The sequence below is a fragment of the Terriglobia bacterium genome (assembly GCA_020072815.1).
Classification (GTDB): domain Bacteria; phylum Acidobacteriota; class Terriglobia; order Terriglobales; family Acidobacteriaceae; genus Angelobacter.
Genome location: JAIQGE010000014.1, coordinates 57,672 through 111,881, shown reverse-complemented (window position 1 = coordinate 111,881; position 54,210 = coordinate 57,672). Strand labels below are relative to the sequence as shown.

Below are 54,210 nucleotides of genomic sequence, written 5' to 3'. Positions count from 1 at the left end.
AATCATTTCCCGGCGATCCGGGTCCATTGGGATGAGCCGTCAAGTTGTGGCAGCTCATACAGCCGCTGGTAACGCTGGTTTGATCGAAGGTTTCCATAGTAACGTTCGCAAAACTGCATCCCTGGGAGTAGGCGCCAGGGACACCCTTCACGCAGGAGAGGTTGGGGATGGTGCCGGGAAATGAGAATTTGGTAAAGCCCGGATTGGCCGGGGTGTTTCCCGGGACAGGCCATTGCGTCATCACCAGTTGGTAATACTGCCAGGGCGAGGCGGGAGCCACCTTGGCCAGCAGCGCCTGATAATTGGCATTGGTTGCAGGAGTAGTTTCGTCAGGTTTTCCAGGGGGGTAACCAATTCCGATCGGCTGGGTCCTGGTCACGTTGAACCGCGTTGCCTGAGAAGCGTCTGCCGGCATGGCCGCAGGCGGCGGTGGAGTGCCGGGACATCCATTCGGATTCCCGGGTTGGCCGGGCACGCAGTAGGGGTCACTGATGGGCATGGTATTGCTCGCGTTGCCGTCATTCAGGTTGAACGCCGTATTGCTGGTGGGCGTGGCGCCCGTGACCACGGGAACATTGTCAATCTGTTCGAAGGTGGACCAAATCCACTGAGGCCGTGCAGGAGTTTTGGAGACAATATGCAGGCCAACCAGTCCCATGGTGCGCTGCGTGCACTTTCCGCTGGTTGTATCCAGGACCCAGGCTTGCTTGGTGTAATAACGGGACTGAAGATTCGCGGGAATGCCGTCCATGTCCATCCATGAGGACTTTAGATCGACGCTGTTTTCAGCTGGACATGTCTGGCCGCCCACAGTGGCGCCGTTGGAACAGAAGGTCACGTTCCCCAGGTTCGCTTGCAGATACCACTGATTGTTCAGGATCTGGTTGTACTCCGTCTGGTTGTACGAGGCCTGGTAGCGCAAGTAGTGTTGTTGCGCCGTGCTCTGGGCAAATCCGCTGGAGATGACAGGACCAACAAAGAAATTGCCAAACCCGGCCAGCCCCAGGTTGCCGAATTTGGTATCGGAGGCAAGCACCACGTCGCCCCAGCCGACATTCACTGAGGCTCCGCAAGGATTGGTGGTTCCGGCAAAGCTCGTCCATGGGGCCGGCGCCGGTGGCGGGTTCGGGGAACTCGGCGGCGGAAACGTTTCCCAGTCCGCCTTATAGGTCTCGAACACCAGCGGCCCACTCACGGGGAAGTTGGTCTGCGTAGGATCAGGAACGCCGCGCTGGCCTTTCGCTGCCGGCCAGATCAGCGCGATGAAACTGCGCCAGGAGAAGTCGTCAAACTGAGTAATGCCGTTGTGCTGGCACGGCAGAGCTTCCGTGGGAAGAGTGGATGAAGAGACGGACGGAGTGGGAGCGGGGAGGCAGGGTATTGAGGGTTGCCCCCAAGTGGTTGAGCAAAGAGCCAGAAGAATTATGCCGGCCACGGTCTGGCCGGAAATCCGTCGGAGTATGCAACTCAGGGCCATATTTCTTGCCATGGTGCTCCTTTCTTTTGCGCGTGATGAAGACCACGCTGAGACGAAGCCGCGTTAGGAAAGCCCGGGAGAAGACAAGAGCGCTCGAAGAAACAACAGCGCCGATGGCGCTTTACGGAGGGTACCCGGCGTTCTTCCAGGCAAGAAAATCTGAGAGGAACCGTTGCTGTGTTATTTTGTCCCAGACGCCTTCGGGGCATCCGGCTTTCGGCATGGAGCCGGACGTAACTTCGCTATTAATGTCGTCCCAGCTGGTTTGCACCTGGCCGGCATCCCAGAGATCCAAGCCCGTGATGTTGAGCATGTGCGAACGGTAACACGCAGTGAAAAAAGGCTTGATCGTGGATTGAAATCCTACACTTGCCATAGTGAATCCTTTCTGTTTCTTTTTTGGGAGCCCTGCCGCTAGACGAGCGGCTGGAAAATGGAAACCGTGTGGCCGGAATCTGCAAGCCAGAACTCCTGTTGCTGGAGTGCTGCTGAAGCGCCTCAAGTCTTATCCGGCGCTACTTTGTGGGAGGCGACGCGACCAGCAGAGGAACCACAGGAAAGCCGGGGCTGTCCGCTGATGGCCAGCGCAATAACGCCTGCACTTCTTCAGCGGTATTGAACGCCGAGATGCCTCATTCGTCGCGCGGCCTCACAAAATTTACGAAAACGGAAAATGGAAGAGTGAAATTCGTTTCACTGTGTTTTGTCCGGACAGTTGGCCAGGCATTGCCGGCTGAGGATGGTAGTCTCTTGTCTTTTTCGATTAACCTCTGCTTTTGGCGGCAGGACAACCTGCATGGCCCCATCGCCAACACGATAACTGACCGTCCAACGCCTACGGTAAGTCCCGGAGACAAACGCCGGGTTTGCGCGCTGCGCCCGGCAATGAAAGAATAGTGTCATGACACCAACTTTTCGACTCATTCAGACCACCCTGGCTCTGGCCGTGGTCCTGATCGCCTCTTCCGTCGTGGCACAGCAACCGGCGGCAGCCAAACCCAAGCCGGCGACCCCCGCGGCCAAACCAAACGCGGCTGCCACGCCTGACGCCCCCAAGCCCAAGGACGCTCCGGCGTTCGCTACGCTGGAGGAACGCGTCAGCTACGCGCTGGGCATGAACCTGGGAACACAACTGCACCGCCAGTCGGTGGAGATTGATCCCAACCTGCTGCTCCAGGGCCTGAAAGACGCGATGTCCGGCAGTAAGACGAAGATGACCGATGAAGAAGCCAAAGCAGCCTTCACGGAATTGCAAGGGGTACTGATCAAGAGGCAGCAGGAAAAGAAAGCGGCCGCCGGCGAAGCCAACAAGAAGGAAGGCGAACCATTCCTGGCCGCCAACAAGTCCAAGGAAGGCGTGGTAACGCTGCCCAGCGGCCTGCAGTACAAGATTTTGACGCCGGGAACCGGCCCCAAACCCACTGTGACCGACTCCGTGGTGTGCAATTACCGCGGCACTTTCATCAACGGCACGGAATTTGACAGCTCCGCAAAACACGGCGGGCCGGCCACGTTTACCGTGGGCGGCGTAATCAAAGGTTGGACCGAAGCCCTGCAGCTGATGCCGACCGGATCAAAATGGCAGCTCTTTGTTCCCTCCAACCTGGCTTACGGAGAAAACGGCACGCCGGATGGGACCATTGGTCCCAACGCGACGCTGATCTTTGAAGTCGAACTGCTTTCGATCCAACTGAAAGAACCAGCCCCGAGCACCGACAAGAAATAAGAACTCGGAACCAACGAGCCGCCGGCGCAATAAGCTGGCGGCTTCTGTTTTTTAGGACGACGGTCCTGAAATCGCGAACGGATCTGCTTCAGCGCTTGCCCTTCAGGATCTGCTCCACTTGCAGCCGATGGTTCACGTCATGGCCGGCCGTCAGGCGCATGATGTGGGTGATGGTTTCATTTCCCCGTTCCTGGTGGACGCCGTAGTTCTTCAACAATCGCTTAGGCACTCGCTTGACCAGCGCCAGATTGGCTTCGCGCAAGACGCGGTACCTTTCCAGCGATTCTCGCGCGTCGCAGCCGGCGTAGTCGAAGGTCTTGGCCCACGCGGCCTGGTCATAGGCCTGTATGGGAGCGCCGTTGGCGGCGAGGATGTGGCGCAAGCGCCAGGAGATTACGGTTTCGGCGTCAGCCAGGTGGGCCAGGGTCTCCGCCACGGACCATTTGTCCGGCGCCGGCCGGCGCGAAAGTTGCGGCTGCTTCTTGCCTTTGATCAGCGCAGCCAGCTTCTTCGGCGCGGCCTTCTGCATGCGCATCGGGTCTTGTCCGTTGCTATGACTCAACATCCGTTCGATGTACTGCTGGACTGTCTCCTGCATCTTTCTTCCTGCCTCCTGCGGCGCGGTGGCGTGCTCACCGCTATGACTGACAAATTCAGAAGATGCAACCGGACGCGGGACCGATGCAAAGTTTCCGCACGCCGCCAAAAATGATCAGGCGTGGTCGGGAACATGGGACCGATGCTGCGCAGCTCCGCCCGGGCGCTGCGGATCGCGGCAAGCCTATCCGTTTGTTTCCGCCCGATTACGCCGCAACGCCGGCGGCAGATGCAGCCGCAAAACACGCTCGCGATGGTGCTCTTCCTGCAAGGTGAGTTCGCGGGCCTTGAGCAAATCCTGCAAGGCTATGACGCCGAGTAACTCCTGCTCCGGTCCGCGCTGGACCACCGGAAGCCTGGTGAGCCCGGTGGCGGCCATGCGGTTGACGACATGCCGCAACGGCTCATCTGGATAAGCAGTAACGGTCTCATGCTTCACCAGGTCGGCCAGAATTATGCTGGCGCTCTCACGGCGGGTAAGGTTCGCCTGCAAATTACGCAGATCACCGCGGGTCACCACTCCCACCAGCCGGTTCGCAGGGCCAATGACCGGATAGAGCCGCTGCCCGGGACCACTCTGCTCGTGGATGGCAGCGTGATCAAGTTCAGAGAGCAGCGTGTCCATAGGAAACGCGGTCACGCTCGTGCGCATCACGTCCTCCACGGCGAGAGCTTCCAGGGGATCCACTACATATTCGCGGCTCAGGTGATGTCCGCGCCGGCTTATTTTTTCCGTGAGGATGGATCGCGCCATGGTGAGCACGGTGAAGGCATGCGCGGTCATGCAGGCGATGAGCAGCGGCAGGATGGAGTGATAGTCACCGGTAAGCTCGAAAGCGAAGATCACGCCGGTCAGCGGCGAGCGCATGGTCCCCGCCAGCATGGCTCCCATGCTGATCAACGGCCAGAAACCCGGTCCCTGGTGGGGCAGAAAAAGAGCGTCCAGCGCGCCAAGCGCGCCGCCCATCATCAGCAAGGGCGCCAGCACGCCGCCGGACGTCCCGGACCCGAGCGAGACTCCCCATATCACGGACTTCACCAGGAGCACACCCAGAATCATGCGGACCGGTGCATCGCCTTGCAGAAGCTGGCCAATCACGTCATACCCCACACCAAGGGCGCGGGGGTAAATCAAGCCGCCCAGACCTACGACAAGTCCGCCCATGGCCGGCCACCACATCCAATGAATTTTCTTGAGGTGGAGGAAGGCATCTTCCATGCCGTAAACAAACTGCGTGAGCAGCGCGGAAAGAAACCCGCTGAACAGTCCGACCAGCAGACAACTGAAAAGAACCGCGGGGCGCAAAGCCACCGCATGCAATGGAACGGGGAAAATGGGTCCCGGACCAAGCAGATGGATGCGCGCGGCTTCCGCGGCCACGCTGGCCAAGACCACGGGGATGAAGCTGCGCGGTTTCCATTCAAACAACAACAGCTCCACGGCCAGTAAGACGGAGGCAAAGGGCGCGGCAAAAGTGGCCGACATCCCGGCCGCGGCTCCGGCCACCAGGAGGGTCTTGCGTTCCGCGCTGCTGAGATGAAAGAACTGGGCGATCAGCGATCCAAAGGCGCCGCCGGTCATGATGATGGGTCCTTCCGCGCCAAAAGGCCCGCCGGAGCCAATCGAGATGGCCGCGGAAAGCGGCTTCAACACGGCCAGCTTGGGCTCTACCTTGGCCCCGCGCAGCAGGATGGCCTCAATGGCCTCCGGAATGCCGTGGCCGCGAATTTTGTCAGAACCGAAGCGCGCCATCACGCCGACGATCAATGCGCCGATCACCGGCACCGCCACCACCCAATAACCCAAATGATGCTGACCGGGCGAGGCGAACTGGGTACTCAGCCGCTGATAGAAAAATAAGTTGGTAAAAAAGCTTATGAGTTTGAGAAGGACCACCGCCACGTAAGCGGCCACAACGCCGATGACCAGCGCCAGGCCGGATATGGGAAGCACTCGCCAGGTTGTGGTGAAATCTCTGAGGGTATCTACGGATGGAATTGCGTGTCTTGAAGCGGAAGATATTACGGGTTCGGGTTCTTTCATGGGCCTGTTTTTTTCACGACTCCTGTTCTTTTCTTGTGGTTTGACGCCGGCTTGCTTCGCCGCCCTTCGTGGGTAAGACGAAGGACCGAGTCCACCAGCATGGGTCCAATGTTGCGCAGCTCCTGGCGGGCAGCGGCGCCCAGCCGTTTCAGCAGAGCGTCACCCTCAGCGCTGATGGCCAGTGTCACCTGGCGGCGGTCCGAGCCGGAGCGCACGCGCCGCAACAGGCCGTTCTGTTCGCAGCGGTCCACCAGTTCGACCATGCTGTTGTGGTTGAGCTGCATGCGCTCAGCCAGGCAACTGATGGTGGGCACCTGGTCGCGGGGCAGGCCTTTGATCGCCAGCACGGTCTGGTACTGCTGGGGATTGACCCCCGTGGTCCTTACCTCATCTTCCATGTGGCGCAAAAACCGGCGGACTTGATAGCGGAACTCGGCCAAAGCAACGTACTCTGTGTCCAGGAGAGGTCTGGGGTTCTTGCCCTTTACCATTTTATCGCCTCACGATATAATAACAGCATTCTGCTAGATTCGAGCCGGGCCCTTTTTTCGAGCCTGTACGGGCGGAGAAGGGCCCTTAGAAAGGCCCCATTCTTTTCTCTCTCTTTTAGTTCCAGGACCGGCAGCCGCGTCACACCAAGGCATCGGCAGTCCCCCACATTCAGAAACCCTTGCCCACCATTATCGGCCACGGCGGCCAATCTGCAAAGCCGAATTGACTTCGCTGGGCAGCCAGCATGTATGATCGGTGTTCCGCCGAAGGGAACACCGAGGAGCTCGATTTGATCCCCCGTTACACGCGCCCGGAATTGGGCCGAATCTGGAGTGACGAAAACAAGTTCAGGTGCTGGCTGCAGGTGGAAGTGGCCGCCAGCCTGACCCTGGCCGAAGCCGGGATTGTCCCCGCGGAAGCCGCCCAGGCTATCTCCCAGCGCGGCGACTTCGACCTGAAGCGGATCCACGAGATTGAAACTGAAACCCGGCATGACGTGATCGCCTTCACCACCGCGGTCGCGGAGAAAGTGGGCCCGGAAGCGCGCTGGCTGCACTACGGCCTCACGTCCAATGACGTGGTGGACACGGCGCAGGCGCTGCAGATCAAAGAAGCCTCCGCGGTGATTCGCCAGGACCTGGAGGCGCTGAAGCAGGTCCTGCACCGCCGCGCCCATGAGTTCAAGCACACCCCCACCGTCGGCCGGACACACGGCGTCCATGCCGAGCCGACCACCTTCGGGCTGAAGCTGGCCAACTGGTACGCCGAAGTGGCGCGCAATATCGCGCGCTTTGAGCGCGCCGCGGAAGAAATGCGCGTCGGCAAATTATCAGGAGCCGTGGGGACGTTCGCCCACCTGGAGCCGGAATTCGAAGAACAAATCTGCCATCGGCTGGGGCTTGCGGCGGCGCCCATTTCGTCGCAGGTGATCCAGCGCGACCGCCACGCCTACTACGTAGCCACGCTGGCGGTGATCGCCGCTACGCTGGACAAAATCGCCACGGAGATCCGCCACCTGCAGCGCACAGAAGTCCGCGAGGCCGAAGAGTATTTCAGCGAAAAACAAAAAGGCTCTTCCGCCATGCCGCACAAGCGCAACCCCATTACCTGCGAACAGATTTGCGGGCTGGCGCGCGTGGTGCGGGCCAACGCGCAGGCGGCGTTCGAAAATGTGGCGCTGTGGCATGAGCGCGATATTTCACATTCGTCGGTGGAGCGCGTGATTCTCCCGGATTCCACCACGCTGGTGGACTACCTGCTGGTGAAGACCACGCACCTGATTGACACGCTCATGGTCTATCCCAGCCGCATGTTGAAGAACCTGGAAGACACCGGCGGGCTGGTGTTCAGCGGCCAACTTTTGCTCGACCTGGCGGAGCACGGCATGTCACGCGAAGATGCGTATCGCCTGGTGCAGAAGCATGCCATGCGGGCGTGGAAAGACGACCTGAGCTTCCACAAGCTGGTGATGGACGATCCGGAGATCAGCGGCCGCGTGCCCGCGAAGCAGATCGAGCAGGCGTTCAGCATTCAACGGCAGTTGAGGAATGTGGACAAGATCTTTGTTCGCGTTTTTGGCAAGTAATACTTTACCGCGGATTTGCGCGGATGTGCGCGGATCAAGACACTTTAGTAAAGCGCACAGGCAAGAGTGCCTGTGCCACACGATTCTTCTCACACAGCCGAGGGCGGCTGTGCCACACGAGCTACGTAGTGATAGGGATCCCTCGCTGCCGCTCGGGATTTCAGAAAAAAGCTTGCGCCGAGTCTCGGCACACTTAGACAGAAATAGTGAATGACGTCTCCGTCCTGGTCACCGGACGGTACATGGTATCGCGCTCCACCGGTTCGCGGCCGGCTTCGCGGATAAGGCGTTCCAAATCGCTGCGAACCATGCCCTGGGGCGTGGTGGCGCCGGCGTCGTGGTAAATCTTTTCTTCGATCACCGTACCGTCAATGTCGTCGGCACCAAAGCGCAAGGAGATTTGCGCGATCTTGGGGCCCAGCATCTGCCAGTAGGCTTTGATGTGCGGGAAGTTGTCCAGCACCAGGCGGCTGATGGCGATCTGCTTCAGGTCCATAAAACCGGTGGTGGTGAACAGGTGCTGCAGCGGCGTGTTCGCCGGATGGAAGGCCAGCGGGATGAACGTCTGGAAGCCGTGGGTTTCGTCCTGCAACGTGCGCAGGCGGACTAAATGGTCTGCGCGGTCTTCGCCATTTTCGATGTGGCCGTAAAGCATGGTGGCGTTGGATTTCAAACCGACCCGGTGCGCGGTACGCGCGGTGTCCAGCCATTGGTCGCCATCAATCTTGTGGTCGCAGATCACGCGGCGCACGCGCTCGTTAAAAATTTCCGCTCCGCCGCCGGGCAGTGAATCAAGGCCCGCGGCTTTGAGCTGCAGCAAAGTCTCTTCAATCGAAAGCTTGGCGCGCTTGGCCAGAAACGCAATCTCCACCATGGTGAGGGCCTTCAAATGCACCTGGGGGAAGCGGGCTTTCAAGCCGGAGATCAAGTCCAGGTAATACTGGAACGGCAAATCAGGATGCAGCCCGCCGACAATGTGGAACTCGGTCACCGCTTCCGAATAGCCGGACGCAGCCGTCTCATAAGCCTCTTCCAGCGCCATGGTGTACGCGCCAGGCGCGTCTTTTTTGCGGCCGAAGGCGCAGAGCCGGCAGGCAGCAACACAAACGTTGGTCGGGTTGATGTGGCGGTTGACGTTGAAATACGTCACGTTGCCGTGCATGCGTTCGCGCACGTGGTTGGCCAGCCAGCCGATGGCCAGTATGTCAGCCGAGCGGTAGAGCGTGACGGCGTCGTCAAGACTCAGGCGCTGGCGAGCAAGAACTTTCTCGGCGATGGGGGCAAGCCGCGGGTCGTCGGTTTGAAAGGCGTGGGTTTGAAACCCGTGGGTGTGCGAACCATGCTCTTGAGAACCATGCTCTTGAGAATCATGGTTCTGCGAAGCGAGGCTCTGCGAACCGTGCTTGTCCGGGCTGGGAATGCTGTTAGACATGTAAGGAAATAATAACCTGTGTGAGGCTAGTTTTCGAGTAGCGCTGCCGGCGACCACCGGCATTGGATCCGCGGCCAGAGATGAATGGTATTGAATCGTCTATTGACTGGCTTTCGCGTCCCGCACGGCTTGATTGAGTCGCCGGGGAGCCATGCCCTATCGCGAAAAACGATTCAAAAATGACATTAATAATATCAAGCAAATTGCTTGGTTTTGAGCGCAATGAACATGATATCTACCAAATGGCAACGGTAAACTTAAGCGATTTCGGAATCCGCAACAAACCCTTTGACTAAAGCAAGCCATATTGTAGAATTTTGCCGCCAACACCACAGAACAGCCAAGACGGTAACCGGCTGTTCCGGGATGTTTAGTTATTGAGTTGGGGATACTGCTACAAGGGCTGGCTGACGCTCCAGTTCACCTGTCCATCCTCCTGACTCTTTTCAGAAGCAACCTTCTGAATATTTGAGCTTAAATCGTCCAGATTTTGCACGAAGCCCAAATTCTCAGGTTACGAAAAAAGCACGTGAGCAGCATGCACGCTATACGTGTCAATTCAGCACACATTCTTTAAGGAGGGACCATGAGGAGAGAAGAGAGCAAACGCACGCAGCGGTGGTTAACGCTGGCGGCCATTGGCTGTCTGTTGATTCTGAGTTGTGCCAGTATGTGGGGCCAGGCCACGGCAACCGCCAGCCTGCAAGGCACAGTTACGGACAAAACACAGGCGGTCGTGACGAAAGCTGAGGTCACACTGACCAACAAAGAAACCGGCGCGGTGCGCACCACCAAGGTGAATGACATCGGCGAATACCGGTTTGATGTGTTGCCGGCCGGCATCTACACCATCAAGGTCAAAGCAGCCGGATTCTCCGCGGCGGAAGCCAAAGACGTGGAAGTCCTGGTCGGCAGAACAGCCACCCAGAACTTCACGCTGGTTCCTGGCGGAGCCAGTGAGACCGTGGAAGTAACCGCGACCGCTCCGCTGGTGGACCAGACGAAGACTGACGTCAGCACCAACATCACGCCGGAGCAGGTGACCGAACTGCCGCTGATCGGCCGCGATATCGCCGACCTGGCGTATCTCTCGCCCGGAGTGAAGGCAGCGGATTCCTACGATCCGACCAAGAACCGCTACTCGATCCTGTCAGTGAACGGCCAGGGCGGACGCAATGTGAACGTCACCGTCAATGGCATTGACAACAAAGACAACACGGTGGGCGGACCTGTGATGCAGCTTCCCGCGGAAGCCGTGCAGGAATTCCAGATCTCCACGCAGCGTTTCTCGGCGGTCAATGGCCGCTCCGAAGGCGCAGCCATCAACGTGATCACCAAGTCCGGATCGAACGCCTTCCATGGTTCTGTATTCGGATTCTTCCGCGCCCAGGGGCTGAATGCAGACCAAAAGCTTCCCGACCCGGCGAACAACACCACAGTTTCCGCGAACCCGCCGTATTCACGCCAGTGGTTTGGTGGATCGGTGGGCGGACCGTTGAAGAAAGATAAGCTATTCGTCTTTTTTGCCTTTGAGCGCCAGCGCGAACATACTTCCCTCTCTGAGACGCCGACGGCCCTCACCCAACTCAACCTGGTGACGGGACTAGGAGCGCAGCCGGCAGCGGTCGTCCCGACGCCGTTCTTTGAGAACCGTCTGAATGGCAAGCTGGACTACACCATCAACAGCAAGCACAGCGCTTACCTGTCGGTTTCCACGCAGGCCAACAACAGCCTGAACGACCAGAGCAACGGCACATTTGACTTGACGGAAGGCAATTTCACCGTCAATCACATGCAACTAGCGAACTTGAGCCTGGCTTCCTCGCTTTCTCCAACGCTGGTCAACCAGCTTACCCTCGGCTTCTCGTACTGGAACAACCTGATTGACAGCACGACCCGCGCGCCTCTCGTCACGTTCCCTGACGCGCAGTTCGGCACCAACACCAACATTCCGCAACAGTCGTTCCAGACCAAGTTCCAGTTTAAGGACGACGTGACGAAAAACGTAGGCCGCCACACCTTCAAGACCGGATTTGACTACATCTGGAACCCGAAGATGGGCGGATTCTTTGAATTCAGCCCGACGCTGGAGATTGACTTCAGAAGGAACCCGAGCTGCATCCTGGGCGTGGCGCCCGACGCTGCCACGGCGGGTTGCGGAGCGACCGCTTTCCCCGCTGGCTTTGCCACACCCGGCCTTGTTACCGGGATGACCATCGCCAACGGCGATCCTTCTTTCATCATCCCAGGCGGCACCAAGCAGTTTGGCATCTACTTCCAGGACGACTGGAAGCTGATGAAGCGGCTGACGGTGAACCTTGGTCTCCGGTATGACCGGGACTTCAACATGATAGCCGGCGTGAATGTAACCAACAGCCGCACCTACCAGGAGTTGCTGGCCCTGGCGCCGATCAACGCCCTGGCGGCGAGGCTCACTGCCAAGACGGCCTCTGACGACACCAAGGACTTCAGCCCGCGCGTTGGTTTTGCCTATGACCTGAAAGGCAACGGCAACCACCTCATCCGTGGCGGCTTCGGCCTCTATTACGGCAACACCTTCCAGAACATTCCACTGTTCATGCAACAACAGGCCAACAACACCATCTTCCAGACGCTGTTTTCCCTGGGCGGAACCGATCTGGTACCCGGCACCGCCATTCCGTTGAACGCGTGGCGTTTTGGCGTGGATCCGCTGCCCACAATCGCCCCGCCATCGCATAACCTGACCGATCTGTCCGTAGGCCGGCTCATGGACCCGAATTACCGCAGCCCAGTCACCGAAGAATTCAATGGTGGATACTCCTGGTCAATCTCACCCAAGTCCGTGTTCGAAGTGGAATACGTACACGTACTCAGCTTGCATGAGAACAAAACCATCAACGTGGACGCCAAGGTCCCGATCAATCCTGCCAACGTGTCCCTGGGCCTGATCCGTCCTCTGGATGCGGCGTTCGCCGCAGCCGGCCAGACCAGGCTGGGCAGCGTTCGCGACGAGATGTCCATTGGCCGGTCGCGCTACGATGGCTTGAACTTCAGCTATCGCCAGCGTGCCTTCCACAAGGTTGATCTCGCAATCAATTACACTCTGGCCCGCGCGGTGGGATATGACGAGGACGGCGGTTCGTTCCGTTACTACCCGCGCGATCCCAATCGCCCGTTCGCTCCGGAAGATTTCGGTCCGGCCTTCAACGACGAACGGCACCACATCACGGCCAGCGGTATCTGGAGAATGCCTTGGGGCATGGAATTTGCTCCCATTGTTCAGATCGGTTCAGCCAGACCGTACAACGAGATCTCGGGATCCAACCAGTTGGGCATGGGTGGCGGCAGCGCGGCGGGCGCGCTTCTGGCCCCCGGCTGCACACTGCAGGGTTACTACGATAGGTCTTGCGGCCTGAATCCCATATTCAACAAGCGCGGCGACGCCTACTTCAACGTGGACACCCGCTTGGCCAAGAACCTGAAACTGGGCGAACACCGCAACCTGCAACTCGCTTTCCAGGCGTTCAATCTGTTCAACCACGCCAACTACGGCAACAACTTCGACAACGTGGTTGAGAGCGCCACCTTTGGCAAAGCAATCGGGTTCATCAACCCGACGAGCACCGTGGCGGCCCGTTCCTTCACGGGTGAATTTGGAGCCCGGTTCACCTTCTAAACCAAAACCCAACTCTAACCATGGCCCGGCGCTCCACGCGCCGGGCTTTTTTCTGGCGGGGCCAGGAGAAAGGCATCCCAACGGGATCAGCCTAAAGGACACTTGACACGCGTGCGCGGCGATGAACCTTTTCGCGCTGGAGATGGCGAAGGAAAAGCGTTAAGCTGATCGCTGACGGCCAAGTTCAGGCTGCGAGCAAGAAGCTTGTCCCGCTCAGATGGCGGAGTCTCCGTTCTTTGAAAAGATAAGCAAACATCGGAAACCCACGCCAAATTGGGATGCATTGGGATGAGACTCAACAAACCCTTTGGAATCCTAGTTGGAGGTACCGGGGAGCGGCCGCCCAAGATTGCCAACATTGCCGGAAGCCACCCCGTCACGCGAAGCGCGCGCCGGGGGTCCCGAAATTGCCAAAATTGACGATTGAAAGGCAGTAATCTTTGTCTTTCTCAAACCCACGCCAATTTGGGACACATTGCGTAAGTCCTTTAGACATTGGGATGAATAGGGAGGGGGAGGGCTACTTCCCCTGTCCGCTGCGCCGCAGCATGCTCAGCGTGGTCGCCAGGAATTCTTCCGTCACGGTGGGCTTGATCATGATGCCGATGTTCCGGCTGGCGGCTTCGTCGGCGGTTTCCTTGGTGGCGTAGCCGGTGAGCAGCGCGGCGGGGATGGCGGGATCATACCTGCGGGCCACGGCGATGACCTCAAAACCAGTGTGCTGCTCCTCCAGGGAGTAGTCGCACAGCACGGTGTCAAAGCGCTGGTATTGCAGAAGAAAGATGGCTTCGCGCGAGGTGCCGCAGGCCACCACGTCATAACCCTGGTGCTCCAGGATGAGGCGGTAGGTGAGGAGCACGGAGGCTTCGTCGTCTACCACCAGGATGCGGTATTTGCGGCCGTCAGTCACAAGCGGGCGTTGCCAAGTCTGGCGTTCCAGCGGCGACTATTAGTCTCGCATTCATGGTCAGAGGTTCACAAGAGGGGGACGCTGGCTGGCGCTATTACAGGCGGGCTTTTTTGCAAACGGGCTTCATTACAAACGGGCTTCATTACAGACGGGCTTCATTACAGTCGGGTCTTTGTTACAGTCGAGCTTCGTTAGAGTCGGACAACGGGCAAGTCTATTTTGAAGGCGGTCCCTTTTCCCATGACGCTTCTGACGGAAAGATGGCCGGCGTGGTTCTGGATGATCCCTTTGACGATCCACAGGCCAAGGCCGGTGCCTTTCTCCCCTTTGGTGGTGACGAAGGGTTCAAAGATGGCGCGCTGCAAGTCGCGCGGTATGCCGGTGCCGGTGTCGGCGATCAGGATGCGCACCCAGCTGCGCAGTTCGTCGCGGCCCTGCACGTGGCGGGTGCGGATAATCAACTTGCCGCCCTTGGGCATGGAATCGCGGGCGTTGATGATGAGGTTGGAGAGCACCTGGCGGATCTGGTCGGCGGCGATGACCACGTCCGGCAGTTCGCCCAATTCGGTTTGGACATCCACGTTAGCCCGCTGCAACTGGCGGTTCAGCAGCAGCAGCGAATCTTCAATGATGGTGTTAACGTTGACCGGCTTGACCGGTTCGTTGCTGCGGTAGAGGCCCAGCATCTGGCGGACGATGCGCGCCACCCGTTCGGTTTCCGACTTGAGAATTTCGTAAATCGGAAGGGCGCTCTCCGGGATCATTTCCTCCAGCAGGTAAATTGAGTTCTTGATGGCCTCCATGGGGTTGTTGACTTCATGGGCAATGGTGGCGGCCAGGCGGCCGGTGGCCGCGAACTTCTCAATTTCCAGGATGCGCCGTTCCACTTTGAGCTGTTCCACGCGGCGCAGCGCCGTGAGATCGCGCAGAACGGTCACGGTGTAAGCCACCTGGCCGCGCTCGTTGAAGATTTTTCCGGAGCGCGCGTCATATTCAATTTCCTGGTGCAGCGCGGGATTGTAGAGCTGCAGCGGAGCGGTTTCCCGGTCGGCGGTGGAAGCAGTAAAAGCGCTGGCGTAAGCCACAAACTTCTCCAGGTTGTTGCTCTGCATCGGACCGCGGGCGCTTTCAAGGGACGCCGGAGCGCCGAAGAGCTCTTGCGCCAAGGTATCCATGAGGACGATGCTGGCCTGGCGGTCGCAGACCACAATGGGGTCGCCCACGTTTTCGATGATGAGGTTGAGGCGGTCGCGGTCCTGGCGGACAACTTCTTCCGCCGTGCGCAGCCGGTCGTAATTGGTGCGCAGTTCCTGGCCGGCACGGCGCAGTTCGGTCACGTCACGCATTACGGTGACCGCGCCCACGTGGACGCCGTCAGGCCCGTAAGTGGGGGCCGCCACGGCTTCAAACAGGACTTCTGCGTTCTTTGCGGCGTCCACCAGGGCCAAGTCCTGGTGGGGCTCAATTCCGGAAACCAGCATGGAGGAAAGCGTGGATGAAAACAGACTGCGGTTGCCGGCCACCGCTTGCAGCTCGCGTTCGCCGGCGCCGGGCGGCGCTTGGAAGAAACGCTCGGCAGCCTTGCTTTGCATGATCACGTGATGCTCGGTGTCCGTCAGGATCACGGGGTCAGTCATGCTCTGCATCACCGTGGTCAGCTGCGCAATGGTGATTTCCATTTCGCGCACGCGGCCGTACCGGTGCTGCGCGCGGTGCAGCCGGGAGAGACACATGTTGGCCAGCTCGATCAGTTCGCCCAGCTCAGCCAGACCGGCTTCCGTGTTGCGCCGGGGAAGTTCGACTACCACTTCTGCGGCATAGCCGTGGATCTGGCAGTTGGTGCAGACCTGGCTCTCGCTCCGGATAGGAGCTTCACGCCTGGAGTTGCGCACCGCCAGGCAGCCCGCCGTGCTGACGCGTCCTGCTTCCCAGCAAACATTGTTCTGGCTGTAAAGAATGGGATGGAGATAGATAGGACGGCTGTGCAGAGTAGTCCGGGTAAGGACGGCCGGCCGCGCGGCGTGGAGAACTCGTATCACCGGATGCGATTCCGCGGACAACGTGGCGCCCAGTTTGTCCGCTTGCGCCTGGGGCCACTTCAGCGTGGCGCAAGGCAAGACCGATCCGCTGCGAAAATCGGCTTCCAGCACCATGGCCCGCGGATAACCCAGGGCGATGATCTCTTCCAGCAGAAGGGAGAAGATTTCGTCGCTACTCTCGGCGTCAAGCAGACGCATTGCAGCCGGACGGCGCGGTTTTTTGACACGCCGTCCGCCAACGCCTTCGGGCTGGAATCGCAATTCGGCCGTAGCCAAGTTGCTCCCCCAAGAATTACCGGGATCATCGGCGCGGCGCGGAAGGCTCAGTACTTTGCGTCCTTCGCCGCGCGATGGCTCTTTCCGCAATTTTATTTTCCGTTCCGCCAAGGTACCTCATGCGGAATCATATGGACCCTGGTGCAAATCCGTCAGATTCGGCCTTATCTCTTTTGCGGCCGCAAAGATCTCCCAGCCCTTGCCAGGCGCCGTTAAGCCGTCCGCACGGCTGTAAGGAACTCCATACACACAGATGGACAGTTGCACAAAACGCATCTCAAGGAAAAGTACAGAGAAAGACCGCCCGAAGGACGGCGCCGATCCGCACGATCTTGGTGAATCGTACCCACCGCAGCCGCAGGCTGTCAACCCTTGCAAGCGCAAGAGATTGCAACACTTGGTTCACCCTTTCCGTCCACTTGGATCAACTCATCCCAGGGGTGTGATGTACCCTCGCCTGTTTAGGTTGGCCCGCTCGCCAGGGTTACGGCTGCCCCTCCGGACGAGGCGCTTGCAGGCGGACGCTCAGGAACTCTGTGGCTGGTCGCGGCCCCTTAATGCGCATCAGGACCGGCGCGGTCACCGGCAGTCGCTCCAGGGCTTCATGAAAGCGCATTTCTTCCCCGCGTTGCGCCAAAGCGAAGATCCGGCTGCCGTTTTTCACCTCGCGCACCCGGATCTCGCAGCTGAAAGCCTGAACAGCATCGCGTACTTGCTGCACGTGCCTGGCCACTTGGTTCAGAGCTTCCGCGCTGGGCGCCGGATGTCCCCGGACTGCCCCAACCGACTCTTCGTGCCTGCTCCCGATCGCGTACACCACGCACTCCATCTGGACGCAACCGCTCAGGCGGTCCAGGTCGGCGACCATGGCTTCCCGGTTCTGGGCGACAAACTCGGCCAGAGATTCGTGGCTGGCAAAAACCGTAAGCAAATCGAACGGCGCGACGGAAGTCTGCCGAAACAAGGAATTGACCACATCGTGAAACTCAATCGCGTGCCGCTGCATGGCCGGCGCATCAAGCGGCCACTTCACCGCGGAGCAGAGCACGCGCAGGTTGTCTTGTGCCATCTCCTGGACGCCCGCGCCGGCGACTCCTTTCGCCGGAAGCGAAATCTTCGGCCGGTGTAAATAACCGCAGTAGGCCAGCACCTTGCTCAAGACGAGTCTCCTACAAGTTGACGATTCGTTGCCGAATCAATGTCCCGCGGACGAACGCTGCTTGCCGGCCAAGCGGAATTCAGCCAGCAGCGGCAAATGGTCAGAGGCCATCAGCGCCATGCGGCTGCGATGCAGCACAAATTCCTCCAGGGCCAGAGAGCGGTCAAAATACATATGGTCCAGGTGCATCAGCGGCAGGACCCCGGGATAGGTGCGGCGGCGGTTGAGATGGAGCTGAATGTCCACGCTCTCAAAAGAATGCTGCAACATGCGCGAAACCAGCCCGCGGGTCCACTCGTTGAAGTCGCCCAGCACCAGCCGCGGGTGCTTCAGGCGCGGTGACAGCAGGACGGCGCGGCTCAGCAGCATGTGCGCTTGCTTGCGACGCTCCATGTAACCGGTCCCCAGGTGGACGTTAAAAACGTGGACGATTTTCCCAGGCGCCACTTCAACATCGCAACGCATGCAGCCGCGCTCTTCACGGCGAGAAGCCGTCAGGTCATAAACCTCCACTTCCTTCACCGGGTAACGGCTGATCAGCACGTTGCCGTAACTGGCGCCGCGCAATTTACGCGTCTCGCCGATGCGATATTCAAACCCCAGCGCGTCCGCCAAGAACTGCGCCTGGTTTTGTTCCTTGCGTCCGGCGCTCAGGCTCACCACTTCCTGCAGCGCAATTACGTCGGCTTCAAGCTCACACAGCACCTGCGCGACGCGGTGCGGCCGGATGCGGCCGTCCATGCCACGGCACTTGTGGGTGTTGTAGGTCGCAATCCGAAATCCAGGCTTGTCTTTCATGGCCGCCTTACCGCATCGTTTCTGGCCCGTCCCGTTTCTGGCCTCCTTAGTTGGATGCTGGCGCCGCGCGTCTTGTTATCGCCGCCCGGACGGCGGCGCTCCTTTAGAATAACCTTGTGGGCATCGCAACCAAGCAACCGGTGCGCAAACGCGCTATCCAACAGAGTAAACCACAGCCGCTCACCGCTCCGGACTTGACGCAATTTTCCTGGCTGGTGCACGGCTTCAGCACACGGCCCGGCGGGTCGTCTACGGTTTACGGGGGCCGCAGCCTCAACCTGGGCTTCACCAAGGATGACGCCCGCAAGAGCGTGGAAGAGAATCGCCGCCGGCTCTTGCTGGCGCTCGGAGCTGCCCAGCGGACGTCCCCCTGGCCCCTGGTGACGCTCCGCCAGATTCACTCTGACCATATTCATGTGATCAGCTCGCCCGAGCCCGGCCCCCTGACAGGCGATGGCATGATCACTCAGTTGCCAGGCGTCGCTCTGGGCATCCTCACGGCGGATTGCTTCCCCGTGCTGCTGGTGGACACCAAGAAGCGCGCGGTGGGCGCGTTTCACGCCGGATGGCGAGGCACGTGCCAGCGCATCGTGGAGAAAGGCGTCGGCGCCATGCGCCGCGAGTTCGGATCACGCCCGCAGGACATCTTCGCCGCCATCGGCCCGGGAATCCAGAAGTGCTGTTATGAAGTGGGCGACGAGCTGCGCGGGAAGTTCGAATCGCAATTTCCTTACATCAATGAGCTTTTTCACGAAGTAAAGGACTCGGATCCCGTCCGGGAAAAATATCCGATGCTGTTCATGAACCAGCGCGCGCCCGGCCATGGCGACCTCTGCCTCAAACTCCATCTGGACCTGCGCGAGGCCAATCGTCGCCAGCTCTTGGACGCCGGGGTCCCGAAGAAGCAGATAACCGCCATGACCGATTGCACGGCTTGCGATCGCCAGCGGTTCTTTTCTCATCGCGCAGAAAAAGGCCGCACCGGCCGCATGATGGCGGTGATTGGTATCAAGCCTTAGCCGCAGAGATGCTTAGGGTTTGTCCGCGGGAGTTGCAGCGGGTGCGCTTGCAGCCGCCGGCTTGTTGTCTTGATTGATCACGTCTTTGAGTTCTTTGCTGGGCTTGAAGAAGGGGATCTTCTTGGCCGGCACGTCCACGCGCGCGCCGGTCTTGGGATTGCGCCCCACGCGCGGCTTGCGCTGCCGCGTGCGGAAACTGCCAAAGCCGCGGATCTCAATTTTGTCACCCGACCGCAGGGAGCGGACGACGCTATCAAAAATGGTTTCCACAATGATCTCGCTGTCTTTGCGGGTAAGTTCCGCCAAGCGTGAGACTTCTTCGATCAAGTCGGCTTTGGTCATAGGCCTTATTCCACCCTAAATAGGTTGTAACGTCAAGATTGGTTTTTGCCGTAGAAGCTTAATTCTCAACGATTTGACGCCTCCACCGCAAGCTGGCTGGGGAAGCTACGTTTGACGCTTAGCGACCTTCCGCGCGCGGCCAGTGCCATACGGGCAACGTTTTCACGCCGGAACAATCACCTTCAGCGCCCGTGGCAGCAAGCTGATTTCTACTGGCGTCTGGCAGACAGGCTCGCCGTCAGCATAAAGCTCCAGCGGACGCCCAGTCTCAATCCGCATCGTTCTTGCCTGAAAATATTCCACCTCTCTGAGCCTTAGGTGCTGGCCAAGGAAGATTGTTGGGAAGCAAACCAGTGTCTTCAACTTAGTCATTTTGCCGACGAAACAAATATCGAGCAGCCCGTCGTCTAGCTGGGCGCTGGGAGCGACTTTGGCTCCGCGGCCATAGCGTCCGGCATTGCCGACGGCGAGGAACATGCCCGGTTTGGCGATCTGCCGGGCTGTCGGGTGGCCACTATCCGTTTGCACTCCGAACTCCACGGGCTGAAACCGCATCATGGCCCGCAACGCAGCCAGGACGTATCCGGCAGATCCTTTCAACCATTGCGGCATGGCGTTGGCAATGCGGTTGGCTTCGGCGTCCAGGCCAATGCCCGCAACGCAGCAGAACAGGATTTCTTTGCTGTCTTTACGGATGACGCCAAGATCAATGTCCCGGACGTTGTCACCGGTGGAACAGAAATGTTTCCATGCTTTGAGCGCAATTCTCTGGTTCGTTATGCCCAATGACTTGGCAAAGTCATTGCCACTTCCTTTGGGCACGATCAGAGCGGGAATCTTGCGTTGATGAAGCTGCGGCAGGTGGCGATGGACGGTGCCGTCGCCACCGAAGATGAGAGCGGCGGAGATGTTGGCGTCCGCATGTTCCAAATCGGCAACAATCTCAATGTGGGGAGAGAAAATTTGAAAAGACTTCGCTGCCATGGGCGAAATGCTTGGGTGAAACAACGCGGCGACAGTCATCTAGACCCGTGTGGCACAGGCACTCTTGCCTGTGCCGGTTGCAGCCAGAGCCAGCGGTATGGATGAGATGCCCGGGGGTACGATGCGTGAGGAGTCATTTGGATGTGTGGACCGCAGCCGCCCCCGGCTGCGCTGATTCTCGCCAGGCCCAACGATAATCGTCAGGTCCCTTCGCCAAACCCGCAGCAATAGGGTTTTGCACGATGTACAACACGCGGTATTCAAAATCTCCATCAGATCGTGGAATGCGGTCGAATGATTCCGGCTCCCAAAGGGCTCCTTTTCGACCAAGAAGTTTATTCACACTGTGACTGGAGGCCCCTTTGATCCCATTCATGATTTCAGCAATTGAGAAAGGTTCGCCCCGGTCATTTTCCAACGGAGTAAAAAGCATGTGCACATGGTCTGGCATGACGACAAAGGCGTGCATGTGAACCTTGCGTCCGTTTTCAAAAAGACAATGGTCGAAGATCAGGGTTCTGGCTTCTTCCGGAAGGACAAACTCTCTGCGGGTACTGAAGCTTACATAGTAGGCTGCTCCGTCTCTTTCGATGTGTGGAAGGTTTCTCCGATAATAAGTGCTCATAGACGGACACCTTGGTGGTGCAACTGAATTTGGTACCTTTGCACACCCGTGGACCGCAGCCGCCCCCGGCTGTGTCGCAAGGGGCGAAGACGCAGGCGAGGGCGCCTGCGCTCCACACTACTTTATGATTTGAACTTTTCGCCAATGCCTTCCGACGTTCAGTGCAAACTCTTTGCTTGGCACCGGAGTGGCAATTTGATTCACAACGACTACGTTTCCATCAATTCGAACCGCCCTCTCCTTCAATTTTCGAGCTGCTTCGGAATTCGAGCTGCTCAAACTTACAGCTGAAATGATCTTATCGAGCCGAAGCAATGGAATAAAACTCCCTGCTACTACTTCTTTGAAATCGAACAAAGGGTAATAAGGGAGCGTCGGCCCCGCGAGCGCTTCTGTCTCTTTCACGTAAACTTGCAAATAGGGTATCCTCGAAACCTCGATGTCCTCCGGCACTTCATCCTTCTGAAACTGTTTAGCCCAGTTCTCTCCTGCGTCCTTGGCATCCTGCTCTCCGTGAAAGTCCTGGACAATCCTTCGCGCCAGCTCCTTCTTCGCCTCCATTGGATGCTCTTGTTGCTTTTTGCGGGCGATCTCCTCCAGCGACACATCCGTCAGCAACTCGTAATACCGCCACATCAGCTCGTCGGAGATGGACATCACCTTTCCGTAAATCTCCTGAGGAGGTTCGCTGATGCCGATGTAGTTCCCGTAGCTCTTGGACATCTTCTGCACGCCGTCCGTGCCTTCCAGGATCGGCATGGTCAGCACGATCTGCGAGGGCTGGCCGTAAGCGCGCTGCAGGTCGCGGCCCATCTGGAGATTGAATTTCTGGTCGGTGCCGCCCAGCTCCACGTCGGCTTCCAGAGCCACAGAGTCATAGCCCTGGCAGATGGGATAGAGCATCTCATGCAGGTGGATGGGCTTTTCTTCCTGGAAGCGCTTATGAAAGTAGTCGCGCTCCAGCATCTGCGACAAAGTGACCTTGGCGCACAGGCGAACAAAGTCTTCCACCGCCATCTTGGAAAACCAGCGCGAGTTGAAGTCAATGACCGTTTTCTCGCGGTCCAGAATCTTGAAGACCTGGGCCTTGTAGGTCTCGGCGTTGCGGTCCACGTCGGCGCGGGTCAGCGGCGGGCGCGTGGCCGAGCGGCCGGTGGGGTCGCCGATCATCCCGGTGAAGTCGCCGATCAGGAAAATCACGGTGTGGCCCAGGTCCTGAAAATGTTTCAGCTTGCGGATGAGCACGGTGTGGCCCACGTGCAGGTCGGGCGCTGTTGGATCAAACCCGGCCTTCACCCGCAGGGGCTTGCCGGTCTTGAGCGATTGCTCCAGCCGCTCACGCAGTTCGCGCTCGTGGATGATCTCCGCCGCGCCCTTTTTGATGTACGCCAGTTGTTCGTCAACAGGAGGGAAATTTGCCATCGGTGATGATTATAGAGAAGTGCCTTCTGAAACGCGCAAAGTGATGGACCGGTATTCTGAAGTCGCGAAGTACGGCTTTTTCTGAAGTCCCGAGCGCAGCGAGGGATCCCTACACCCCTCTAAGCTGCCTAGGGGGCACGTCGGATTGGGGTCTACGAACATTACGCGATGAGAGGGCTCCACTGGGGGAATTTTGAGGCGTACGCCACGCTGAATTGGGAAATCATAGGGATCCCTCACCGCAAAGAGCGCGGTTCGGGATTTCAGAAGCAGCTTCGCTCGGGATTTCAGAAGGAGCCCTTCAGGAGCAACTATCTTCCGCTCGACCCAAACCCGCCCGCCTTGCGGCTGGACTCGTTGAGGTCTTCCACCACTTGCACTTCGCCGGTGAGGACCGGATACGGAATCAGGTTGGCGAGTTTGTCTCCGGCGTGGATCACCGCCGGCTGGTCGCCCAGGTTTTCCATCAGGACCTTTATTTCGCCGCGATAGCCTGAATCAATCACGCCTCCGGTGAGTGCCAGCCGTCGCGAGGCCATGGAAGACTTATCGCGCAGCAAAGCGCCCATGGGACGGCCTTCCGGCGAAGTGCACTCAATGGCGATGCCCGTCGGCACCAGGGCGTGCCCGCGCGCGGCGATCGTCACTGTCTCGGCGGAGAAAATGTCATAGCCCAAGTCTTCCCCCGGATGGGCAACGGCGGGCGCTTTGGCATTGGGGGAAAGCAGTTTGACCTTGAGCATCAGTTGTAACGGGGCCTCAGCTTTTTCTGCGAATCACTCTTCTGTCGCGAATCTCAATCTCGCCGGAAAGCACCAGCCCAATCGCTTCCGAGTAAGCAATGTGCTCCTGCTCCAGAATCCGCGCGGAAAGCGTGTGCTCGTCGTCGGTATCCAGCACCGGCACGGTCTTTTGCAGAATGATGGCGCCGTGATCCAGGTGCTCGTCTACAAAATGCACGGTGCATCCGGAAAACTTCACGCCGTAGTCCAGCGCCTGCTTCTGCGCGTCGAGTCCGGGAAAAGCCGGCAGCAATGACGGATGAATATTGAGAATCTTGTTGGGAAAGGCCCGCACAAACTCCGGCGAGAGCAAGCGCATGTAGCCGGCCAGGCAGACCAGATCAACGTGGGCTGCTTTGAGCGCCGCCACGACTTCGGCGTCATGTTCTTCGCGCACACGGCCCTTGGACGGAATCAGCTTGGCGTTGAGCCCGCGCTTCCTCGCCGATTCCAGTCCCGGCGCATCGGCGCGATTGGAAATCACAATGGCGATTTCCGCCTGCAGGCGGCCGGCTTTCACGGAATCAGCAATGGCCTCAAAGTTGGAGCCGCGTCCGGAGAGCAGAATGCCAAGTTTTTTGCGGGTGGCCATGCGGTCAGGCGTACAGCACCTTGCGGTCGCCTTTGACGATGCGGCCGATCAGGTAGGCCTTCTCCCCGGCCTTCTCAACCATGGCCTGCACGCGCTTGAATTTTTTTGCCGGGACCACCAGCACCATACCGATGCCCATGTTGAAGGTGCGCATCATGTCGTCCTGGGGAACGTTGCCGATCTTCTGCATGTGGCTGAACACCGGCAGAACGGGCCAGGTGCCCATCTGCACGATAGCGGCCGTGCCTTTGGGCAGAACGCGCGGCAAGTTGTCGGTGATGCCGCCGCCGGTGATGTGCGCCAAGGCGTGGAGCAGGTCCGCGGCAATCAGCTTTTTCAACACCGGCCAGTAGCTCTTGTGGGTCTTCAGCAACTCTGCGCCGGCCTTGCCGTGCAGGTCATTGATGTAAGTTTCCGGCGTGTACTTGGCCACCTCAAAGAAAAGTTTGCGCGCCAGCGAGTAGCCGTTGGTGTGCAGGCCGTTGGACGGCAGACCGACGAGCACGTCGCCCGCGGCAACTTTTTCTCCGGTGATGACTTTGCTTTTGTCGGCAATGCCCACGATAAACCCGGCCAGATCGTATTCGCCTGCCGGATAGAAGCCGGGCATCTCCGCGGTTTCTCCGCCGATGAGCGCGCAGCCGTTGTGGCGGCAGGCGTCGGCGATTCCTTCCACAACTTTTTCCGCGATGTTAGGGTCCAGCATGCCGGTGGCCAGGTAGTCCATAAAGAACAGCGGCGTGGCGCCTTGCACGGCAATGTCATTCACGCAGTGGTTCACCAGGTCGCCGCCCACGGTGTGATGCACGTCCATCATGAAGGCGACCTTCAGCTTGGTGCCCACGCCGTCCACGCTGGAGACCAGCACCGGCTCGCGGTATTTCTTCTTGTCAATGGCGAACATGCCGCCAAAGCCGCCGATCTCGCTGACTACGCCGCGGGTGAAGGTGCGGTGCGCCAGGTACTTGATGCGCTGCTTGGCGCGGTCAGCGCGGTCAATGTTGACGCCGCTATCAGCGTAAGTAATCGAAGTATTCTTCAAGGTCTTCTTCAAGCTAGGGGTCCGTTGCTTCTTCAAAATTGTGCGGGGCTCCCAGGGGGTGGGGAAAATCTAATTTTAGCATTGCTCTTTCTGAAATTCCGAGCGGGCTTTTTCTGAAATCCCGAGACGAAGTCGGATAAGGATCCCTCGCCTTCGTCTCGGAACTTCAGAGGTAGCTTCGCGTCGGGAGTTCGGTAAGCTGCCGCTCACTTCTTGGCAGGGGCAGCCGTAGCCAGCTCTTTCCCCACCGAATCCAGCACGCCGTTGATGAACTGTACCGACTCCGGCGCGGAGAACTTGCGGGCGATCTCCAGCGCCTCATTGATCACCACCGGCCGCGGCGTTGTGCGATGCCCGATCAGCTCAGCCACCCCCGTGCGCAGGACGTTGCGGTCCACCGTGGCCATGCGCTCCACCCGCCAATGCTGCGCGTGCTTCTGGATCAGCGCGTCTATCTCCTCCTGGCGCTCCACGGCGAGTTGAAAGAGGTCGTCGGCAAAGCCGCGGGTCTCGTCGTCAAGGTCGCCGCGCTCGGCCCAAAACGTTTTGCGCACGTGGTCCGGCGTCTGCTTGCCCAGGTCCCACTGGAACAGCATCTGCAGGCAAAGTTCGCGGGATTTACGGCGGGTGCCCAATTGCTTCCTTTCGGTTCTCAAAAACTGCTTACCACTGATTTACACAGATAACACTGATCTGAAATTCGATTCCTTGACTATCGTTTCTTGCTCTTGGCTTTCTTTCTGACCATCTTCTTCCCTGATCGTGAAGATCCGGCGGAAACTTTGCCGCGCCCTGCGGTCTTGCGCTTCAAGCTGACCATTTCGATGGCCGAGGTCGCCGCCTCAAAACCTTTGTTGCCGGCTTTCAATCCCGCGCGATCCAGCGCTTGCTCCAGGTTCTCACAAGTGAGCACGCCGTAGGTGTGGGGCACGCCGGTTTCTTGCGCGGACTGCCCAATGCCCCGCGTGACTTCGGTGGCAATGTGCTCGTAGTGCGTGGTCTCGCCGCGAATCAGGCAGCCAAGAGTGATGATGGCATCATACTTTCCGGTTTCGGCCAGCGTGCGCGCCTGCGACGGTATCTCAAACGAGCCCGGCACGCGGACCACGGTAATGTCCTGTTCGCGGCAGCCGCTGCGGCGCAGACCGTCCAGCGAGCCTTGCAGCAGGCGCTCGGTGATGAAGGAGTTCCAGCGCGCGACGACGATGGCAAACTTCATGCCGCGGGCGTTCATGTCGCCCTCCGTGGCGCCGGACTTGGGGCGGTTCCTCTGCCAGAAAGCAACCTTCAGACCTTTGACCGGCTCGGCGATCAACGCGCGCGCGTCCCAGTCGGTCTCAAAGACGTAGGGGACGAATTTGATCTTCTTCTTGGCAAGTATGTCTTGAATCGAATCCAGGTCCGTAACTTCGATCCACAGGTCAGTGTGATGAGTCGCTGAGCCGTGCACCAGCTCCAGGTTGCCGATGGGCGCCAAAAACGCCGCGCCTTCGCTGACCGAGTCCTTCCAGCCTTTGCCGTGTTCGAAGCCGAGGACGGAAAAGAGTTCACGCAGCGCGGCAAAATCTTTAGCGCCGGCAACCTTGCGGATTGTGGTGATGCCTTTGATCACGCGCGGTCTACTTCCCCAGGAATTTCGCCGGACGCTTCTCCAGAAACGCCGTGGTGCCTTCGGTCTTGTCGTCGGACGCGCAGGCCACGCTGAACAGTGTGGCTTCCAGGAATAGGCCGCCTTCCAGAGTCATGTTCAGACCCTGGTTCACGGCCTCCATGGTGTACTGGATGGCCAGCGGCGCGTTGGCGATGATCTTCTTCGCAATTTCCTCAGCGCGCGCGATCAACTTGTCCGCCGGCAGAATTTCATTCACCAAGCCGATGCGGTGCGCTTCCTGGGCGGTGATCATGTCGCCGGTCAGCAGAATCTGCATGGCCAGGCCGGTGCCCACCAACCGTGGCAGGCGCTGCGTGCCGCCGTAGCCGGGAATGATGCCCAGCTTTACCTCGGGCTGCCCGATCTTGGCGCCTTCGCTGGCCAGGCGCATGGTGCAGGCCATGGCGATCTCGCATCCGCCGCCCAGGGCAAACCCGTTGATGCAGGCGATCACCGGCTTGCCCAGGTTCTCGATGAGGTCGAGCACGGCCTGTCCGCGATGAGTGTAGGCTTTGGCTTCAACGGGATTGTTCTTCTGCAGCTCATTGATGTCCGCTCCGGCAACGAACGATTTCTCGCCTCCGCCGGTGAGGACCACTACGCGAATGTCTCTATCCGCCGCCAGGTCGCTGAAGACCTCCTGCAGCTCGCCCATGGTGGCCATGTTGAGCGCGTTGAGGACTTTGGGACGGTCAATGGTGACGTAAGCGATGTTGTTCTTTTTTTCGAGTTTGACGTTTTCCATAAGTTTCACAATGCCTTTTCCCGATGTTCCGCCGCGCCCGCCAAGCTTCCTTTTCCTCGAGTGCCTTGAAAGAATATGCCGACCATCTGAGCCGGAATTTTGGACTATGGCTCAGCCGTCAACGACGCTGAGCCTGCTTCCGGCGGATTCTTGTCCTTACGCAAATAAAAGCGGCGTACCGGCCCCAGGAACAACAGTAGCAGTAAAACAGCAAACATCGCGATGAAGGTCAACTCATCAGCGTCCGGCCGGGCGTGGCTGGTGATGGGGTCCCAGAGAAAAATTGTCAGGCCGACGGCGTTGATGAAGGTAGCCAGCCACCAACCCCAGCGCCTGCCCTTCCATAGCCCCCAGCAGGATAGGACCGCGGGCAAGGCCATCCCTGCCACAATCTCCGCGGCCTCCACTAACCCCCGCGCCTCCTGCTCTGGATTCGCCGCCGGCGGCTTTAACCGCGCCTTGTGCGCCAGCACAAGCAAGAAGATCGCGGTGGCAACCAAGGCAACGGAGCCCAAAGTTTCCAGCAGCGCAACGGCAATGACCATCTTAGGACGTCGCATGTCTCTTTTGTGTTACGCCAAGAAAAGATTCCGCAAATTTACAGGCGGCTAGGCACAGGGTTCGCTGGGTCTGCGTAATCATAAAACCCTTTGCCGGATTTTCTTCCGTACCATCCGGCCATCACCAGGCGCTTGAGCAGCGGCGGCGACGCAAAACGCCGCTCGCGGAACTCGTCAAACATCACGTGGGTGATGTAGTAGGTGGTGTCCAAGCCGACGAAATCCAGCAGCGTGAACGGACCCATGGGGTAGCCGCAGCCCAGCTTCATCGCATTGTCAATGTCAGGGATGGAGCCGACGCCTTCTTCGTACGCGCGGATGGCGTCCAGCAGATACGGCACCAGCAGCCGGTTCACGATGAACCCGGTCTTGTCGCTGGTGCGGACAGGCACTTTGCCCAGGCTCTTGCCGAATTCGAAAGCCACGTCAAAGGCCGCATCCGCGGTGGCGATGGTGCGGACGACCTCCACCAATTTCATCAGCGGGACGGGGTTGAAGAAATGCAGGCCGACGAATTTGTCGGGACGCTTGGTGGCGGCTGCCACTTCCGTGATGCAGATGGAAGACGTGTTGCTGGCGAAGATGGCGTCTTTATTTACGATCGCGTCCAGCGCGGAGAACATCTTCTTCTTCTCTTCCACGTTTTCAATGATGGCTTCAACGATGATGTCGCAATCGACGAGGGCGGCCTGGTTGGTGGCGCCTGTGATGCGCGCGCGGGCCTGCTTCGCCATCTCCGGAGTGACGCCGGTCTTGTCCGGCTTCTCGGCAAACTTGGCCAGCGACTTCTCAATCCCGGCAAAGCCTTTATCGAGGAACTTCTGCTCTTGCTCGAGAACAACCACGTCATAACCGGCGGTCGCGCTGACCTGGGCAATGCCGGAGCCCATCAGACCGCAACCGAGAACGCCAACTTTTTTGATTGCCATATTGCTCCTTAAAAACTTAACAAAAGATCTTTACCACAGAGGGCACAGAGGCACACAGAGCAAGAGCCCAACCACAAAGGACACGAAGGATCACGAAGGTCTTTTTCTAAAATCTCGAGCGCAGCGAGAGATCCCTATGGCTAGCAGCAATCTTCCGTTCGACAGTCACACACCGCGATCTTAGCAGCTATAGGGATCCCTCACCCGCAAAACCTGCGGGTTCGGGACTTCGGATAAAGCTCCTTCGTGCCCTTTGTGGTTTGCCGTTCTTACTCTGTGTTTCTCTGTGTCCTCTGTGGTGAAGCTTACCTCTGGAGATTCTCCACGATCATCGCAATGCCCTGCCCGCCGCCGATGCACGCCGTCGCCAATCCGTACTTGGCTTTGCGGCGGCGCAGCTCATGCAGCAGAGTGATCACCAGCCGCGTGCCGGTCGCGCCCAGCGGATGACCGAGCGCGATGGCCCCGCCGTTCACGTTGACCTTGCTGCGGTCGAGAGCTAATTCTTTTTCAACCGCAAGATATTGTCCGGCGAAAGCTTCATTCACTTCGATCAGGTCAATGTCGGCGAGCGTAAGGCCGGCTTTCTTGAGCGCCAGACGGGACGACGGCACCGGACCGCTGCCCATGATCTTGGGGTCCACGGCGGCAATACCCCAGCTCACGATGCGCCCCAAGGGCTTGAGGTTGCGTTTTTGGGCCACCTCCAGGGGCATCATCACCACGGCAGCGCCTCCGTCCACGATGCCGCTGGCGTTGCCGGCGGTGACGGTGCCATTCTTGCCGAACGCCGGCTTCAGCTTAGCCAGGTTTTCCATGGTGGTGTCAGGTCGCAGGTGGTCGTCTTTCTCGAACATCTCGCCGGTGGGCTCGCCTTTGCGGTTCTTGAGCGCGACGGGCGCAATCTCTTCCGCGAGCCGGCAGGCCTGTTGCGCTGCGCCAGCTTTCTGCTGCGACTGCAAGGCGAATTCGTCCATCATCTGGCGGGTGATGCCCTGCTGCTCGGCGTAAAGCTCGGCGGTGTTGGCCATGTAGAGATTGCAGTAGGTGTCCAGCAGGGCCACCATGAGCGAATCTTCCATTTTGCCTTCGCCCAGGCCAAAGCCCCAGCGCGCGCCGCGAATCACGTGCGGCGCTTGAGACATGGATTCAATGCCTCCGGCCAGCACGGTGCTGGCTTCGCCCAGTTGGATCATCTGCGCCGCGCTGACCAGCGACTGTATGCCGGACCCGCAGATGCGGTTCACCGTCAGGGCCGGGGTTTCAATCGGCAGACCAGCTTTGAGCGCCACGTGACGCGCGCCATAGAGCGAGTCGCCGGACGTCTGCTGGGCGTTGCCGAAGACGGCGTGGTCGAATTCCTTGGGGTCAACACCGGAGCGCCGGATGGCTTCCTGGGCGGCAAAGGCGCCCAGTTCCATGGCGGTAAAGTCGCGCAATTTGCCGCAATAGCGGCCCATGGGCGTGCGCGCGCCACTCACGATTGCGATATCAGTTTGTGCCATAAAAAGTGAAACCTATGTGAGGAACGGGATATCGGGGGCAAACTGATTAGTTTAGCATTTTGCGGACCTTCGATATTTGCGCATATTGCCGGAATTAAGAAAAGCGCACCGGCAGGAGTGCCGGTGCCACACGGGCGTTGCAAGGCTCGCAACGATTTGGTAGGGCATGTCAAAAGCAAAATCTTACCGCTGATGAATGCTGATGACACTGATTGAAGGCCGGGTGATCCGGCAACCGGGTGATAACCGTGATCGCGCGACATCGCACGTCATCGCCGTGATCGGAAAAGCAGGTTCCTCACTTTTTCGGAATGGCAAGTCAGAAAAGCGCGGCAGGAATGGCCGTGACACACGATTCTCGTAACCATAGGGATTCCTCGCTGCGCTAGGAACAAAGAAAAAGCCAAAGCCTACTCGTTCCGCAACGCCACCAGCGGATCGACGTACGTTGCGCGGCGGGCGGGGACGTAGCATGCGATTAAGGCCGCGATTGCCAGCAGCGCGCAGATGCCAAGGAAGGTTGCGGGGTCGGCGCGGCCCACTCCGAACAACAGGTTCTTGATCAGGGCAGTCGCGGCCAGGGCCCCGAACACGCCCAGAGCAAGTCCAACGCAGACCAGCCGCATGCCGTGGCCCACGACCAGGCGCATGATGTCCAGGCGGCGCGCGCCCAGGGCCATGCGGATGCCGATTTCATTGGTGCGGCGGGCCACGGAGAAGGAAAGCAGTCCGAAGAGGCCGACGCAGGTCAGCCCCAGGGCCAGCAGGCTGAAGGTCCCGCACAGCGTGGCGATCAGGCGGTCCTGGCGCAGAGATTCATCCACCTGCTGGCGTAGCGTCCTGACGCTGGCGACGTTCACCGTGGGATCAAGCTGGCGCACCAGGTCGCGCAAGGGGCGGACCAGCATCTCGGCAGTGGCTCCGGCGTCGCGCGCTTTCCCATACGGGCTCGAACTCCCCGCCGTGCCCACGTTGCGTGCAGCACCCGCGTTCCCCGCCGCACTGGAATTTTCCGCCGCGCGGGCGCTTCCCGCCGCGCGCACGCTTAACGTGGCGCGAATCGTGGAACGAGGTTGCGACTGCAAACTAGCCAGATAGAAGAAGTCTGGCGTGGCTTCGCGAAGATCGTTGTACTTGGAATCGCCTACGACGCCGACGATCTCCATCGGCGGACGCGAGCCTTCCACAAACTTGAAGCGCTTGCCGAGCGGGCTGTTTTCCGGGACGGTTGGGTCGCCGAAGAAATGCCGTGCCATGGTCTGGTTGATGATGGCCACCGGCGGCGAGTCCGGCGTGTCGTGGACCGAAAAGTCGCGTCCGCGGAGGAGCGGAATGCCCAGCGTCGCGAAATATTTTGGCCGGACGGCGGTAAAAAACGCGTGCGTCTGCTCGCCGGGCTGGGGAACGTAGCCGTCAACGTTCAAGTTGATACCCAGTACATGGCCGCTGATGGGCGTGAAGGTGGAGAGGCTGGCGGATTGCACGCCGGGCAGCTCTTGGGCGCGCCGCACCAGGCGGTCATAGAAAGCCTTGACCTGTTCCGCCGTCTCGCCGGGGGCATTGCCGTTCATTTCCAGGACCACCACGCGATCGCGGTTGAAGCCGGCGTCAAAGGTTTCCAGATTCACCAGGCTGTGCAGCAACAGTCCCGCGGCGCCGAGAAGCGTGACGGAGAGCGCAACCTGCCCCAGCACCAGCGCAGAGGCCAGGCGAGTGTGAGCAAAGCGGCGTCCGCCGGCGCCGGAAGCTTTGAGGTCATGCCCCAGGTTCAAGCGCGAAGCTGAGAGCGCGGGGACCAGCCCGCAAATCAGGACGGTAAACACGGTGATGGTTAGGGCGAAGAGAAAGACGCGGCCGCTCAGGCCGGCGGCGAGCGTGGCATGAGAGCGCTCCGTGGCCAGCGACGCCACCAGCATTCCGCTGGCTACGCGGCCCACCACCAGCCCGGCCAGCGCGCCGGCTGCCGCGAGCAGCATGCTTTCGGTGACCAACTGGCGGACGGTACGCCAGCGCGCCGCGCCCAAGGCCGTGCGCACCATGATTTCACGGCGGCGCTCCGTTCCCTGCGCGAGCAAGAGGTTGGCCACGTTGCAGCAGGCAATCAGCAACACCAGGCCCACAACGCCCATCAGGATGCGCGCCGGCAGGGAAAAGCGTTCGCGCAGATGCGAGAGCCCGCGCGCCGCAGGCGTGATAACGGCGTGGGCCATGGCCTGCTTGCGCTCGACTTCGGGAACACCCGCGTCTTCCGCAATGCGCGGCAGCAGGGGTTCCATGGCCACTTGCGCCTGTTGCGGGGAAACGCCGGGGCGCAGCCGGGCAACGATGGTCACCCACTCGCCGGGATCATAGGGCGTGGAGCTTTGCAACGGACGGCCGGCTTTGAGCGGCAGATAGAAGTCCGGGGCTTCGCCGACCACCATGCCGGAAAATTCCGGCGGCGCCACGCCGGCGACGACATACGTCATGTTGTGGACGGGGACCATTTTGCCGATGATGGCGCGATCGCCATGATATTCGCGCTGCCAGTAGTTGAAGCTGAGCACGGCCACCTGGCTGCCGAAGGCGCCGCGATCGTCATCGGGCTCGAGCAGGCGTCCGGCGTAGGGATGCACGCCGAGAAGACTGAAGTAATCGCCGGAGACCAATTCCGCGCGCACGGTGGAAGTGCGTCCGTCGCCGGACTGGCGGTCAAAGTCAATGGGCACGAACGCCAGCGCGCCGGCAAAGGCCCGTAGGTCGCGAAAACGGTCCAGCGCCAGGATGGGCCAGGCATCACGTTTGTGGATGGCTCCTACCGCATCGAGCACCACCAGTTCGTCGGGCGCGCGCACCGGCAATTTGCGCAGCAGCAGCGGGTCCAGGATGGAGAAGATCGCGGTGTTGGCGCCGATGCCCAGCGCCAGCGTCAGCACGGCAACAGCGGTAAAGCCCGGCTTCTTCGCCAGCAGCCGCGCTCCGTAGCGCACGTCTTGGAACAAAGACTCCAGCATGGGTATTTGAGGCTAAGAGTTTCGCACAACCATCGCTAGGGAAGGAGGGAACGAAAGGCCGATGAACGGATTTCCCGCAAGACCAGTCAGATTCCGCCGGTACAAACAACAAAGGCCGCCCCGCAGGGCGGCCCAGGTTGGTTGATCTTCATTGTTCAAGGCCCATCCAACAACACGGTTGGCGCTTGGCGCCCGCCTTCAGCTTAGAACCTGAAGTTCACGCCGCCACGGGGCAGCTGCGCTTTGACTTCAATGCTGTGGGTGAAAACGTTGGTGGGAAATGCGATGGGTGGTGTAAAGGCTGTCAGGTTGGTGCTGGTCACCGATCCTGGGCTGAAACCAGCATAGAGGTATTCGCCCTTGATTGACCAGTGGTGGTTCAGGCGGTATTCAATACCGCCACCAACGATCCAGCCCGCTTTGTTCTGGTCCAGACTTGCATTTTCATGGGCAGTTGCAAACGTGTCAGTAAACAGCCCGCTGTATTGCACGCCGGTGAAAGCCACACCCGCCGTCCCGTAAAACAGCGTCTTGCCGCCGACCACAAAGCCGGTGCGGGGACGGATATTGAACATCCAGTTGGTCTTGGCGGTTTGGACGACGGTGAACGCCGTGGGCGCGCAGCAGGGATACGTCTGCGTTGCGGTCACGGAGCTGTCCATGCCCATGGTGCTGAAATCAGCTTCCACACCAAACACAAAATTGTTCCATTGACGGTTGTAGCCTATCTGGCCGCCGAAGGTATATTTTTTGGGACTAATGTCCTGGTTGCTGGCATTGGTGATTGCGGGCGTACTGGTGGTGGCGAAATAGCCGGTCGGACTGAAGATGGGGCTGGTGTCCACACGAGCGTGGCCGAAGTTGCCCCCTCCGGTCCCGCCGACATAGAACCCTGTAAAATCCTGGGCCATTGCTGAGGCGCAGAATCCCAGAGTTAAGACAATCAAGCTCAACGCAAAAATCTTATGTGACTTCAAACTTTTTTCACCTCGCTCTTGGCGTTATAACACTGGACGCGGGAATCACCAAAGTAACCTCCGTAACCTGTAACCTCTTGTGTCACTAGGGCGAAACATCGGGGGCGCACCTGAGGGCCCCCTCGCGGCAACACTAGGATGCCCGGCAACAACTTAGTGTTCTTCAGGGTTGCATCGTTACTAAACATTGTTTAGGAGAAATAAAAAAAACCGCCCCGAAGAGCGGTTTCTTGTCTTACGAAAGAAAGAGTTACTTGAAGAACCCGCTGGCCTGGGCCAGGCGTTTGTTGACTTCGTCCCAGTTCACAACGTTCCACCAGGCCTTGAGGTAATCCGGGCGGCGGTTCTGGTACTTGAGATAGTAGGCGTGCTCCCAGACGTCATTGCCCATGACCGGGAAGTCGCCGTTGGAAAGTGGGTTGTCCTGGTTGGGCGTAGACGTGATCTTCAATTCGCCGGACTTGGTGCTCACCAGCCAGGCCCAGCCGCTGCCGAACTGGCCGACGCCCGCTGCCTCAAACTTTTCCTTAAAGGCGTCAAAGCCGCCGAAGTTTTTGGTGATGGCGTCCGCAATGGCCCCGGTGGGATTGCCTCCTTTGGGGCCCATGATCTGCCAGAACATGGTGTGGTTCACGTGGCCGCCACCGTTGTTGCGGACCACGCCGCGCACGTCTTCCGGCAGCGCGCTCAGGTTGCGGATAAGTTCTTCCGCGCTTTTCTTGGCCAAGTCAGGATACTTTTCCACCGCGCCGTTCAGCTTGGCGACATAGGCAGCGTGGTGCTTGTCATGGTGCAGGTACATGGTTTGCTCGTCAATGTGCGGTTCCAGAGCGTTGTAAGCGTACGGCAAGGGGGGAACTTCGTAAGCCATTGCAATCACCTTTCCTCGATATTCAATTTTGAACTTATTATGGATGAACCATCCGGCTGCAGCGATGCCGCCGGCGGTCAATCATCCGACGAACGCCAGTTCCAGCAAAGTCTTCTGTTCCAGCTCATGCGCCGTGTGCGATCCGGTGCTGGGACTGGACGAAGCCGAGCGTTTTACAGAACGCAACGGCTGACCGCGCGTGAGCCGTTCCAGCCTCGGAACCAGGAAATTCAGAGCGCCCTGGTTGGCCGGCTCCTCCTGCACCCAGAAAAACTCGCGCGCACTGGGATACAGGGCCAGCGCGGCTTCCAGATCACTTTCCGGAAAAGGATAAATCTGTTCGAGCGCAACGATGGCGGTGCGCTTTTCGCCCCGGCGCTGGCGTTCGCGGCGCAATTCATGAACGATCTTGCCCGAACACAGAATGATACGCTCCGCTCCGGTGTTTTCCCGGTCAGGCACCACCGTCTGGAAATTTCCGCCGGTAAGCTCGCTCAGCGGGCTGGCGGCATCAGGATGGCGCAGCATGCCCTTGGGCGTAAACACCATGAGCGGCTTGCGCCATGTGCGCAGGGCCTGGCGGCGGAGCAGATGAAAGTATTGCGCGGCGGTGGACGGCTGGCAGACCTGGATATTGTCTTTGGCCGCCAGTTGCAGGTAGCGCTCAATACGTCCGCTGGAATGCTCCGGGCCCTGGCCTTCATAACCGTGAGGCAGCAGCATGACCAGGCCGGAAAGCAGTCCCCACTTGTCTTCGCCGGCGACGATGAACTGGTCAATGATGATCTGCGCGCCGTTGGCAAAATCGCCGAACTGGGCTTCCCAAACCGTGAGGCCGTCGGGACAGTCGCGGCTGAAGCCGTATTCAAAGCCCAGCACCGCGGCTTCGGAAAGAATCGAGTTGTACGCCTCAAACCACGCCTGGTTGGGCGAGAGGTGGCACAGGGGCACGTACTCCTGCTCGTTTTCCGTATCCACCAGCAAGGAGTGGCGGTGGTTGAAGGTGCCGCGGCGCACGTCCTGGCCGCTCAAGCGGACTGAAATGCCTTCCAGCAGCAGCGAGCCAAAGGCCAGCGCCTCCGCCATGCCGTAATCCAGCGGCAGCTTGCCGTTGCCCATCTTCTCCCGCTGCTCCAGCAGCTTCTTCACCTTGGGATGGATGGCAAACCCCTCAGGGTATGTCGTGAGCCTGGCGGTGATCTGGTGGAGCGTGTCTTCGCTCACGGCTGTGGGAACTTCAAAGTCCTTGCGGTAGCGCCCGCCGACGTACTTGTCCCAATACTCCGGCAGCTTGCGCAGCACCGGCGACTTCTGCATGGCGGCCGCGGCGTCATACGCCGCGTCAATCCGCTGCCGGAAGCTGGATATGGCTGCAGCAAGATCAATGCTGTGTTGTTCCGCATAAATCTCAAACAGCGGACGGTGGGCATTGATTATTTTGTAGAGCAGCGGCTGGGTGATGGTGGGGTCGTCCACTTCGCTGTGACCGTGGCGGCGATAGCCGATCATGTCTATCACCACGTCACTGCCGAAGCGGTAGCGATACTCGACGGCCATCTTCGCCACGCGCAGCACAGCCTCTGGGTCTTCCGCATTCACGTGGAAGATGGGAATCGGCTGGCGTTTAGCGAGGTCCGAGGAAAACCGCGACATATGCAGTTCCTTGGGCGTGGTGGTGAACCCGATCAGGTTGTTCACGATCACGTGGATGCATCCGCCTACGTTGAAACCTTTGAGCCCGGAAAAATTCAGGGTCTCCGCCCAGATGCCCTGGCCGGCGAAAGCTGCGTCGCCATGCAGGATCACGGGCAGGATCTCCTTGGCGCCGTTGGGGCCGGCATGCTTCTGTTTGGCCAGCGTCCGGCCCAAAGCGACCGGATCAACCGCTTCCAGATGGCTGGGATTGGAAACGAGATGCATGCGGAGCGACTTTCCGTTCCTGGTTTCAAAGGAGCCGGTGGCGCCTTTGTGATATTTCACGTCGCCGCCGCCCAGCACGGAGCGCGGATCAACATCTTCAAATCCGGCAAAGACGTTTTCCGGCGCAATACCCACTACCAGGCTCATCACCGTGAGCCGTCCGCGATGGCTCATGGCCAGCACGGAATGCGTTGCGCCTAGCTCGGCCGCGGTTTCCAGGACGGTGTCCAACAGCGGGATCTGCGCCGTGGCGCCTTCGCCTGAATAGCGCTTGGTGCCCAGATAGCGCGTCTGCAGAATCTGCTCGAACAGGTCGGCTTGCATCAGGCGCTCAGCCAGCCAACGGCGATCAACATTCTGCGACGCCGGATTTTCCATCTGCTCCTGCACCCACTCGCGGCGGTCGCGCTGGGGCATATGCATGAAGTCGGCGCCGATGGTGGCGCAGTAGATGCGGCGCGCTTCGTCGGCCGCCGGTCCTTGAAGATTGCGGATTTCCGGGTAGCCGTCGGCAATCGGCCCGCCGAAGGGGTTCAGGCTGGCATCCATATATCCCCAGCGGCGGAAGGCGTCGAATACACGTTCGCGGTCAGCAGGCTGGGAAGGAGATTGCTGGTCGGTACTGGGCAATGCAGGGCTATGCAAACTCATCTTTTCTGATTTCAAACCTTGGCGATTCAGGACGCACAGAACACTCTGGGGACAACTCAACGTCCGTAGCTATTCAGGATAACACCGTAGAGCGCAGGCACGCCGCCCAAGGCAAAAGGGTAGTGGGTCATTTGCTCAAACTCTGGCCAGGGAGCTGACCGGCGGATGAAAGCCCGTGCAGCCGATGGCGGCTGTGCCACACGAGCCCAGGCTCATTTGCGCGGAAGGGCGACGAGATAGGCCACGACGTCGGAAAGCGGCTCAGAACCAACGCAGTCAGCGTTTGGGCAGTTTTCAGGTGGAAGGCCGCCGCAAAAGTTCTGCTGTTTGATGATGCTCCGAATGGACAGATCTATGATGCTTACCTTGTAGCACTGGCGATTTGCAGGTCCCATATTCTTGCCCGTGTCAGGGCCACTGCGGGGGGCGTAGTACCCCCGATAAGCAGCATAGAATTCTCTGATCACGACGGTACCCACATTCTCCGGACGGGCGGCCCGTAAATCGGCGGGCAATGCTTCTTGCAGCTCGAAATCTTCGTGCGACGTGTCGCTGGCGTTGATCGCCACTACCTTCCCCCGCAGATACGGATTGCGCACGTCCTGCCGCGCGGTAATCGTCCGGTATTGCTCGCATTTGCCGTAAAAGGGGTCAGTGGCTCTTTTGTATAGATGGGCTACGTTTCCTAGCAGAAAAAATCCTCCGACGACCCCCACCGTGGCGACCAGAGGCCCCCAACCCCACTTCCCGTCGTTCTTGGAGTAGACCGGCACCCGCCACCTCCTGACGCGCCGATGGATGGTACCGGGCAAGGCCGATTCAGGCAATCGCTTTTATGGGTCTTTGCCCCAAAAAACAAGCGTCCTGCGAAGTGAATCGCAGGACGCCAGGCAGCCCTCCCCCAGAACTGCCTTACCACCGAGGGAGAGTCTAGTACTGTACTGTCCCCTCGTCCACGTCACTTTAGTAACATAGGAGCTGCCCGGACTGGCAGCGTTTCCTGAAGACCCTAAGATGACGCTGCGACGGAATTATCTCCCTGCGCTTCAAGAGCTTAGAAGAGAGTTGAACCTTAGGAGTGCGCGATTTCATCCAATGTTTGCTAGGATGGTAGCGCACAATTAGTTCCGTCATCCCATAGGGGCGAATCCAAAACAAGGGTAGGAGTTTTCATGGCAACGCAAGGCATTCTGGAAGTGACAGATGGCAATTTTGATCAAATGGTCCTCAAGAGCGAGCAGCCAGTGATGGTTGATTTCTGGGCCACGTGGTGCGGCCCGTGCAAAGCGCTGGCGCCTATCGTGGACGAAGTGGCATCCGCGTATCAAGGCAAGGTGAAGGTCGGCAAAATGGACGTGGACTCCAGTCCAGTGACCCCGCAGCGCTACGGCGTGCGCGGCATTCCCACGCTGTTGATCTTCAAGAACGGCCAGGTACAGGAGCAGATTGTGGGCTGGGTCAACCGGGAAACCATTGAGAAAGCCCTCAACAAGCACGTCACCCAGTAAGACTGTTTTCGGGGTTCCAATGCGAGGCCCAGATAACTGGGCCTCTTGCTCTTTTGAGACGTTGCACACCAGTGCACGTCATGCTCAAGACGGTCGCAGTCTTCTCCGATGCCATTGTTGAGCGTTAGGCCACTTCACAACAACCAAGGCTTTTCTCTTCCGCAGTACAACCAAACTGTAAACAAGTGTATTCTTAGTGACATAAGAGAAAACTGCGCGTGGTTTAGCTTTGCAGACCATGGGCTTAGCGTCTTTACATTTCTTTATTTTGAGCTTGGAAAAATCCTCTGGGCGGGTATAATTCACACCCAAGCCAGCAAACTTTAAGAGTGGATTCATTCAAGTATAGGGTGACTGGGAGTTCGCCGCACGCAGCGAACCAGTCATGGATGCAAGTCCATTGGGGCAGAAAAATCCTGTCTCGGTTCTACCGGAAAAACGAAAACCATCTATGTGCGGCATTCTCGGGTACTCCCATGTTTCCAAGCGTCTCCCGCGCGGCGTGCTGAGCGACGCGCTGGACGCGCTCGTCCATCGTGGGCCTGACCATCAGGGCCATTTCACTTGCGAAGCCATCTCTCTGGGCGCCACACGCCTGCGTATTCTGGACCTGGCCGGCGGCGACCAGCCCTTGATCAGCCCGGACGGCAACGTGGTTGTGGTCTTCAACGGCGAAATCTTCAACCACGATGAAATCCGCCGCGAGTTGGAGGGCTTCGGGGTAAAGTTTGAAACGCGTTGCGACACCGAGGTCGTTCTCCACGCCTTCCTGCATTGGGGCACCGAATGTTTTGCCCGGTTGCGTGGCATGTTCGGCATCGCCGTCTGGGTGCAGTCCGAGAAGCGGCTGATCCTGGCGCGCGACCGCGTGGGCATCAAGCCGCTGTACTACTGCCTGCATGACGGCGAAATCCATTTTGCTTCCGAATTGAAATGTCTCTTCGCGCATCCGGAAATCCCCCGCAAGATCTGCCTGACCGGCTTGAACTGTTTCCTCAGCCTGAACTACGTGCCCGCGCCGTACACGCTGGTGGAAGGCATCCACAAACTGCTCCCCGGACACATGCTGGAGTGGCATGGCGGCCGCATGCAAGTGCGGTCTTACCTGCCGAAAACCGCCGAACAGCCCCCACCGCAATCGCTGGACGAAGCGACCGAACAGCTCGACGACCTGCTCATCAAGTCCGTCCGCGAGCAACTGATTTCTGATGTTCCCGTCGGCATCTGGCTGAGCGGTGGCCTGGATTCTTCCACCATCCTGCGTTACGCCGCGCATACCGGCGCCAGCAACCTGCGCACCTTCTCCATGACGTTCAAAGGCCGCTCTTTTGATGAGAGCGAGTCCATCGGCGAGATCACCCGCCATTTCGGCACAGTGCATGAAGAGCTGAACCTGGACGAAACTGCAGACCTGGAAGACGCCATCCGCAAAATGGCGTACTACTCTGACGAGCCCAGTGCCGACGCCGGCGCGCTGCCCGCATGGTTCCTGGCGGAGATGACCACACGCCAAGTCACGGTGATTCTGACCGGCGAAGGCGCCGACGAGCTTTTCGCCGGCTATCTCACCTACAAAGCCGATCGCTATGCCGCCTGGGCCCGCCGCTTCCCCGCCGGTCTGCGCCACGCGGCGCTGGCCTGCGCCAATCGCCTGCCGGTGTCCGACGACAAGATCAGTTTCGAATACAAGCTCAAGCGGTTCCTGCAAGGTTCTTTGCTCACGCCGGAACAGGCCCACGTTTTCTGGAACGGGACGTTTACCGAAGACGAGAAGCAGCAATTCTTCCACTTTGCCGATTCCGGTCCCATGGCCCACCTGCTTTCCGGGATGCCGGCCGGCAACGGGCTTGAGCGGTTCCTGAATTTTGACCAACGCTACTACCTGGCCGACGACATTCTCTACAAAGTGGACCGCATGACCATGGCCCACTCGCTGGAAGCGCGGCCGCCATTTCTTGATCCGCGCATCGTGGACTTTGCCGCGCGCCTGCCCGAACGCTTCAAGCTCCACGGCTCAAAATCCAAATATGTCCTGCGCAGATTGATGCAGGACAAACTGCCGCCCAACGTGATGCGCCGGCCCAAGATCGGCTTTGACATTCCGGTGCATGACTGGTTCCGCGGCGTGCTGCGTCCGCTGCTGGAAGAAACACTCTCAGAAGAAGCGGTGCGCGCGAGCGGCCTGTTCCGCTGGAGCGCCGTGGAGCGCATGGTCCATGACCACCTTGAGCGCAAGGCCAACTTGGGATATCACTTATGGGGACTGATGGTGCTGTTTCTGTGGATGAAAGAGTGGAAGATCGAAGCGCCGGAGCAGGACCTGCTGGAAGCGGACGCCGTAGCGCCAGTCCTCGATCAGGTTGGATCGTTGTAGCCGCTGCCAGTCTGGTCTTCCTGCTCAACATCCTAAGCCCTCCGCGCCTGATGGACGACGTGGACGCCGTGCAGGCGCAAATCGCCCGCAACATGCTGGAGTCCGGCGACTGGGTCACCGCCCGGCTGGACGGCGTCGCCTACCTGGAAAAAGCTCCCCTGGTTTACTGGACCATGGCAGCGTCCTACCGCGTGTTTGGCGTGCGCGATTGGGCCGCGCGATTGCCGCTGGCTTTGGCCGTGGTTCTTCTCTGCTTTGTCACTTACCGCTTTGCACGCTGGGCGTTTGGCGACGACGGGGGCCTTTACGCCGGCGTGGCGCTGGCCACGTGCGTCGGGCTTTATCTCTTTACCCGCATCCTGATTCCTGACGCCATGGTCACGCTGACCATCACCGGCGCCGTCTGGGCCTGGCTGCGTCTTCTGGAACCGGATGGAGATTCGGATGACGCGCATCCGCGGCGCTGGGCGTTGATCATGGGAGTTTGCTTTGGCCTGGGCCTGCTGCTCAAAGGCTTGATCGCCATTGTGTTTCCCATTCTCGCCGGACTGGCGTTCATGGCCGTCACGCGGCAACTCCTCCGTTTCGAAGCCTGGCGGAAGCTCCGCGTGCTCACGGTGATCGGCGTGGCGCTGGTCATCGCCGTCCCGTGGCATGTGCTGGCCATGCGCGCCAACCCGCCGTACTTTGCGTTTTCCATGCACAGCGGCCCGGGCGAGTATCGCGGCTTCTTCTGGTTTTATTTCTTCAACGAACATCTGCTGCGCTTCCTCAACCTGCGCTACCCGCGCGACTACAACACCGTCCCGCGACTGTGGTTCTGGCTGTTCAACCTGGCCTGGCTATTTCCCTGGTCGGTGTATCTGCCGGGCACGCTGAAACTGGAGTATCGGCAGAATTCGCGCGCAGCGCGCGCACGCCTGATGGCCGTCTGCTGGATCGCCGTAGTGATGCTCTTCTTCACTTTCTCCACCACGCAGGAGTATTACTCCATGCCGATTTATCCGGCGGTGGCGCTGTTGATCGGCTCGGCGCTGGCGTCGGGGAAGTCGGGCCTGTCTGAAACAGGGCTGGCCGATAAGAGCTCGGCTGAAAAAAGCTTGTCCCCAAAAAGCCCTTCTAAAAAAAGCCTGACAGAAAAACTCCTCCGCGCTGGGACGTGGACGCTTTTCTCGGTGGCCACGCTGGCCTTCGCCGCGATCTGCCTGGTGCTGGTGAAAGTCTGGAGTCTTCCCACGCCGGGAGACATCTCGCAAGCCCTCAGCCAGCACCCCGAGCTGTACACACTGTCCCTCGGCCACATGGGCGACCTCACGCTGAACTCGTTCGCTTACCTCAAGCTGCCGCTCGTGCTGGCGGCGGTTGCCTTCGGCGGAATTGCCTTGGCGTTGGTGCTGGCCCGCAACAACACTCGCGTTACGGTCCTGGCCATATGCGCGGGGATGGTCCTCTTCTTTCAAGCAGCGCGCGTCGCGCTGGTGAGGTTTGATCCTTATTTGGGATCGTACGCGCTGGCCACAAGCTTGAAACAAAGCCCGCCGGGACAATTGATCGAAGCCGACGCCTACTACGCTTTCTCGTCCGTCTTCTTCTATACCAACCGCTCGGCGTTATTGCTGAACGGCCGCGTAAATAACCTGGAGTACGGGTCTTACGCTCCAGGCGCGCCGCAAGTATTCATTGACGACCAGAAGTTTGCGGCGCTGTGGAATGAGCCGGGCCGCTGCTACCTGCTGATCTATGGCTCGGAGCTGCCTCGCCTGGAAGCGCTCGTGGGCAAGCCGAACCTGCACGTGGTGAAAGAGAATGGCGGGAATTTTCTGCTGACCAACCACAAGCTTCCGTAATTTCCTTTGCGACCTCTGCGTCCTCTGCGGTGAGATTCTGGGTTTGGGGGGGGCCACCTCTCCGAGTAATGGCCAAATTTAAGATTGGCATCGCGCAGAACTTACACCGCTTGCCCAGCACAAAACCCTGACGCCCAAGCCCACTGAAAATTGAAGCCGCCCAGGTGTCCGGTGACGTCCACCACTTCGCCGATGAAGAACAGTCCCGGCACGTTGCGGCTCTCCATGGTTTGCGCCGAGAGTTCGTTGGTGTCCACGCCGCCGGCGGTGACTTCAGCCTTGGCGTAGCCTTCCGTGCCTTCCGGGACCACCTGCCAGTGGTGCGTCTTGCGCTCAAGCTCGGTGATGCCGTGGTTCGTCCAAGTCTTCATCTGGTTCTGGGTCGCGTGCAGGTCCAGCCAGCGGTCGGCCAGGCGCTGCGGCAACACCGTACGCAACGCGGCCTTGGCGGCGTTCAAATCGCGGCGGGCGTTGGCCCGGAGCAGATCGCGGTACGTGTCGCCTCCAGGCGCTAAATCAATAGAAATCTCTAGCGCGGTTTTCCAATAAGACGAAATCTGCAAAATCGCCGGGCCGCTCAGCCCGCGATGGGTAATCAGCATCTTCTCGCGAAAGCTCTGCCGCCCGATAGAAGCAATCACCTCAGCGGACACGCCCGAGAGATCGCAATAATTGCGGCGGTCTTTCTCGGTGAAAACCAAAGGCACCAAGGCCGGCCGCGTCGGCACGATCTTGAGTCCAAAGTGCCGCGCCAGGTCGTAACCGAAAGCCGTCGCGCCCATCTTGGGGATGGACAGGCCGCCGGTGGCCACCACCAGCGCGGACCCGCGGAATTCGGCGTCGCCGGCATGGACGGTAAATCCTGCGCCGTCGCGCTCAACGCCTTCCACCTTGATATGGGTGAAGATCTTCACCCCGGCGGACCGGCATTCCGCTTCCAGCATGCTCAGGATGTCATGGGCGGAGTGGTCGCAGAAAAGCTGGCCCAGCGTTTTTTCGTGGAATTGAATGCGGTGCTTCTTCACCAGGGCGATGAAGTCGGCTGGCGTGTAACGGGCCAGCGCCGACTTGGCAAAATGCGGGTTCTCCGAAAGAAAGTTCTCCGGACGGCAATGCAGATTAGCAAAGTTGCAGCGCCCACCGCCGGAGATAAGGACCTTCTTGCCGATGCGCTCCGCGCGCTCCAGCACGGCCACACGCCGGCGGCGTTTGCCGGCTTCGATGGCGCACATGAGCCCCGCGGCACCGGCGCCGAGAATGATGACGTCAAAATCCTGTCGCATATGGAAAAAAAGGCATTGGGGAAAATAGAAGCGGTCCGCAGCTTTCTCCGCCCAGCTTTCGCGGACATTCTTCCGGTAGCCTACACTATTAGCGGAACTCAGCCAGTGCGGCGCCAACCCCAGCACACGAAACGCAAGCACGCCGGACTACTGCCGACCCGGCGCTTTCTTATGGTGACCGCGCTTGCGGCGATCATGTTTGCCGTGGCCGTCATCGTCACACCAACGCCTGCGCTGCGCGCCCAGGAATCCGTAGAGCAAGTCCGCGCCGCTGCCGAAAAAGGCGACGTGGTGGCGCTCACGCATCTGGGCGATTTCTATCGCATCGGCAACGGCATGTCCCAGGACCACGTCCAGGCCGTCCGCTGCTACCGGCTGGCGGCGGACAAAGGCTATGCGCCCGCGCAGATTAACCTGGGCGCCATGTATCACCTGGGCCTGGGCGTCCCCCGCAATGACGCGGAAGCCGCGCGCTGGTTTGCCGGCCCGGCGCGCCAGGGCCATGACGTGGCCCAGTTCATGCTGGCGCAGCTCTATCGCGACGGCGCGGGCGTCCCGCAGGACCTGCCGGAGGCCGTCCGCTTGTTTGAGTTGGCCGCCAAGCAGGGCATGGGCAGCGCCAAAGAGAGCCTGGGAATCATGTATTACCAGGGCCTAGGCGTCGCCCAGGATTACGGCAAGGCCATGGAGTTGCTGCGTCCGCAGGCGGAGTCCGGCAGTCCGAACGCGCAGTATCACGTGGGATTGATGTACAAGTTGGGCCAGGGCGTGGCGCAGGATTCCAGGAAAGCTGCGGACTGGATGGCCAAAGCCGCCGACTGGGGACTGGTCCCCGCCCAACTGGAATACGCCGCCTTGCTGCGCGACGGCGAAGGCGTCCAGCGGGACGATGCCCAGGCCTACAAATGGTTCACAATTGCGGCTGAGCGCGGCGAAAAAGAGCACAAGGCGAAAGCCCAGGCCGGCCAGGCGCAAGTGCGGAAGCTCCTGAGCGCGGAGCAGGCCTCTGCCATCCAAGCCGACGCGGCAACCTGGCTGGCGCAGCATGGGCGATGACCGCCGAGCAGAAGCCTACCGCGGATTTTCGCGGATGAACGCGGATCAAAGTCAAAGCAGACCAATCGCGAACACTGACACAGGACCGTGAATGGTTTGCGACTGGAATTAGTGCGGCGAACCCTCGCAACTAAGGCTAGAATCGTCCTACAACTACTTCTTGATTCTTGGGATTCGCGGGCATCTGCAACTGGCCGCCTGAAATTGGTCACCCTATGGGCTTGTGGAGCGTACTCTTCGAGATTGTCAAAGCGGTGGCGCCGCATGCCGCGCCGCACGTGACCAAAGCCGTGGTCAACGCGGCCAAGGACCGCATAGGCACGCGAAGCGCCGGAGAGATCGTCGCGCCCAGCAATGAAGACCTGGCCAGCTTGCTGGCGTCGCTGGAACGGCGGGTTACCGCCGCTGAGACCCGCGCCGCCGCCGCCGAACAGGAGCTTGAATCTACACAAAACGAATTTGCCCGCAAGTGGAAAGGCGCCAGCCTGTGGGTGATCGCGCTGCTGGTGTGGAACGCCGTGCTAACCGCGCTGTTGATTTACCTGGCCGTGGTTCGCAGGTAGTGGCGGTCGTCGCTTGCGCCTGAATGCCCGTGGCCGGAGAGCAGGACCTGCACTCCCAAATATCCAATCAGCTGCGGCTGGCCGCTGGCAGGGCCGCTGAAGCTGCGTCCGGCCATGGAGATGAGCACGAAGTTCTTGCTGAGTTTCACCCGGCTGCCAAAGCCGAAAGTGGATTCGTGTTCCGCGCCGCGGATTTCGGCCGTCCGATAGAGTTCCGCCAGAAGCTCCACGCGCGGCGTCAACTGTTGGCCGAAGGCCAGGCCGACGAACCAGTCGTCAGGCCCGACCTGCGCGAAACGATAGCCCACTTCACCGTTCGCGTCCACCGGGCCAATCTTCTTGGTGACTTCCAGGGGAAGCAGGAGCCTCTGTCCGCGGTCCACCAGTCCGCGGTCAAGCGAGTGGGTTGGATTGTTGAATTCGAATTGCGGGTAAGTGGACAGAGAAAACTCGCGCTTCTTGTCCTCATAAAAGCGCCACTTCACTCCCATGAGCGAGTTACCCAGCCCGCTGCGGGTGGCCGCGGAATTGACGCCTTCGATGAGGAAGGGAATCTCAAACTTGAGCTGGATGCGTTCGCCCAGGCCGTAGTTGACGTCCACGATGGGAGCTTCAAACTGGCGCAGGTCAGCACGGCGGTCGGTGGTGAGGCCAATGTTGATTTCCCAGTTGCCGTTGCCGGGAGTGCCGGGATCGTCAGTGCGCAGCGGCGGACCGCCCTGACCGTACGCAGGAACCACGGCCACGATGATCACGAACAACAGCAGTCGCGGTGATAGGCGGCGAACCACGGCTTCATGATAACAATCGCCGACGGGACCGGCGGCTTTAGGGCGAGGCCAACTAGCGTGCCGAGCCCGTTATGTCAGGCGCGTAGTAGTCAAAGAAGGAACGATACTCGCCAGCGGTGTGGAGCGGAGCCCGCTGCAACAGGTCCGAATGGCCCTTGCAGATTCGATACTCGCCCGCGGTGTGTCGCGGCGCAGCAGGATTAAGGGCGAGGCCGACTAGCGTGCCGAGCCCGTTGCTACAAGCGCGTATCAGGCGGCGAAGGAACAACGCTCAGCGGCGGTGTGGAGCGGAGCGACAAGGATATGGTGCCGGGAGGGGGAGTCGAACCCCCAAGACCCGAAGGTCGGCGGATTTTGAGTCCGCTGCGTCTGCCAGTTCCGCCATCCCGGCTCGGTGGGCAGGTGAAAAAGCAGTTTCAGTATCGCACAGCCAGCCAAAATGCTGCCACTCACTCAAGCCCGTGTGGCCCAGCCGCCCTCGGCTGTGTGCTTGGTCCTTTGCTTCGCTTCCGATCAGCGTCATCAGCGTTCATCAGCGGTGTGCTGTTCCGCCTCTGTGTTTCTCTGTGTCCTCTGTGGTAAAGGCCCTACAGCTTGATCCTCTTCATCTTCAGCACTTTCACGCACGCCGACACCACCTGTCCCGGATCGCCGTTGTATTTCACCCGTGACAGGCTGCGAATCAGCTCGTAGGTGCGTTTGTGCAGGCGCAGGCTGATGCGCACCAAGGCCGGCGGTTCCCGGCGCGACTCGGCTTTGGCAGGCGGCGGGTTCTCCATACGGATGAGCATCTCCGTGGCCACCTGCAACGCCCGGCCTTGCGATCCGTAGACCGAGCCCGCCTTCTTGACCTCCTTGGCGGTCTCCACCGAGACGGTGTACTTGGTCACCACCACGCTGGAGGAGTCGTGACTGGCCGTGATTCCCTGTTGCCGTTTCCAATCGCTCATAATGGGGCCGTGAAATGCGTATTTTAGCAAAGCCCGGAGCCGGCCCAACGGCCTTCCGCTGTCCATTTCAAAAACCTAAGGACGCTGATTTCCATGGGCTTTAGCGGAGGAAACCAGCTATGCTCCCTGCTAAATCAGCCCTCGCGCTGAAGTCTTTTGAACGATTGCACGATCAATCCACCTGCAGAAGGAGACAAGCAAATGAAAAGAACCATCATCAAGATCATCGCAGTGGGGTTCCTGGTTTTGGCCTGCACCTCAACAACTGTTTGGGCGGACGGGCCGGTTCCGCTATGCGTCCCTGGCAAGCCTTGCGCTAACAGGTAGGTTGTCCCCGGTGAGTGGCTGGTTTAATCTGGCCACTCACAGACAATGGCAAAAACAGACATCCTTCTGCTGCTCATAGCTTTGGCCCTGAACCTTTGCCTTGGCGTGGTCCTTTTGTGGCGTCGGCTCTTCGCGGAATTCCCTTTCTTCTCCGCCTACATAGCCGCTTTGATAATCGGTGACATCATCAAGCTGGCAGTGCTTCATGACGAGTTCGCGTATTTCTACCTGTTTTGGGCGTTCGAAATCCTCTATACGATCCTGGCCCTGCTGGCCCTACATGAGGCTTTTTCCCGGGTCTTCCGTGCGTTCTTCCAAGTTTATCGCTGGTTCTGGCTGCTCTTCCCCGTCGCGGCCACACTCGTGGGGGCCATCGCCGTCGCCTATACAGTCCGCCACCCTCCGGCGCAAGCCGACCGTGTAATCAGCTTTATTCTCTCCTGCGAAATCGCCATCAACGTGATCCAGGCGGGCATCTTTCTCCTTTTCTTAGGAGTGCAGTGGCTTTTCAATGTCCGCCGCCGGAACTATCCCTGGGGCATTGTGGAAGGCTTCGCCGTGGTGGCTTTGGCGGGGATGGCCTTCGCCCTGCGTTCTGAATTCGGAACAAGATTCGCCCTCCTGGTCAAGTACGGGCCTCCCGTGGCATACATATTGGCCGAGATATTGTGGCTGGATACTTTCCTCCGACCGCCGGACGCCGAGCCGCAGTGGACCCAGGCGATTACTCCGGCGCAGGCCTGGGAAGAGATCCAGCAAACCACGCGAGTGTTGAAAAGCATCCTCGCGGGTCGAAAAAGACGATAGAAGCAGACATTAAAGGTAAGAGATAGAAACAGAGAAAAAGATAGACGATGATCCTTGGTTCGATTCTCGCGCTGCTGCTCGCGGTCCCCATCCTGGTCTACGTCCGGCGCCTGTTCAGCTTCCCCAACCGCAGCGCCGACCAGGTTGCGCCTTACCTGCGCAACGCCGGCCTGGCGGAGATGGAAAGCCTGCTCGACCCCCGCGACGAAGAGCACATGGAGCTGGCCCTGGGCCCAGCGCAATTCGGCAAAGCGCAGCTCAACCGCATACGCCTGTTGCGGGAAAAGCTGGGCTGCTGCATGCACAACGCCGCCATCCTGCAGGAGTGGGCCGGCTACGAGATGCGGCGCTCGCGCCACACCTTGGATGGCGACGTCCATGAGGCGGCCGAAACGCTGTTCCGGCATTGCGCGGAATTCCGCATTGCGGGTTTTTGGATCCAACTGCAATTGGACCTGTGGTACCTGCAACTGATGATGCTGCCCGGCGCCCGGGCCCCGTGGATCTCGCGCCTGCGCCGGATTGACTCCTTCGATCTGCTGGAGTGCTACGAGCAGATCCGCCAGGCCGCGGCCCAACTGGCGCTGGCCTGCGGCGGCGATTGCCCCCAAAAGCTGGCTGAAACCCTGTAAGCGACCCCTCCCAATTTACGTTTTCCGGACAAGCTGCCGCCCGGTGACCCGTTGGCCTCTGTTTTGTGTTGGCATGATGGCGTGTACTTTTATCTTGACATGATGGCGTGGACAATGTAGTTTGAGCGGCGGACTGACCTCCATCGGGGCAGAGGGAGCCAGGGCGGGCCGTACACCCCACGAAGCACGCGGCCCGCATCTCCATCCGTCCCATTGATGTTTGTTAGAGCTTTCTAATTGAGCGAATCCCGCTGACATCGACTGAGTAGACTGCGCTCTCCGGGGCCGTAATCACGAGTACGGCCCCGGTTTTTTGCGCCTCACTCGGCCAACGCGGGAAAGTCAACGCGGGAAGCCCAGCCACCGCCCATGGGCTGCAGGAGAAACTGTGCTTTACTACGTCGCGTGCTGGATTGCATCCCAGGGCCTGCAACGCTGCGGGCACCGGCATGAGAGCATCGCCCAGGCCATGGCCTGCATGACCACCGAGGGCAGCTTCCTGCGGGCGGTTGACCGGGGAACAGAACGGTCGTTGGACGAAGACGAGATGCGGACCTTCCTCATCGAACTGGGCAAGGGACATCTGAAGATCAAGGGGCCGGGCAGAAAACCGGAAACCTAGTTCAAACTTCGGCGCGCGATAGACGCCATGAAAATTGCACACCGCCGGCTGGTTTGCCGTCCTCCGATCATTCTGCGCCGTTGCATCGTTCCGCGGTTGCCCCGCAATACTTTCAGCGATGGACCAAAACCGGCACCTTGGAGTGCGTGAGCACCTTGACGGTCTCGCTGCCCAGCACCAGCGCCGAGACACCGCGGCGGCCGTGCGAAGCCATCACCACCAGGTCGCAGCCTTTTTGCTTGGCCGTATCAATAATGGCCTGGTAGGGATGCTCGTGTTCCAGTTGCACGGTGTCGCAGGCCACCCCGGCGGCTTTTGCCGCGTTGGCGGCGGCGGCCAGGGTCTTCACCGCTTTCTCCTTCATCTGCTGGTTGTATTGCGGCAGCGTATCTTCGAGCATCGCCGAGTCGAAGGAAAAAGTATGGAATGGCGCCCAGGTTGTGAGCACGGTAATCTTCGCGCCCATCGCTTTGGCCATGGCGATACCGTCCTGGATCGCTGTTCCGGACAGCGCCGAGCCGTCTGTTGGAATTAGGATGTTCTTGTACATTGCTCTCGTCCTCCTTCGGCCGACGTCTTTCGCCGGTTGGCGCCGGCAGGAATGCGGCCTCTTCTTAACAGCGGGACTTATCTGGCCTGAAATGAAATGAGCGGTAAGAATTGAAGAGGTAAGAATTGAGCCAGAGTTCTCAACATCCATCATTGATGTTTTTGACCTTCCAAGGATGTGACGGCCATCATCCATGCGCGTGATCTGTGCCGGGCTCGAAACCGCGGTATCTGCTGCCGCGATTTATTCCATGGCCAGCAATATGATTCCACAGGTCACCACCGCGCCGGCAATCCAGCGCCGCCGGTCAACATGCTCCCTCAGAAAAAACTTGGCGCCAATCAGGGTGGACAGAAAAGTCAGCGAGGAGGACGCCGGAATCACAATGCTGAGATCAATCAGTGAAAGGGCGACCAGCAAGCTGAAAAAACTGGCCGTCATGCAAAGCATCGCGCCATAAAAAGACATCTTGGACAGGACGGCGCGGACTACGCCGAAGAACCCTGACTGTTTGCGGAGCAAATCCACGTCGCCGACCTGGCGCATGGCGCGGGCCATCAACAAATCTCCAAAGGTGGTGAAGGCCACCAGCAAAACAATAAACAGGAAGTCGGCCAGATGGTGGTAAGCGCTCATGGCTTGCTCCCTCCGGACGCGGCGCCGGCCGGCTCACCGGTTGGTTCATCGGACACCGTGAGCGATGGGCCGCGTCCCACAAAGCTCACGCCAAAGGTGATGAGCAGGATTCCCGTCCAGCGGGTGAACGGAATGTGCTCGTGCAGCATGAACTTTGCCAGCAGCGCCGTGAGCACGTTGCCGAACGCCGTAATCAGCATGATGTAAGACAAATCCGCCCAGGAAAGCGCCGAGAGGTACGAGGCAAAGAAGGCGATCAGCAGCAGGGTCCCCAGAACGACCCAGGGGTTGGTGATGGCCAGCGTGAGATCGCGCCAGTTCGACATGGTGATGTGGCCGATCTGCTTCATGCCGCGGGAAAGAAAAACGTCACCCAGAGTGCTGCCCAGCACAACCACCAGAAGGACCAGGTAGCGCCGGGCATTCATGGTGTTGACGTGGCGTGTATTATTCATGGCTTCCTTTTTACAGGACTTTTACCGTGATCTTTAGCCAATTTAGGCGTCTTTTGAGATGATAGAGGAGCAACAGCGTCTTCCCCGCCCGCCGATTAGGCCGGATGAAGAAGTTCAGCAGCAAAAACGGCTTGGAAACTGTGGATTCCCCTGTCCCGCTTGTCCCCCTGGCACGTTTGGGCGGCAAGCAGCAGACAAGGCCGTGCGAAATCGTAAGTCTATCTGAGGAAACTATCTGAGGAGAATGATGCAAGGTGCACATCCAAAGCCGGCGGTAAAGCTTGCCCTCGCGGGGGCGCTGGCCGTAGCAACCCTGACGTGTCCATCGGCGCAGGCCCTTCCTGCCGCTCAATCGCAGGACAATCAGCAGGCCGCCAGCCAGTTGGTTCGCAAAGTCGGTACGCTCAAATCCATGGACGGCCAGAAGCTTGTCCTCAAACCCGACTCCGGTCCCGACGTCAGCGTCACCGTGCAGGAAGGCGCGCGCGTGGTGCGCATGGCGCCCGGACAGACAGACTTGAAGTCCGCTACGCCGATGACCTTGCAGGAAATCCAGGTGGGCGACCGCATGCTGGTGCGCGGTAAACCCGGTGACAACGCAGATTCCATGATCGCCCTGGCGATTGTTGTCATGAAGCAAGGCGACGTCGCCCAAAAGCAGCAGCAGGAGATGCAGGACTGGCAGAAGCGCGGCACCGGCGGCATCGTCACCGCCGTGGACGCCGCAGGGGGCACGGTCACCGTGGACGTGAATCCCACGCTGAAAGTTACGGTGAAGACCTCCAAGGACACTTTGTTCCGCCGCTACGCTCCCAACTCCATCAAGTTCTCTGAGGCGCAGAAGAGCGGGTTCGCTGAGATCAAGTCCGGCGACCAGTTGCGCGCGCGCGGCACGCGCAGCGCGGACGGCAAAGAACTGGCGGCCGACGAAGTGATCTCCGGCACCTTCCGCAACATCGCCGGGACCATCACCGCGATTGACGCGCCCAACAACACCATCACCATCAAAGACATCTTGGGCAAGAAGACGGTTGTGGTGAAGCTGACGGGCGAATCGCAGATGCGCAAACTTCCGGTGCAAATGGCGCAGATGATCGCGTTCTTCTTAAAGTCGCCGGAAGCGGCCCAGGCGGCTGCCGCCTCAGCCGGTGGCAATGCTGCCGGTGGACCGGGCGGCGCGCAAGGCGCACCCGGACAAGCAGGCGGAGGACAGGGCGGTGGTCGTCGCGGGACCCCGGACTTCGGACAGATGGTGAGCCGGCTTCCCGCAGTCACGCTGGCTGACTTGCAAAAAGAAGAAGCGGTGATGATCGTTTCCACTCCGGGTACGGGAAACTCTGAGGTCACGGCGATTACCCTGCTCAGCGGCGTGGAGCCGATCCTGACGGCGTCACCCAGCATTACCGGCGCGGCGCAACTGCTCTCCGGATGGAACCTATCCAGCCCGGGCGGAGAAGGCGGGCCGCAATGAGCGAACCCATTGCATGTCCGCGAGCATTGCGAGCCGCAGCAAACATGCGCAGAAAAACGCAACCCGCAAATTTGAGGAGAAATTGGATGAAACTCTGGCCCGCAGGAGCCGGCAAGCTCCTGCTGATGATTTTCGTTCTTCTGGTTTCCGCCGTGATGCTGCCGGCCCAGACGCCCAGCCGTCTGCACGGACAAGTGATTGATCAGACCGGAGCGGTCATTCCCGGCGCATTGATTACGCTGAGAAGCTCCACCGGGCAGACCATCACCGCCAAGTCTGACGGCGTTGGCAGCTATCAGGTACGCGAACTGGCGGCCGGAACGTACACGCTTACAGTGGTGGAAAAAGGCTTCCGCGCACACGCCCAGCAGGTGGTGGTCGCCGCCGGGCAGGACCAGAAGCTGGACATCACGCTGGAAGTTTACGTCCAGGAAGAGCACGTAGACGTCCAGAGTGACGCCGCCAGAGTGAACGTGAATCCGGAGAACAACGCCAGTTCCATGGTCATCAGCGGCAAGGACCTGGACGCGCTGTC

48 protein-coding genes and 1 tRNA gene (1 of these 49 cut by a window edge) are annotated in these 54,210 nt (G+C 59.6%); 14 read left to right on the top strand and 35 right to left on the bottom strand.

Going from position 1 to position 54,210, the window contains the following annotated elements:
- Both LAO20_17805 and LAO20_17800 read right to left on the bottom strand, forming a co-directional pair.
- Positions 1–1,489 (bottom strand): hypothetical protein (locus LAO20_17805; protein MBZ5533288.1); only part of this gene is annotated, 1,489 nt, incomplete at its 3' end.
- 109 nt (positions 1,490–1,598) lie between these two features.
- Positions 1,599–1,853 (bottom strand): hypothetical protein, encoded by a 255-nt coding sequence (locus LAO20_17800; GenBank protein MBZ5533287.1) that lies wholly within the window; start codon positions 1,851–1,853, stop codon positions 1,599–1,601.
- A 525-nt stretch (positions 1,854–2,378) separates the two neighbouring features.
- Here LAO20_17800 and LAO20_17795 point away from each other — a divergent pair.
- Positions 2,379–3,203 carry an FKBP-type peptidyl-prolyl cis-trans isomerase gene (locus tag LAO20_17795; protein ID MBZ5533286.1) on the top strand — a complete coding sequence of 275 codons (825 nt, stop codon included), beginning with the start codon at positions 2,379–2,381 and terminating at the stop codon, positions 3,201–3,203.
- Between the two features lie 88 nt (positions 3,204–3,291).
- Here the strand turns inward: LAO20_17795 and LAO20_17790 are convergent, their stop codons facing one another.
- The 3 genes from LAO20_17790 to LAO20_17780 all read right to left on the bottom strand — a co-directional run bounded on the left by LAO20_17790 (position 3,292) and on the right by LAO20_17780 (position 6,335).
- Positions 3,292–3,801: a DinB family protein gene (locus tag LAO20_17790; GenBank protein ID MBZ5533285.1), complete on the bottom strand. Its 510-nt coding sequence runs from the start codon at positions 3,799–3,801 to the stop codon at positions 3,292–3,294.
- A gap of 183 nt (positions 3,802–3,984) precedes the next feature.
- Positions 3,985–5,844 carry a chloride channel protein gene (locus tag LAO20_17785; protein ID MBZ5533284.1) on the bottom strand — a complete coding sequence of 620 codons (1,860 nt, stop codon included), beginning with the start codon at positions 5,842–5,844 and terminating at the stop codon, positions 3,985–3,987.
- Complete coding sequence (locus LAO20_17780) at positions 5,841–6,335, bottom strand: MarR family transcriptional regulator (protein MBZ5533283.1); 495 nt, start codon at positions 6,333–6,335, stop codon at positions 5,841–5,843. Before LAO20_17780 ends, LAO20_17785 begins: the two co-directional genes overlap by 4 nt.
- Before the next feature lie 290 nt (positions 6,336–6,625).
- On the opposite strand from LAO20_17780, the gene purB reads away from it, so the two are divergent.
- Positions 6,626–7,921, top strand: a complete 1,296-nt coding sequence (purB, locus tag LAO20_17775; protein MBZ5533282.1) for an adenylosuccinate lyase — start codon at positions 6,626–6,628, stop codon at positions 7,919–7,921.
- A 193-nt stretch (positions 7,922–8,114) separates the two neighbouring features.
- Here purB and mqnE read toward each other — a convergent pair whose 3' ends face one another.
- Positions 8,115–9,353 (bottom strand): aminofutalosine synthase MqnE, encoded by a 1,239-nt coding sequence (mqnE, locus tag LAO20_17770; GenBank protein MBZ5533281.1) that lies wholly within the window; start codon positions 9,351–9,353, stop codon positions 8,115–8,117.
- A 586-nt stretch (positions 9,354–9,939) separates the two neighbouring features.
- On the opposite strand from mqnE, the gene LAO20_17765 reads away from it, so the two are divergent.
- On the top strand, positions 9,940–13,011 hold the full coding sequence (locus tag LAO20_17765) for a TonB-dependent receptor (protein MBZ5533280.1): 3,072 nt from the start codon (positions 9,940–9,942) through the stop codon (positions 13,009–13,011).
- A gap of 520 nt (positions 13,012–13,531) precedes the next feature.
- Here the strand turns inward: LAO20_17765 and LAO20_17760 are convergent.
- From LAO20_17760 to LAO20_17745, 4 genes are all read right to left on the bottom strand, one after another.
- Entirely contained in the window at positions 13,532–13,921 is a 390-nt protein-coding gene (locus tag LAO20_17760) for a response regulator (protein MBZ5533279.1), read from the bottom strand.
- 191 nt (positions 13,922–14,112) lie between these two features.
- Positions 14,113–16,158, bottom strand: a complete 2,046-nt coding sequence (locus LAO20_17755; GenBank protein ID MBZ5533278.1) for a hypothetical protein — start codon at positions 16,156–16,158, stop codon at positions 14,113–14,115.
- A gap of 562 nt (positions 16,159–16,720) precedes the next feature.
- Entirely contained in the window at positions 16,721–17,395 is a 675-nt protein-coding gene (locus LAO20_17750; GenBank protein MBZ5533277.1) for a GvpL/GvpF family gas vesicle protein, read from the bottom strand.
- A 36-nt stretch (positions 17,396–17,431) separates the two neighbouring features.
- On the bottom strand, positions 17,432–18,193 hold the full coding sequence (locus LAO20_17745) for an endonuclease/exonuclease/phosphatase family protein (GenBank protein MBZ5533276.1): 762 nt from the start codon (positions 18,191–18,193) through the stop codon (positions 17,432–17,434).
- Positions 18,194–18,348: 155 nt separating this feature from the next.
- Here LAO20_17745 and pgeF point away from each other — a divergent pair, with 155 nt between their 5' ends.
- Positions 18,349–19,212 (top strand): peptidoglycan editing factor PgeF, encoded by an 864-nt coding sequence (gene pgeF, locus LAO20_17740; protein ID MBZ5533275.1) that lies wholly within the window; start codon positions 18,349–18,351, stop codon positions 19,210–19,212.
- A 12-nt stretch (positions 19,213–19,224) separates the two neighbouring features.
- On the opposite strand, the gene LAO20_17735 is transcribed toward pgeF, so the two are convergent.
- The 18 genes from LAO20_17735 to LAO20_17650 form a co-directional block, all read right to left on the bottom strand.
- Positions 19,225–19,554 (bottom strand): integration host factor subunit beta, encoded by a 330-nt coding sequence (locus LAO20_17735; GenBank protein ID MBZ5533274.1) that lies wholly within the window; start codon positions 19,552–19,554, stop codon positions 19,225–19,227.
- A gap of 162 nt (positions 19,555–19,716) precedes the next feature.
- A complete protein-coding gene (locus LAO20_17730) occupies positions 19,717–20,538 on the bottom strand; it encodes a diacylglycerol kinase family lipid kinase (GenBank protein MBZ5533273.1) in 822 nt (273 codons plus the stop codon).
- Between the two features lie 133 nt (positions 20,539–20,671).
- Positions 20,672–21,163 carry a transposase gene (locus LAO20_17725; protein MBZ5533272.1) on the bottom strand — a complete coding sequence of 164 codons (492 nt, stop codon included), beginning with the start codon at positions 21,161–21,163 and terminating at the stop codon, positions 20,672–20,674.
- 117 nt (positions 21,164–21,280) lie between these two features.
- Positions 21,281–22,585 carry a tyrosine--tRNA ligase gene (gene tyrS, locus LAO20_17720; GenBank protein ID MBZ5533271.1) on the bottom strand — a complete coding sequence of 435 codons (1,305 nt, stop codon included), beginning with the start codon at positions 22,583–22,585 and terminating at the stop codon, positions 21,281–21,283.
- Positions 22,586–22,896: 311 nt separating this feature from the next.
- Positions 22,897–23,328 carry a dUTP diphosphatase gene (gene dut / locus LAO20_17715; GenBank protein MBZ5533270.1) on the bottom strand — a complete coding sequence of 144 codons (432 nt, stop codon included), beginning with the start codon at positions 23,326–23,328 and terminating at the stop codon, positions 22,897–22,899.
- A gap of 16 nt (positions 23,329–23,344) precedes the next feature.
- Positions 23,345–23,959, bottom strand: coding sequence for a phosphoribosylglycinamide formyltransferase (purN, locus tag LAO20_17710; protein ID MBZ5533269.1), 615 nt, complete (start codon positions 23,957–23,959; stop codon positions 23,345–23,347).
- A gap of 4 nt (positions 23,960–23,963) precedes the next feature.
- A complete protein-coding gene (purM, locus tag LAO20_17705) occupies positions 23,964–25,013 on the bottom strand; it encodes a phosphoribosylformylglycinamidine cyclo-ligase (protein MBZ5533268.1) in 1,050 nt (349 codons plus the stop codon).
- Between the two features lie 194 nt (positions 25,014–25,207).
- Complete coding sequence (nusB, locus tag LAO20_17700) at positions 25,208–25,636, bottom strand: transcription antitermination factor NusB (protein MBZ5533267.1); 429 nt, start codon at positions 25,634–25,636, stop codon at positions 25,208–25,210.
- A gap of 77 nt (positions 25,637–25,713) precedes the next feature.
- Positions 25,714–26,235: a 6,7-dimethyl-8-ribityllumazine synthase gene (gene ribH / locus LAO20_17695; GenBank protein ID MBZ5533266.1), complete on the bottom strand. Its 522-nt coding sequence runs from the start codon at positions 26,233–26,235 to the stop codon at positions 25,714–25,716.
- A 385-nt stretch (positions 26,236–26,620) separates the two neighbouring features.
- Positions 26,621–27,397, bottom strand: a complete 777-nt coding sequence (locus tag LAO20_17690) for an enoyl-CoA hydratase/isomerase family protein (GenBank protein MBZ5533265.1) — start codon at positions 27,395–27,397, stop codon at positions 26,621–26,623.
- A 104-nt stretch (positions 27,398–27,501) separates the two neighbouring features.
- On the bottom strand, positions 27,502–27,957 hold the full coding sequence (locus LAO20_17685; protein ID MBZ5533264.1) for a DUF2127 domain-containing protein: 456 nt from the start codon (positions 27,955–27,957) through the stop codon (positions 27,502–27,504).
- Between the two features lie 38 nt (positions 27,958–27,995).
- Positions 27,996–28,886 carry a 3-hydroxyacyl-CoA dehydrogenase family protein gene (locus LAO20_17680; protein ID MBZ5533263.1) on the bottom strand — a complete coding sequence of 297 codons (891 nt, stop codon included), beginning with the start codon at positions 28,884–28,886 and terminating at the stop codon, positions 27,996–27,998.
- Between the two features lie 305 nt (positions 28,887–29,191).
- On the bottom strand, positions 29,192–30,391 hold the full coding sequence (locus LAO20_17675) for an acetyl-CoA C-acetyltransferase (protein MBZ5533262.1): 1,200 nt from the start codon (positions 30,389–30,391) through the stop codon (positions 29,192–29,194).
- A 410-nt stretch (positions 30,392–30,801) separates the two neighbouring features.
- Positions 30,802–33,384 carry an ABC transporter permease gene (locus LAO20_17670; GenBank protein ID MBZ5533261.1) on the bottom strand — a complete coding sequence of 861 codons (2,583 nt, stop codon included), beginning with the start codon at positions 33,382–33,384 and terminating at the stop codon, positions 30,802–30,804.
- A 203-nt stretch (positions 33,385–33,587) separates the two neighbouring features.
- Entirely contained in the window at positions 33,588–34,361 is a 774-nt protein-coding gene (locus tag LAO20_17665) for an outer membrane beta-barrel protein (GenBank protein ID MBZ5533260.1), read from the bottom strand.
- 250 nt (positions 34,362–34,611) lie between these two features.
- Entirely contained in the window at positions 34,612–35,232 is a 621-nt protein-coding gene (locus LAO20_17660; GenBank protein ID MBZ5533259.1) for a superoxide dismutase, read from the bottom strand.
- Between the two features lie 81 nt (positions 35,233–35,313).
- Positions 35,314–37,803, bottom strand: a complete 2,490-nt coding sequence (locus LAO20_17655) for a 2-oxoglutarate dehydrogenase E1 component (GenBank protein MBZ5533258.1) — start codon at positions 37,801–37,803, stop codon at positions 35,314–35,316.
- Between the two features lie 212 nt (positions 37,804–38,015).
- A complete protein-coding gene (locus tag LAO20_17650) occupies positions 38,016–38,576 on the bottom strand; it encodes a hypothetical protein (GenBank protein ID MBZ5533257.1) in 561 nt (186 codons plus the stop codon).
- Between the two features lie 399 nt (positions 38,577–38,975).
- On the opposite strand from LAO20_17650, the gene trxA reads away from it, so the two are divergent.
- The 3 genes from trxA to LAO20_17635 all read left to right on the top strand — a co-directional run bounded on the left by trxA (position 38,976) and on the right by LAO20_17635 (position 43,532).
- Positions 38,976–39,311, top strand: coding sequence for a thioredoxin (gene trxA, locus LAO20_17645; GenBank protein MBZ5533256.1), 336 nt, complete (start codon positions 38,976–38,978; stop codon positions 39,309–39,311).
- 451 nt (positions 39,312–39,762) lie between these two features.
- The gene (gene asnB, locus LAO20_17640; protein ID MBZ5533255.1) at positions 39,763–41,685 is read left to right on the top strand and encodes an asparagine synthase (glutamine-hydrolyzing); all 1,923 of its coding nucleotides are present in this window, start codon (positions 39,763–39,765) and stop codon (positions 41,683–41,685) included.
- Positions 41,686–41,735: 50 nt separating this feature from the next.
- On the top strand, positions 41,736–43,532 hold the full coding sequence (locus LAO20_17635) for a glycosyltransferase family 39 protein (protein ID MBZ5533254.1): 1,797 nt from the start codon (positions 41,736–41,738) through the stop codon (positions 43,530–43,532).
- Positions 43,533–43,633: 101 nt separating this feature from the next.
- Here LAO20_17635 and LAO20_17630 read toward each other — a convergent pair whose 3' ends face one another.
- Positions 43,634–44,815: an NAD(P)/FAD-dependent oxidoreductase gene (locus LAO20_17630; GenBank protein ID MBZ5533253.1), complete on the bottom strand. Its 1,182-nt coding sequence runs from the start codon at positions 44,813–44,815 to the stop codon at positions 43,634–43,636.
- A 171-nt stretch (positions 44,816–44,986) separates the two neighbouring features.
- Between LAO20_17630 and LAO20_17625 the strand changes: the two genes are divergently transcribed.
- Together LAO20_17625 and LAO20_17620 are read left to right on the top strand one after the other, a co-directional pair.
- Entirely contained in the window at positions 44,987–45,871 is an 885-nt protein-coding gene (locus tag LAO20_17625) for a sel1 repeat family protein (GenBank protein ID MBZ5533252.1), read from the top strand.
- A 215-nt stretch (positions 45,872–46,086) separates the two neighbouring features.
- A complete protein-coding gene (locus LAO20_17620) occupies positions 46,087–46,434 on the top strand; it encodes a hypothetical protein (GenBank protein MBZ5533251.1) in 348 nt (115 codons plus the stop codon).
- Here the strand turns inward: LAO20_17620 and LAO20_17615 are convergent.
- From LAO20_17615 to LAO20_17605, 3 genes are all read right to left on the bottom strand, one after another.
- Positions 46,410–47,225 (bottom strand): hypothetical protein, encoded by an 816-nt coding sequence (locus LAO20_17615; GenBank protein MBZ5533250.1) that lies wholly within the window; start codon positions 47,223–47,225, stop codon positions 46,410–46,412. The genes LAO20_17620 and LAO20_17615 overlap by 25 nt on opposite strands.
- A 304-nt stretch (positions 47,226–47,529) precedes the next feature.
- Positions 47,530–47,616: transfer RNA gene (locus LAO20_17610), tRNA-Leu, on the bottom strand.
- Positions 47,617–47,812: 196 nt separating this feature from the next.
- Positions 47,813–48,175 carry a hypothetical protein gene (locus tag LAO20_17605; protein MBZ5533249.1) on the bottom strand — a complete coding sequence of 121 codons (363 nt, stop codon included), beginning with the start codon at positions 48,173–48,175 and terminating at the stop codon, positions 47,813–47,815.
- A 372-nt stretch (positions 48,176–48,547) separates the two neighbouring features.
- On the opposite strand from LAO20_17605, the gene LAO20_17600 reads away from it, so the two are divergent.
- The 3 genes from LAO20_17600 to LAO20_17590 all read left to right on the top strand — a co-directional run bounded on the left by LAO20_17600 (position 48,548) and on the right by LAO20_17590 (position 50,563).
- Complete coding sequence (locus tag LAO20_17600) at positions 48,548–49,309, top strand: hypothetical protein (protein ID MBZ5533248.1); 762 nt, start codon at positions 48,548–48,550, stop codon at positions 49,307–49,309.
- A 47-nt stretch (positions 49,310–49,356) separates the two neighbouring features.
- The gene (locus LAO20_17595; protein ID MBZ5533247.1) at positions 49,357–49,941 is read left to right on the top strand and encodes a hypothetical protein; all 585 of its coding nucleotides are present in this window, start codon (positions 49,357–49,359) and stop codon (positions 49,939–49,941) included.
- Positions 49,942–50,329: 388 nt separating this feature from the next.
- On the top strand, positions 50,330–50,563 hold the full coding sequence (locus LAO20_17590; protein MBZ5533246.1) for a hypothetical protein: 234 nt from the start codon (positions 50,330–50,332) through the stop codon (positions 50,561–50,563).
- 112 nt (positions 50,564–50,675) lie between these two features.
- Here the strand turns inward: LAO20_17590 and LAO20_17585 are convergent, their stop codons facing one another.
- The 3 genes from LAO20_17585 to LAO20_17575 all read right to left on the bottom strand — a co-directional run bounded on the left by LAO20_17585 (position 50,676) and on the right by LAO20_17575 (position 52,177).
- Entirely contained in the window at positions 50,676–51,113 is a 438-nt protein-coding gene (locus LAO20_17585) for a universal stress protein (GenBank protein MBZ5533245.1), read from the bottom strand.
- Between the two features lie 243 nt (positions 51,114–51,356).
- Positions 51,357–51,749: a hypothetical protein gene (locus tag LAO20_17580; protein MBZ5533244.1), complete on the bottom strand. Its 393-nt coding sequence runs from the start codon at positions 51,747–51,749 to the stop codon at positions 51,357–51,359.
- The gene (locus LAO20_17575) at positions 51,746–52,177 is read right to left on the bottom strand and encodes a DMT family transporter (GenBank protein ID MBZ5533243.1); all 432 of its coding nucleotides are present in this window, start codon (positions 52,175–52,177) and stop codon (positions 51,746–51,748) included. Before LAO20_17575 ends, LAO20_17580 begins: the two co-directional genes overlap by 4 nt.
- Positions 52,178–52,448: 271 nt before the next feature.
- On the opposite strand from LAO20_17575, the gene LAO20_17570 reads away from it, so the two are divergent.
- Together LAO20_17570 and LAO20_17565 are read left to right on the top strand one after the other, a co-directional pair.
- The gene (locus LAO20_17570; protein ID MBZ5533242.1) at positions 52,449–53,675 is read left to right on the top strand and encodes a DUF5666 domain-containing protein; all 1,227 of its coding nucleotides are present in this window, start codon (positions 52,449–52,451) and stop codon (positions 53,673–53,675) included.
- 86 nt (positions 53,676–53,761) lie between these two features.
- Positions 53,762–54,210, top strand: the start of a protein-coding gene (locus LAO20_17565) for a carboxypeptidase regulatory-like domain-containing protein (GenBank protein MBZ5533241.1). It continues 2,407 nt past the right edge of the window; only the first 449 of its 2,856 coding nucleotides appear in the window; the start codon lies at positions 53,762–53,764; its stop codon lies off the right edge, out of view.

Excerpts from the sequence above, each read along its gene's own strand:
- LAO20_17800 (MBZ5533287.1), bottom strand. The coding sequence starts at position 1,853 with ATGGCAAGTGTAGGATTTCAATCCACGATCAAGCCTTTTTTCACTGCG.
- LAO20_17795 (MBZ5533286.1), top strand. The coding sequence starts at position 2,379 with ATGACACCAACTTTTCGACTCATTCAGACCACCCTGGCTCTGGCCGTG.
- LAO20_17790 (MBZ5533285.1), bottom strand. The coding sequence starts at position 3,801 with ATGCAGGAGACAGTCCAGCAGTACATCGAACGGATGTTGAGTCATAGC.
- LAO20_17785 (MBZ5533284.1), bottom strand. The coding sequence starts at position 5,844 with ATGAAAGAACCCGAACCCGTAATATCTTCCGCTTCAAGACACGCAATT.
- LAO20_17780 (MBZ5533283.1), bottom strand. The coding sequence starts at position 6,335 with ATGGTAAAGGGCAAGAACCCCAGACCTCTCCTGGACACAGAGTACGTT.
- mqnE (MBZ5533281.1), bottom strand. The coding sequence starts at position 9,353 with ATGTCTAACAGCATTCCCAGCCCGGACAAGCACGGTTCGCAGAGCCTC.
- LAO20_17765 (MBZ5533280.1), top strand. The coding sequence starts at position 9,940 with ATGAGGAGAGAAGAGAGCAAACGCACGCAGCGGTGGTTAACGCTGGCG.
- LAO20_17755 (MBZ5533278.1), bottom strand. The coding sequence starts at position 16,158 with ATGCGTCTGCTTGACGCCGAGAGTAGCGACGAAATCTTCTCCCTTCTG.
- LAO20_17745 (MBZ5533276.1), bottom strand. The coding sequence starts at position 18,193 with ATGAAAGACAAGCCTGGATTTCGGATTGCGACCTACAACACCCACAAG.
- LAO20_17735 (MBZ5533274.1), bottom strand. The coding sequence starts at position 19,554 with ATGACCAAAGCCGACTTGATCGAAGAAGTCTCACGCTTGGCGGAACTT.
- LAO20_17730 (MBZ5533273.1), bottom strand. The coding sequence starts at position 20,538 with ATGGCAGCGAAGTCTTTTCAAATTTTCTCTCCCCACATTGAGATTGTT.
- LAO20_17725 (MBZ5533272.1), bottom strand. The coding sequence starts at position 21,163 with ATGAGCACTTATTATCGGAGAAACCTTCCACACATCGAAAGAGACGGA.
- tyrS (MBZ5533271.1), bottom strand. The coding sequence starts at position 22,585 with ATGGCAAATTTCCCTCCTGTTGACGAACAACTGGCGTACATCAAAAAG.
- dut (MBZ5533270.1), bottom strand. The coding sequence starts at position 23,328 with ATGCTCAAGGTCAAACTGCTTTCCCCCAATGCCAAAGCGCCCGCCGTT.
- purN (MBZ5533269.1), bottom strand. The coding sequence starts at position 23,959 with ATGGCCACCCGCAAAAAACTTGGCATTCTGCTCTCCGGACGCGGCTCC.
- ribH (MBZ5533266.1), bottom strand. The coding sequence starts at position 26,235 with ATGAACGCCCGCGGCATGAAGTTTGCCATCGTCGTCGCGCGCTGGAAC.
- LAO20_17690 (MBZ5533265.1), bottom strand. The coding sequence starts at position 27,397 with ATGGAAAACGTCAAACTCGAAAAAAAGAACAACATCGCTTACGTCACC.
- LAO20_17685 (MBZ5533264.1), bottom strand. The coding sequence starts at position 27,957 with ATGCGACGTCCTAAGATGGTCATTGCCGTTGCGCTGCTGGAAACTTTG.
- LAO20_17680 (MBZ5533263.1), bottom strand. The coding sequence starts at position 28,886 with ATGGCAATCAAAAAAGTTGGCGTTCTCGGTTGCGGTCTGATGGGCTCC.
- LAO20_17675 (MBZ5533262.1), bottom strand. The coding sequence starts at position 30,391 with ATGGCACAAACTGATATCGCAATCGTGAGTGGCGCGCGCACGCCCATG.
- LAO20_17670 (MBZ5533261.1), bottom strand. The coding sequence starts at position 33,384 with ATGCTGGAGTCTTTGTTCCAAGACGTGCGCTACGGAGCGCGGCTGCTG.
- LAO20_17660 (MBZ5533259.1), bottom strand. The coding sequence starts at position 35,232 with ATGGCTTACGAAGTTCCCCCCTTGCCGTACGCTTACAACGCTCTGGAA.
- LAO20_17655 (MBZ5533258.1), bottom strand. The coding sequence starts at position 37,803 with ATGAGTTTGCATAGCCCTGCATTGCCCAGTACCGACCAGCAATCTCCT.
- trxA (MBZ5533256.1), top strand. The coding sequence starts at position 38,976 with ATGGCAACGCAAGGCATTCTGGAAGTGACAGATGGCAATTTTGATCAA.
- asnB (MBZ5533255.1), top strand. The coding sequence starts at position 39,763 with ATGTGCGGCATTCTCGGGTACTCCCATGTTTCCAAGCGTCTCCCGCGC.
- LAO20_17635 (MBZ5533254.1), top strand. The coding sequence starts at position 41,736 with ATGGACGACGTGGACGCCGTGCAGGCGCAAATCGCCCGCAACATGCTG.
- LAO20_17630 (MBZ5533253.1), bottom strand. The coding sequence starts at position 44,815 with ATGCGACAGGATTTTGACGTCATCATTCTCGGCGCCGGTGCCGCGGGG.
- LAO20_17625 (MBZ5533252.1), top strand. The coding sequence starts at position 44,987 with ATGGTGACCGCGCTTGCGGCGATCATGTTTGCCGTGGCCGTCATCGTC.
- LAO20_17620 (MBZ5533251.1), top strand. The coding sequence starts at position 46,087 with ATGGGCTTGTGGAGCGTACTCTTCGAGATTGTCAAAGCGGTGGCGCCG.
- LAO20_17605 (MBZ5533249.1), bottom strand. The coding sequence starts at position 48,175 with ATGAGCGATTGGAAACGGCAACAGGGAATCACGGCCAGTCACGACTCC.
- LAO20_17600 (MBZ5533248.1), top strand. The coding sequence starts at position 48,548 with ATGGCAAAAACAGACATCCTTCTGCTGCTCATAGCTTTGGCCCTGAAC.
- LAO20_17595 (MBZ5533247.1), top strand. The coding sequence starts at position 49,357 with ATGATCCTTGGTTCGATTCTCGCGCTGCTGCTCGCGGTCCCCATCCTG.
- LAO20_17585 (MBZ5533245.1), bottom strand. The coding sequence starts at position 51,113 with ATGTACAAGAACATCCTAATTCCAACAGACGGCTCGGCGCTGTCCGGA.
- LAO20_17580 (MBZ5533244.1), bottom strand. The coding sequence starts at position 51,749 with ATGAGCGCTTACCACCATCTGGCCGACTTCCTGTTTATTGTTTTGCTG.
- LAO20_17575 (MBZ5533243.1), bottom strand. The coding sequence starts at position 52,177 with ATGAATGCCCGGCGCTACCTGGTCCTTCTGGTGGTTGTGCTGGGCAGC.
- LAO20_17570 (MBZ5533242.1), top strand. The coding sequence starts at position 52,449 with ATGATGCAAGGTGCACATCCAAAGCCGGCGGTAAAGCTTGCCCTCGCG.